Source organism: Inconstantimicrobium porci (assembly GCF_009696465.1).
GTDB classification, from domain to species: domain Bacteria; phylum Bacillota; class Clostridia; order Clostridiales; family Clostridiaceae; genus Inconstantimicrobium; species Inconstantimicrobium porci.
The window spans coordinates 1-51,082 of record NZ_VULX01000017.1 but is presented as its reverse complement, the minus strand read 5'-3'; the positions used below and the strand labels follow the sequence as shown (position 1 = coordinate 51,082).

56 protein-coding genes, 1 pseudogene and 1 CRISPR repeat array are annotated in these 51,082 nt (G+C 30.9%); of the genes and pseudogenes, 13 read left to right on the top strand and 44 right to left on the bottom strand.

The genetic code is table 11. From position 1 onward, the window contains the following. Positions 1-130 precede the first annotated feature (130 nt). Positions 131-4,267: a CRISPR direct-repeat array (repeat unit 29 nt; unit sequence CTTTACATTCCTCATAGTTAATATAAAAC). A gap of 305 nt (positions 4,268-4,572) precedes the next feature. The 11 genes from cas2 to FYJ33_RS11045 form a co-directional block, all read right to left on the bottom strand. Next, positions 4,573-4,836, bottom strand: a complete 264-nt coding sequence (gene cas2, locus FYJ33_RS11095) for a CRISPR-associated endonuclease Cas2 (RefSeq protein WP_154531805.1) — start codon at positions 4,834-4,836, stop codon at positions 4,573-4,575. 1 nt (position 4,837) lies between these two features. Then, a complete protein-coding gene (cas1b, locus tag FYJ33_RS11090; protein ID WP_154531804.1) occupies positions 4,838-5,821 on the bottom strand; it encodes a type I-B CRISPR-associated endonuclease Cas1b in 984 nt (327 codons plus the stop codon). A gap of 3 nt (positions 5,822-5,824) precedes the next feature. Next, a complete protein-coding gene (cas4, locus tag FYJ33_RS11085) occupies positions 5,825-6,340 on the bottom strand; it encodes a CRISPR-associated protein Cas4 (protein WP_154531803.1) in 516 nt (171 codons plus the stop codon). 99 nt (positions 6,341-6,439) lie between these two features. Next, a complete protein-coding gene (cas3, locus tag FYJ33_RS11080) occupies positions 6,440-8,578 on the bottom strand; it encodes a CRISPR-associated helicase Cas3' (RefSeq protein ID WP_328598689.1) in 2,139 nt (712 codons plus the stop codon). A gap of 71 nt (positions 8,579-8,649) precedes the next feature. Further along, positions 8,650-9,312, bottom strand: coding sequence for a type I-B CRISPR-associated protein Cas5b (cas5b, locus tag FYJ33_RS11075; protein ID WP_154531802.1), 663 nt, complete (start codon positions 9,310-9,312; stop codon positions 8,650-8,652). A gap of 5 nt (positions 9,313-9,317) precedes the next feature. After that, positions 9,318-10,223, bottom strand: coding sequence for a type I-B CRISPR-associated protein Cas7/Cst2/DevR (gene cas7i / locus FYJ33_RS11070; protein WP_154531801.1), 906 nt, complete (start codon positions 10,221-10,223; stop codon positions 9,318-9,320). Then, entirely contained in the window at positions 10,224-12,029 is a 1,806-nt protein-coding gene (gene cas8a1 / locus FYJ33_RS11065; RefSeq protein WP_154531800.1) for a type I-B CRISPR-associated protein Cas8b1/Cst1, read from the bottom strand. It lies immediately after the preceding gene. Positions 12,030-12,041: 12 nt separating this feature from the next. Next, positions 12,042-12,779 carry a CRISPR-associated endoribonuclease Cas6 gene (cas6, locus tag FYJ33_RS11060; RefSeq protein WP_154531799.1) on the bottom strand — a complete coding sequence of 246 codons (738 nt, stop codon included), beginning with the start codon at positions 12,777-12,779 and terminating at the stop codon, positions 12,042-12,044. A gap of 71 nt (positions 12,780-12,850) precedes the next feature. Further along, positions 12,851-13,801, bottom strand: a complete 951-nt coding sequence (locus FYJ33_RS11055; protein ID WP_154531798.1) for a helix-turn-helix transcriptional regulator — start codon at positions 13,799-13,801, stop codon at positions 12,851-12,853. Positions 13,802-14,269: 468 nt separating this feature from the next. Further along, positions 14,270-14,749 (bottom strand): type 2 periplasmic-binding domain-containing protein, encoded by a 480-nt coding sequence (locus tag FYJ33_RS11050; protein WP_206046677.1) that lies wholly within the window; start codon positions 14,747-14,749, stop codon positions 14,270-14,272. A 370-nt stretch (positions 14,750-15,119) separates the two neighbouring features. Then, a complete protein-coding gene (locus FYJ33_RS11045; protein WP_206046676.1) occupies positions 15,120-16,157 on the bottom strand; it encodes a tetratricopeptide repeat protein in 1,038 nt (345 codons plus the stop codon). A 192-nt stretch (positions 16,158-16,349) separates the two neighbouring features. Between FYJ33_RS11045 and FYJ33_RS11040 the strand changes: the two genes are divergently transcribed. Continuing rightward, on the top strand, positions 16,350-17,072 hold the full coding sequence (locus FYJ33_RS11040; protein ID WP_154531796.1) for a TraX family protein: 723 nt from the start codon (positions 16,350-16,352) through the stop codon (positions 17,070-17,072). Between the two features lie 199 nt (positions 17,073-17,271). Here the strand turns inward: FYJ33_RS11040 and FYJ33_RS11035 are convergent, their stop codons facing one another. Beyond that, complete coding sequence (locus FYJ33_RS11035) at positions 17,272-17,490, bottom strand: hypothetical protein (protein ID WP_154531795.1); 219 nt, start codon at positions 17,488-17,490, stop codon at positions 17,272-17,274. A gap of 259 nt (positions 17,491-17,749) precedes the next feature. Here FYJ33_RS11035 and FYJ33_RS11030 point away from each other — a divergent pair, with 259 nt between their 5' ends. Next, complete coding sequence (locus FYJ33_RS11030; RefSeq protein WP_154531794.1) at positions 17,750-17,920, top strand: hypothetical protein; 171 nt, start codon at positions 17,750-17,752, stop codon at positions 17,918-17,920. 41 nt (positions 17,921-17,961) lie between these two features. After that, positions 17,962-18,342, top strand: a complete 381-nt coding sequence (locus tag FYJ33_RS11025; RefSeq protein ID WP_154531793.1) for a hypothetical protein — start codon at positions 17,962-17,964, stop codon at positions 18,340-18,342. On the opposite strand, the gene FYJ33_RS11020 is transcribed toward FYJ33_RS11025, so the two are convergent. Next, a complete protein-coding gene (locus tag FYJ33_RS11020; protein WP_154531792.1) occupies positions 18,326-20,047 on the bottom strand; it encodes a methyl-accepting chemotaxis protein in 1,722 nt (573 codons plus the stop codon). The genes FYJ33_RS11025 and FYJ33_RS11020 overlap by 17 nt on opposite strands. A 424-nt stretch (positions 20,048-20,471) precedes the next feature. On the opposite strand from FYJ33_RS11020, the gene FYJ33_RS11015 reads away from it, so the two are divergent. After that, on the top strand, positions 20,472-21,107 hold the full coding sequence (locus FYJ33_RS11015; protein WP_206046675.1) for a hypothetical protein: 636 nt from the start codon (positions 20,472-20,474) through the stop codon (positions 21,105-21,107). Between the two features lie 63 nt (positions 21,108-21,170). Here the strand turns inward: FYJ33_RS11015 and argF are convergent, their stop codons facing one another. Genes argF through FYJ33_RS10980 form a run of 7 tightly spaced genes read right to left on the bottom strand, consistent with a single transcriptional unit; the run spans position 21,171 to position 29,027 of the window. Further along, complete coding sequence (argF, locus tag FYJ33_RS11010; protein ID WP_154531791.1) at positions 21,171-22,091, bottom strand: ornithine carbamoyltransferase; 921 nt, start codon at positions 22,089-22,091, stop codon at positions 21,171-21,173. A 10-nt stretch (positions 22,092-22,101) separates the two neighbouring features. Then, on the bottom strand, positions 22,102-23,253 hold the full coding sequence (locus tag FYJ33_RS11005) for an aspartate aminotransferase family protein (RefSeq protein WP_154531790.1): 1,152 nt from the start codon (positions 23,251-23,253) through the stop codon (positions 22,102-22,104). Positions 23,254-23,265: 12 nt separating this feature from the next. Beyond that, entirely contained in the window at positions 23,266-24,126 is an 861-nt protein-coding gene (gene argB, locus FYJ33_RS11000) for an acetylglutamate kinase (RefSeq protein ID WP_154531789.1), read from the bottom strand. Between the two features lie 21 nt (positions 24,127-24,147). Then, on the bottom strand, positions 24,148-25,362 hold the full coding sequence (gene argJ / locus FYJ33_RS10995) for a bifunctional glutamate N-acetyltransferase/amino-acid acetyltransferase ArgJ (protein ID WP_154531788.1): 1,215 nt from the start codon (positions 25,360-25,362) through the stop codon (positions 24,148-24,150). Positions 25,363-25,374: 12 nt separating this feature from the next. Next, on the bottom strand, positions 25,375-26,409 hold the full coding sequence (argC, locus tag FYJ33_RS10990) for an N-acetyl-gamma-glutamyl-phosphate reductase (RefSeq protein WP_154531787.1): 1,035 nt from the start codon (positions 26,407-26,409) through the stop codon (positions 25,375-25,377). Between the two features lie 4 nt (positions 26,410-26,413). Next, a complete protein-coding gene (argH, locus tag FYJ33_RS10985) occupies positions 26,414-27,802 on the bottom strand; it encodes an argininosuccinate lyase (protein WP_154531786.1) in 1,389 nt (462 codons plus the stop codon). 1 nt (position 27,803) lies between these two features. Continuing rightward, on the bottom strand, positions 27,804-29,027 hold the full coding sequence (locus FYJ33_RS10980; protein WP_154531785.1) for an argininosuccinate synthase: 1,224 nt from the start codon (positions 29,025-29,027) through the stop codon (positions 27,804-27,806). A 298-nt stretch (positions 29,028-29,325) separates the two neighbouring features. Here FYJ33_RS10980 and FYJ33_RS10975 point away from each other — a divergent pair, with 298 nt between their 5' ends. Together FYJ33_RS10975 and FYJ33_RS10970 are read left to right on the top strand one after the other, a co-directional pair. After that, complete coding sequence (locus FYJ33_RS10975) at positions 29,326-30,003, top strand: CPBP family intramembrane glutamic endopeptidase (protein WP_206046674.1); 678 nt, start codon at positions 29,326-29,328, stop codon at positions 30,001-30,003. A 39-nt stretch (positions 30,004-30,042) separates the two neighbouring features. Beyond that, complete coding sequence (locus FYJ33_RS10970) at positions 30,043-30,384, top strand: hypothetical protein (protein WP_154531783.1); 342 nt, start codon at positions 30,043-30,045, stop codon at positions 30,382-30,384. 314 nt (positions 30,385-30,698) lie between these two features. On the opposite strand, the gene FYJ33_RS10965 is transcribed toward FYJ33_RS10970, so the two are convergent. The 3 genes from FYJ33_RS10965 to FYJ33_RS10955 all read right to left on the bottom strand — a co-directional run bounded on the left by FYJ33_RS10965 (position 30,699) and on the right by FYJ33_RS10955 (position 34,027). Continuing rightward, the gene (locus FYJ33_RS10965; RefSeq protein WP_154531782.1) at positions 30,699-32,021 is read right to left on the bottom strand and encodes an MFS transporter; all 1,323 of its coding nucleotides are present in this window, start codon (positions 32,019-32,021) and stop codon (positions 30,699-30,701) included. A 191-nt stretch (positions 32,022-32,212) separates the two neighbouring features. Next, entirely contained in the window at positions 32,213-33,223 is a 1,011-nt protein-coding gene (locus FYJ33_RS10960) for an Rpn family recombination-promoting nuclease/putative transposase (RefSeq protein WP_154531781.1), read from the bottom strand. Positions 33,224-33,751: 528 nt separating this feature from the next. Beyond that, positions 33,752-34,027, bottom strand: coding sequence for a hypothetical protein (locus FYJ33_RS10955; RefSeq protein WP_206046673.1), 276 nt, complete (start codon positions 34,025-34,027; stop codon positions 33,752-33,754). A 63-nt stretch (positions 34,028-34,090) separates the two neighbouring features. Here FYJ33_RS10955 and FYJ33_RS10950 point away from each other — a divergent pair, with 63 nt between their 5' ends. The 4 genes and pseudogenes from FYJ33_RS10950 to FYJ33_RS10940 all read left to right on the top strand — a co-directional run bounded on the left by FYJ33_RS10950 (position 34,091) and on the right by FYJ33_RS10940 (position 34,929). After that, entirely contained in the window at positions 34,091-34,294 is a 204-nt protein-coding gene (locus FYJ33_RS10950) for a hypothetical protein (protein ID WP_154531779.1), read from the top strand. Beyond that, positions 34,279-34,329, top strand: a pseudogene (locus tag FYJ33_RS17005) (hypothetical protein); the annotation flags it as partial. The gene FYJ33_RS10950 and the pseudogene FYJ33_RS17005, both read left to right, overlap by 16 nt. Before the next feature lie 51 nt (positions 34,330-34,380). Further along, entirely contained in the window at positions 34,381-34,650 is a 270-nt protein-coding gene (locus FYJ33_RS10945) for an ATP-binding protein (protein ID WP_154531778.1), read from the top strand. 6 nt (positions 34,651-34,656) lie between these two features. Then, the gene (locus FYJ33_RS10940) at positions 34,657-34,929 is read left to right on the top strand and encodes a winged helix-turn-helix domain-containing protein (protein ID WP_154531777.1); all 273 of its coding nucleotides are present in this window, start codon (positions 34,657-34,659) and stop codon (positions 34,927-34,929) included. A 10-nt stretch (positions 34,930-34,939) separates the two neighbouring features. Here the strand turns inward: FYJ33_RS10940 and FYJ33_RS10935 are convergent, their stop codons facing one another. The 6 genes from FYJ33_RS10935 to rpsN all read right to left on the bottom strand — a co-directional run bounded on the left by FYJ33_RS10935 (position 34,940) and on the right by rpsN (position 39,955). Next, positions 34,940-35,935, bottom strand: coding sequence for a GH25 family lysozyme (locus tag FYJ33_RS10935; protein ID WP_154531776.1), 996 nt, complete (start codon positions 35,933-35,935; stop codon positions 34,940-34,942). Between the two features lie 86 nt (positions 35,936-36,021). Then, positions 36,022-37,695 (bottom strand): molecular chaperone HscC, encoded by a 1,674-nt coding sequence (locus tag FYJ33_RS10930; RefSeq protein WP_154531775.1) that lies wholly within the window; start codon positions 37,693-37,695, stop codon positions 36,022-36,024. Beyond that, positions 37,638-39,179 (bottom strand): tetratricopeptide repeat protein, encoded by a 1,542-nt coding sequence (locus FYJ33_RS10925; protein ID WP_206046672.1) that lies wholly within the window; start codon positions 39,177-39,179, stop codon positions 37,638-37,640. Before FYJ33_RS10925 ends, FYJ33_RS10930 begins: the two co-directional genes overlap by 58 nt. 1 nt (position 39,180) lies before the next feature. Continuing rightward, positions 39,181-39,348 carry a J domain-containing protein gene (locus tag FYJ33_RS10920; protein WP_154531773.1) on the bottom strand — a complete coding sequence of 56 codons (168 nt, stop codon included), beginning with the start codon at positions 39,346-39,348 and terminating at the stop codon, positions 39,181-39,183. Positions 39,349-39,509: 161 nt separating this feature from the next. Then, a complete protein-coding gene (gene rpmG, locus FYJ33_RS10915) occupies positions 39,510-39,659 on the bottom strand; it encodes a 50S ribosomal protein L33 (RefSeq protein ID WP_154531772.1) in 150 nt (49 codons plus the stop codon). 26 nt (positions 39,660-39,685) lie between these two features. Continuing rightward, positions 39,686-39,955, bottom strand: a complete 270-nt coding sequence (rpsN, locus tag FYJ33_RS10910; RefSeq protein WP_154531771.1) for a 30S ribosomal protein S14 — start codon at positions 39,953-39,955, stop codon at positions 39,686-39,688. Positions 39,956-40,217: 262 nt separating this feature from the next. On the opposite strand from rpsN, the gene FYJ33_RS10905 reads away from it, so the two are divergent. Continuing rightward, positions 40,218-40,544: a hypothetical protein gene (locus FYJ33_RS10905; RefSeq protein WP_154531770.1), complete on the top strand. Its 327-nt coding sequence runs from the start codon at positions 40,218-40,220 to the stop codon at positions 40,542-40,544. 188 nt (positions 40,545-40,732) lie between these two features. On the opposite strand, the gene FYJ33_RS10900 is transcribed toward FYJ33_RS10905, so the two are convergent. The 8 genes from FYJ33_RS10900 to FYJ33_RS10870 all read right to left on the bottom strand — a co-directional run bounded on the left by FYJ33_RS10900 (position 40,733) and on the right by FYJ33_RS10870 (position 45,595). After that, on the bottom strand, positions 40,733-42,250 hold the full coding sequence (locus FYJ33_RS10900; RefSeq protein WP_154531769.1) for a hypothetical protein: 1,518 nt from the start codon (positions 42,248-42,250) through the stop codon (positions 40,733-40,735). 738 nt (positions 42,251-42,988) lie between these two features. Next, positions 42,989-43,249 (bottom strand): hypothetical protein, encoded by a 261-nt coding sequence (locus tag FYJ33_RS16400; RefSeq protein WP_235900831.1) that lies wholly within the window; start codon positions 43,247-43,249, stop codon positions 42,989-42,991. Beyond that, positions 43,191-43,346: a DUF4261 domain-containing protein gene (locus FYJ33_RS16395; RefSeq protein ID WP_235900832.1), complete on the bottom strand. Its 156-nt coding sequence runs from the start codon at positions 43,344-43,346 to the stop codon at positions 43,191-43,193. Before FYJ33_RS16395 ends, FYJ33_RS16400 begins: the two co-directional genes overlap by 59 nt. A 14-nt stretch (positions 43,347-43,360) precedes the next feature. Continuing rightward, positions 43,361-43,573 carry a hypothetical protein gene (locus FYJ33_RS16390; RefSeq protein ID WP_235900830.1) on the bottom strand — a complete coding sequence of 71 codons (213 nt, stop codon included), beginning with the start codon at positions 43,571-43,573 and terminating at the stop codon, positions 43,361-43,363. Between the two features lie 83 nt (positions 43,574-43,656). Beyond that, entirely contained in the window at positions 43,657-43,908 is a 252-nt protein-coding gene (locus tag FYJ33_RS10885) for a DUF2442 domain-containing protein (RefSeq protein WP_328598688.1), read from the bottom strand. Positions 43,909-43,919: 11 nt separating this feature from the next. Then, positions 43,920-44,186: a DUF4160 domain-containing protein gene (locus FYJ33_RS10880; RefSeq protein ID WP_154531768.1), complete on the bottom strand. Its 267-nt coding sequence runs from the start codon at positions 44,184-44,186 to the stop codon at positions 43,920-43,922. Positions 44,187-44,403: 217 nt separating this feature from the next. Further along, positions 44,404-44,712, bottom strand: coding sequence for a hypothetical protein (locus tag FYJ33_RS10875; RefSeq protein WP_154531767.1), 309 nt, complete (start codon positions 44,710-44,712; stop codon positions 44,404-44,406). A gap of 172 nt (positions 44,713-44,884) precedes the next feature. Then, entirely contained in the window at positions 44,885-45,595 is a 711-nt protein-coding gene (locus tag FYJ33_RS10870; protein ID WP_154531766.1) for an Rpn family recombination-promoting nuclease/putative transposase, read from the bottom strand. A 313-nt stretch (positions 45,596-45,908) separates the two neighbouring features. Here FYJ33_RS10870 and FYJ33_RS10865 point away from each other — a divergent pair, with 313 nt between their 5' ends. Next, positions 45,909-46,106 carry a YvrJ family protein gene (locus FYJ33_RS10865; RefSeq protein ID WP_154531765.1) on the top strand — a complete coding sequence of 66 codons (198 nt, stop codon included), beginning with the start codon at positions 45,909-45,911 and terminating at the stop codon, positions 46,104-46,106. A gap of 231 nt (positions 46,107-46,337) precedes the next feature. On the opposite strand, the gene FYJ33_RS10860 is transcribed toward FYJ33_RS10865, so the two are convergent. From FYJ33_RS10860 to FYJ33_RS10845, 4 genes are all read right to left on the bottom strand, one after another. Continuing rightward, complete coding sequence (locus FYJ33_RS10860) at positions 46,338-46,601, bottom strand: nucleoside triphosphate pyrophosphohydrolase family protein (protein ID WP_154531764.1); 264 nt, start codon at positions 46,599-46,601, stop codon at positions 46,338-46,340. Between the two features lie 234 nt (positions 46,602-46,835). After that, the gene (locus FYJ33_RS10855) at positions 46,836-48,002 is read right to left on the bottom strand and encodes an ABC transporter permease subunit (protein ID WP_154531763.1); all 1,167 of its coding nucleotides are present in this window, start codon (positions 48,000-48,002) and stop codon (positions 46,836-46,838) included. Then, a complete protein-coding gene (locus FYJ33_RS10850) occupies positions 47,995-48,903 on the bottom strand; it encodes an ABC transporter ATP-binding protein (protein ID WP_154531762.1) in 909 nt (302 codons plus the stop codon). The genes FYJ33_RS10855 and FYJ33_RS10850 overlap by 8 nt, the downstream gene beginning before the upstream one ends. A gap of 51 nt (positions 48,904-48,954) precedes the next feature. Next, on the bottom strand, positions 48,955-49,257 hold the full coding sequence (locus FYJ33_RS10845) for a hypothetical protein (RefSeq protein ID WP_154531761.1): 303 nt from the start codon (positions 49,255-49,257) through the stop codon (positions 48,955-48,957). Positions 49,258-49,735: 478 nt separating this feature from the next. Between FYJ33_RS10845 and FYJ33_RS10840 the strand changes: the two genes are divergently transcribed. Further along, complete coding sequence (locus tag FYJ33_RS10840) at positions 49,736-49,918, top strand: YvrJ family protein (protein WP_154531760.1); 183 nt, start codon at positions 49,736-49,738, stop codon at positions 49,916-49,918. On the opposite strand, the gene FYJ33_RS17000 is transcribed toward FYJ33_RS10840, so the two are convergent. From FYJ33_RS17000 to FYJ33_RS10830, 3 genes are read right to left on the bottom strand one after another with little or no spacing between them, the layout of a single operon-like run. Then, positions 49,886-50,167 carry a DUF1848 family protein gene (locus FYJ33_RS17000; RefSeq protein WP_407928910.1) on the bottom strand — a complete coding sequence of 94 codons (282 nt, stop codon included), beginning with the start codon at positions 50,165-50,167 and terminating at the stop codon, positions 49,886-49,888. The genes FYJ33_RS10840 and FYJ33_RS17000 overlap by 33 nt on opposite strands. 1 nt (position 50,168) lies before the next feature. Then, positions 50,169-50,465 carry a DUF1848 family protein gene (locus FYJ33_RS16995; RefSeq protein WP_407928909.1) on the bottom strand — a complete coding sequence of 99 codons (297 nt, stop codon included), beginning with the start codon at positions 50,463-50,465 and terminating at the stop codon, positions 50,169-50,171. Next, positions 50,455-50,598 (bottom strand): hypothetical protein, encoded by a 144-nt coding sequence (locus tag FYJ33_RS10830; RefSeq protein ID WP_154531759.1) that lies wholly within the window; start codon positions 50,596-50,598, stop codon positions 50,455-50,457. The genes FYJ33_RS16995 and FYJ33_RS10830 overlap by 11 nt, the downstream gene beginning before the upstream one ends. Between the last annotated feature and the right edge of the window lie 484 nt (positions 50,599-51,082).

Below are 51,082 nucleotides of genomic sequence, written 5' to 3'. Positions count from 1 at the left end.
ATATGCCACCAAAGGAATTTTATACTCTTTATCTTGGAGAGCATCTAGATAAAATTTGCATAAAGATATAATATTGAGAAAAAAGAAGAATTTAATAGATTTTGTCCAATATAAAGGGGTTAATCCGGTTCTTTACATTCCTCATAGTTAATATAAAACCTGAAAAACAATTGAAAGCTATAGACTTACTTATCAACTTTACATTCCTCATAGTTAATATAAAACACTCTTACAGACGATACAACTAAAAACTTAGGCCAACTTTACATTCCTCATAGTTAATATAAAACCTTTAGAAACTGGCATAAATGCAGTTAACTTATTTACTTTACATTCCTCATAGTTAATATAAAACCCAAAACTATACTCAGCCTCTTCATCATCTAACTTCCTTTACATTCCTCATAGTTAATATAAAACCTTGATATATTGAAGTATCGTCTACAAAATAGTGTGCTTTACATTCCTCATAGTTAATATAAAACCTTCTAAAGTTTTAAATGCTACCGTAAATTATAGTAGCTTTACATTCCTCATAGTTAATATAAAACTAAGCTATCCAATATTATATTATCTATAGTTGCCACCTTTACATTCCTCATAGTTAATATAAAACCATTAGGAAGAAGTCAAGTAGAACCTTCAAAGATGTCTTTACATTCCTCATAGTTAATATAAAACCTCAAATTAATAGATTATACACAATAGCAAGACTCACTTTACATTCCTCATAGTTAATATAAAACCCCACTATATGTTTTAAAAAAAATATCCAGTTTTCATCTTTACATTCCTCATAGTTAATATAAAACAATAAATAAAGCAGTATTAAATCATATGAAGAGCATCTTTACATTCCTCATAGTTAATATAAAACGATTTTTGCGGGAAAAAGAAATTAATAGAAAGAAATCTTTACATTCCTCATAGTTAATATAAAACCTGCGCACTTCCACACTATTAACGTGTGTACTCTACTCTTTACATTCCTCATAGTTAATATAAAACTTCATTAGAACACTTTCTTGAACAACAAACTTGTTTCTTTACATTCCTCATAGTTAATATAAAACCTCTAAGGGAAGTTATGGAACAGTTACGAACTAAAACTTTACATTCCTCATAGTTAATATAAAACGCTATAAATTCTATAGCTTTATCACTTTGTATCTGGTCTTTACATTCCTCATAGTTAATATAAAACAGGCATGACAAATGAAGAGATATTCGAACAACTCCCTTTACATTCCTCATAGTTAATATAAAACGAAAAACAGAAAAACTACTTCAATAGGTAATGCAGACTTTACATTCCTCATAGTTAATATAAAACACAAAGCCTAATGCAATCCCTATTTTACCAGGTAATCTTTACATTCCTCATAGTTAATATAAAACCCGTTTAAGCTTTCGACAACTTGATGATTCAGCTTATCTTTACATTCCTCATAGTTAATATAAAACGCTGTAATGGAAAAAGAAATCATACAGGGGGATACAAACTTTACATTCCTCATAGTTAATATAAAACCTTCCCCGATTATACACTATATATTTCTATATAGGCTTTACATTCCTCATAGTTAATATAAAACCTATTCTTTTTTGTTAGCTCCACAACTTTTTTATGTCTTTACATTCCTCATAGTTAATATAAAACCTGCAAGTACAAACTCAAATACCAATGTTAGTATGTTCTTTACATTCCTCATAGTTAATATAAAACCTTCTCCGTGACCAGTAGCACTTTTACCACCTATATACTTTACATTCCTCATAGTTAATATAAAACTTTCCCTTTGATTATTCCCGAAAATAAAGGCATTATTACTTTACATTCCTCATAGTTAATATAAAACGTATACAATTATCTCTAATGACGGGAGTTTCCTTCTCCTTTACATTCCTCATAGTTAATATAAAACTACAGTCGCACGATGATTCTGTACGTTCTAGAGCAGCTTTACATTCCTCATAGTTAATATAAAACGTCAGCTTAAAGCAGGTATTCCAGTTCGTTTAGCAACTTTACATTCCTCATAGTTAATATAAAACACGAAGTTACAAGAACATAGCAGAATACCACCTTATCTTTACATTCCTCATAGTTAATATAAAACAACAAATTATACTGCTTATCATAATCGCTCTTAGATCTTTACATTCCTCATAGTTAATATAAAACATATGGGTGGGGAGTTGATAAGATATATTCTCATTACCTTTACATTCCTCATAGTTAATATAAAACAACTAGAGCACAAGCAGAAGATAGAGTCCATAGAATCTTTACATTCCTCATAGTTAATATAAAACGCATTGTTCCAAGACTTTCATCTGAAAAATGCATTAACTTTACATTCCTCATAGTTAATATAAAACTCGGCACATCTCCTGTATTTATTAAGTTTGCAATTACTTTACATTCCTCATAGTTAATATAAAACTATAGAGTTATAGAGCCTAACACTTGGGGTAAACTTACTTTACATTCCTCATAGTTAATATAAAACATGGAAGAACATATAAAGCTTATCCTATTTATGACCTTTACATTCCTCATAGTTAATATAAAACAGAAAAGGAATGTATGTTTAAATCAGTCACTGCACTCTTTACATTCCTCATAGTTAATATAAAACCTTACCAGTTGTAACAACTTATAATACTGACATACCTTTACATTCCTCATAGTTAATATAAAACCTTTTGATGTGCTTGAATTTTATTAAATTTATAGAACTTTACATTCCTCATAGTTAATATAAAACACTATTAAGGACATACAAGATAGCTTTGAGACTAACCTTTACATTCCTCATAGTTAATATAAAACAACCCCCAACCCCTAATCATTTTGGGTTTGTACCTGCTTTACATTCCTCATAGTTAATATAAAACCATGTACCCCATTAAACCACGTAGTAAATGTTTGTCTTTACATTCCTCATAGTTAATATAAAACCTTGAAACAAATGATTCTGTAAAAAACTATATCAACTTTACATTCCTCATAGTTAATATAAAACGATTTTAAAATTTGTGATAGTGTAAATCAAAGTATGCTTTACATTCCTCATAGTTAATATAAAACGAGACAGAACTTGAACTATTTAAGTAGATAGTAAAACTTTACATTCCTCATAGTTAATATAAAACGCTCCTACTTGCTTCTTAGTTTCTTCGGATATTTTAACTTTACATTCCTCATAGTTAATATAAAACAACAGACACTGAACTAAAAGTAAAAGCGAATTCTTTCTTTACATTCCTCATAGTTAATATAAAACAAACGTCTTCTAATCTTGAACCGTTACAAACAAAAGCTTTACATTCCTCATAGTTAATATAAAACCAAAAGTGGGTTTAATTATAATCTTTTGCTTTTCGTCTTTACATTCCTCATAGTTAATATAAAACTCTTTGTACCTCTATTATAACATAAGTTTATGTTAACTTTACATTCCTCATAGTTAATATAAAACACGATAAAACGAGCAATATCAAATAAGACTCTTATAGCTTTACATTCCTCATAGTTAATATAAAACTCATGTACCCCATTAAACCACGTAGTAAATGTTTGTCTTTACATTCCTCATAGTTAATATAAAACTATGAAACTAAGTATTTTTATATTACACCTGAACAACTTTACATTCCTCATAGTTAATATAAAACGAGTAGCGTTTAAGAAAAAAGTAGGTGTTTGCTTTTACTTTACATTCCTCATAGTTAATATAAAACGAAGTTCTATCATTTGCAGAAGCAGAAGAAATTTACTTTACATTCCTCATAGTTAATATAAAACAAGAGTTAATGGTGCAAATTTTGCATGCATATACGGCTTTACATTCCTCATAGTTAATATAAAACTATTATTTTTACATTATTTGATATAATTCTTTTAAACTTTACATTCCTCATAGTTAATATAAAACTAATTTACTAGCTTTTTGTCTATACTCTTATATAAGCTTTACATTCCTCATAGTTAATATAAAACTTCCAGGTAACCCAAACTCTTTTAAAAATTCTTCCATCTTTACATTCCTCATAGTTAATATAAAACGTATGGGAATGTATGGGGGTACTTCTATTTTTAGAACTTTACATTCCTCATAGTTAATATAAAACTGCAACCTGGATAACTTAATTGAAATGCTGTTTAAACTTTACATTCCTCATAGTTAATATAAAACTGCTAGCTTGACTAATGGTCGTTACCCTGTAGTAGGCTTTACATTCCTCATAGTTAATATAAAACCCAATAAAATCTCAAAATAAAACCTAGTAAAATAGCGCCTTTAACGCGTCTAAAAACACGATTATTAATAACAATCTGCAGTACACCTCTAGTAGTGTTTCGAACTGTCTCTTTTAATTGACTGTAAACCTGCATGAATTCTTAATTAGAACATCATTTGTAATTTTATGGTTTTACTGCAAAAGTGCTAAAACATATTATTATCACATATATTTTTTATACTTTTATTATAAATAAACTGTATATAAATCACAAATCTTTGTGTATTTTAATTTTATTCCATCAATTTTGCAGTAAATCAATTATTATAGAAATAATTCATCATAATTCTTTTCCTGTCCAATTACTTCCTTAGTTATATTGTGAGAATTTTTAACAACATAAACATAAAGAGAATCTTCAGCAGGCAGTATGTCCTTATTAACATCAGCAAGACATTTATGGAGTTTTCCTACAGTTATTTCGCCTTCAAAAACTGAATTCTGTGTCCATGTCAAATATTTTTTGATGCATTTTCTTACTCTGTTAACTCTTTTTTCGCCTACATCATAAGTCAAAATAACGAACATTCTACCACCACGCTTTCAAAGGTTTATATGGTTCATTTTCAACAGCAGCCTTTATTATTTTATAACACTCTAGTTTAATTAATGTCCTATAAGAAACGCTCCTATTTAAAATTCTGTGCTTTACTGTAGTTGACAGCTTATTTTCCAATTCTCTTATAAACTTTTTCTTGCCATTTTCATTTAAATAACACATTTCATTATTTATATTAAAATCAGATGTTCTTATAATTTTTTTATTAATCACTGAAAATATAACACTATCTACAATAAGCGGTTTAAAGATTTCTGATATATCAAGACTTAATGAAAAACGTTTTGTTGATGGTTCATGTAGATAACTTATTGTTGGATCTAGCTGTGTTTTATATATTTCACCTAGAACAGTAGTATACATCATTGTATTTCCAAACGAAATCAATGCATTTATCGGATCTTGTGGAGGTCTTTTCTGTCTTTTATCCATATGGAAATCCTGATCTATAAATTTATTAAAAGCTGCATAATATGCATTTCTTGCTCTTCCTTCAGCCCCCATAACCTCCTGTATAGTAGCTGCTGAATTCATTATCTTTCTTTCATTCTCAATTATGGTAATATATTTAGCAGTTTTATCTTTATGTCTTCTTAGATTTCTAAGCATATGATGATTAGCAGAATCAATAAATGATTTTGCCATTTTAACTCTCAATGAATTATCAAGATACAAACGTGACTGATTTACAAGCACCAGTCCTGAAACATTTTTCTTTTTGGAATAATATGTGCCACTATAAAAGCCATAATAGTTATAAACATTAATTAAAATACTGTATTTTGAAATGTAATTTAAAAACTTAGTGTTAAGATCTATTTCACCAAATAAATGAAGGTGCTCTATTTCTTCTATAGGAATTGCTTTTTTATTATTCTCACAATCTATAAAATAAATTGTATTTTCTTTACGTCTTAACTGACCATTATTAAATACATAGTATTCACGTCCCATACTTTATTCCTCCCTTATATAGCAGTATTCAAAGTATGAACATTTTTTGCAGTAAGGAAACTTTTCAACTTTAGGTGGATATTTTTCTTCTAAAAGCTTTTTTATATTTTTAAGAGTATCTTCAATTAATAGTTCACTATCATGCGTAAGACTTATATTTTCGATTTTCTTTTCCTTTACATAATTTATAGTACCTTCTCTATCAATACCTAACTGTTTTAAATAATAAAGATAATATAGTAGCTGCATTTTATCAGCTTCTTTCATTTTGCTTGAAATCTTAACTTCTTTCACAAAATCTTTATTTATAATATCAACCCTGATAAGATTATCAATCAACAGCTCTTTTGTATTTTCTCTTCTATAAGATTCTTCATGAACTACTGAACCTTCGAGAACTCTGTCATTTCCGTTTTCCATAGTAATTCCCTTTGAGAAAAGCCACAACTTCCTCTTGCATATAAAGTAATAATTAATTTTTATTCCACTTACTTTTAAACTTTGAAAATCTATGGACATTATTTATCACCTCTATTCATATGAAATTACAATCATCAAGTTCATAAACATTAAGTCCAGTTTCGTAATCATACTTAGCATTAACTTTATATAATCCCTTCATTTCATCCAATTCTTTGCATAAAAAGCTTTCATTCTTTTTTTAGCCATGGTTATCTTGCCATTTGATACACTTATGCTTAGCTTGTTTATCTTTCTAAAAATAGCACCTTTATCTTTAACATCAGGGTCACTTAATTGTTCAAATAGATCAAGATTATTATTGTATACTTTCTCAGGAATAACACTAATTGAATTGATATCTCTTAATGTTTTTTGTGCTTCGCTTGATGTAGTACTATATGGCTGCATAACACTTATATCATGACAAGCCTTAGTAAATCTCTTATAAAATTCAGTTTCATTCAGCATCTCCTTTGAATACAACTTATCAACAAGATTAACTTTAACCTCTTCTTTCAAGAACCTCTTATCATAAGGTTTAAGGAGCTTAATACTTAGGTTAAATATTTCTTCATCATAAACATATTTAATTCCTGAAACATTATCGCAGAAAATATACACATTAGGCTCAGATGAATTATATTCTCTCTTTCTATAACATCTTCCATATCTCTGGAATTGACTGTCTAATGTACTCATTTCAGTAAAAAGATAATCGAAATCAACATCTAGTGATGCTTCTACTATCTGAGTACTTACCCATATGCCGTTTTCATGATTATCCTCCATAGTAAACTTCTTAATCTCATCTTCTTTTTCACTTCTATCAATATTATTAAACATAGAGTGTAGTAATTTTACTGATACTTCACCTTCTGAATAATCAGAAATCCTTTTATATATTTCTGTTGCTTTATCAACAGTATTAGCTATAACGAGTACCTTGTGATCTTTTCCTTTGTCGATAATATTTTTAATAGAATCGCATATATCACAATCTTTTAGTATAATTCTGTGACGTATTTTATCTGAGATAAACTCAGCAATCTGAAATTTTATACCAAATTCATTTAGTTTATCCTTATAAATTCTAGGAAGTGTAGCTGTCATAATCATAAACTTCCCACCCATATCTACAAGCTGCTTTACAGCATATAGAATTACAGCTGCAATTTCAGGAGAATATGCCTGTATTTCATCAATAACCACCTTTGAATAAGATAATGTGGCAAGTATCTTCTCATATCCTTTATACTTAAATGGATATTTGAATATCTGATCTATAGTAGAAAAACATAACTTCTTACTATATAAAGAAGCTGTTTCATATGACCTATACGCATCTTCATCACCCTGCTCATCCATATAGTCAATTGCTGTTGAATGTAATAATCCAACACTTTTATAACCAATATTATCTTTAACTCTGGAAAATAATGCGTTAAGACTTACTCTTAATGGTAGTGTAAAGAATGCTTTAGATTTATCTATCCAAAGAAGTGCGCTTTCTGTCTTGCCTATTCCTGTAGATGCAATCATTAAAATATTTTCATTTCTATGCTTTTGAGCAAACTGCTGAGGTTTTCTAAAAGACCAGTTATTCTCGCTAAAAAAACTCTCTGTGCATATACCAATATCTTTATTAGGATATTCTTCTACATCAATGTGAGCAGAACCAGAATGATCTAATCTATGAATTAATCCTTTAAGCATGATATAAAATTTATAATTTTCATCATCTGACTTTATTCTTTCATCTAAGTTAATCATAGAAACATACTTAGTAAATATTTTTTCCACATTACTTTCCATATGCTTATTTATATTATCTACTTCCTTATATAAAATATCAGATATATACTCTCTTATATCACTACTATCCTGCATACCATTTATAACCTGTGAATCTCGTTCATGATGATATGCCATTGATTGATACACGGTTTTTTTTAGTTCCTTAGGGATCTTTTTTCTATCTTCTTTTGACAAGAATGCAGGTGACAGATAATTATGATAAATTTCCTGATGTTCCTCACACTGAATTTCCTCAAGATTTAATTTTCTTCTCAATTTATTTTGAAACTGCACATTGCATTTACCAAAGTCATGATAAAAACAGCATGTATAAAGGATATCCCAAAATTTATCAGGAGTTATAAAATCTTTTACCACATCATCTATCTGTGATTTGTACTTATCTTTCAAAATCTTATATTCTTTTAAAACACAATCTGTATGTTCTCTTATTGTTTCTACCGGATTTGTCTTTGCATAATAAATTACTTTTTCACTCACCTTTGATAATCACCTCATAAACAATATGTGCTGCTGTATATCAAAATACAGTCAGCACATAAGATTTAACTTTAAGCCAGGAATGCAATATTCTGCTCATTTTTATCGTCATCAATGAAGTATTCTCCTTCATCAATATAGTTATTTTTTTCTACATACTTAACCTTTACTTTTTCCCATTGTCTAAGATCATTTTTTATTGTATAAACTTTGTTAAGTCTATATCTTATACCTTTTACATTCACATCATAATTATCTGGTACATACATGCTATACCCCATTTTCACGCTGTCTTCATCTTCATCAATTATATGATGTTCAAGATTTACAAACTTTATTAAGTCTATCCTTGCAATGTCTTCATTTCTTCCAAGAACGAAAGCTGATGACATCTCTTTAAATCCATTGTAAATTTTATTTAATGTATCCTCTGTAGCTGTTACATGAATTATCAATTTAACACCATAAAGCATGTGTACATTCATAGGCATAGAAGTCACATCGTTTCTTTTATACAATCTTGTAGTATTGTATGATGTGAATATTCCATCATAGCTGCCCTGGACAGAAATATTCATTGGATGATACTCATTGCTTTTTGCACCAATCACATTATGAAGCATTCCAATAATTGTTGAGTATGGAGGTAATGGATAAGTCTCTGTAACTTTAAATGCATAAGGCTTTCTGTAACAGACAGTCTCCTGATACATTTTAATCTTTAAAGCTTTCATTATAGTCACGCTCCATAATATTCGTTTACTCTGCTCTTTAAGTCTTTAAAGAATCCCTCTACACTTAATTTATTATCAGTAATGTTAAGTATCTCTTCCTCATTATTAAATATACCCTTTACAAGTCCAATTCCTGTATTATCCTTTACATTACAATCAAGTATTGTCATCTCTAAAGCATTTTTTAATGGTTCAACGTTAATATCGAACTTCTGGTTATTATTAATTAATTTAATTCTTCCTAAGAAAAATGGATTAGCTATATCATACATACCACCAATAATAAATAATGGTGATAAGTTTTCCTGTCTTCCCCTAATATTTCTATTTAGAATCTTAACTAAATCAAGGAACTGGTTTACTCTCTTTGCTCTTTCTTCATTTGAAAGTTTTATGTCACCATCAACGCCTATCTTATCTAAATCAATTGTAAATGTATATGAATAATAACTTAAGTGCTGCTCACTATTTGCTAAATTTGGATGTTCTCCTATTCTATCTGCAAATCCTTTATTGCTTAAAAAATCCATATCACTTTTATACGGTTCCAGTGATATAGCAGTAGAAACTCTTGCTGCTGCAGACCTTATTAATGAACCACCTTTATCATCATCACCTTTTTTAGCAGTCTTCATATATCCGAATAGATCCATTTCTTCTGAATCTTTTATTGTATATTCATTCTTAAATTGTATCGTTCCCTTGCTTTTATCGACAGTCTGTAGATTCCATCCAAAAATATCATTTCCAAGTCTTCTTATATCATAAGTAAGTGCTTGTCTTGTCTCTAATGAATAGTAGTTTCCATCATTTCTTGTTAACTTTTTAAGTTCTGATATATTTCCTATTCCCTCACCATAATTTAAGCTTTGTGCTTCAAAGATTATACTTGCGGTTATTGATTTTCCCATTTACTTTTCCTCCTTACTTTCTCTTTCCTTAGAATTTAAGCCTGCTATAAAGCTATGTGCAATTTCTTCATAATCTAATTTAGATTCCTTGATTATATCTAGGAATAAATATGGAATTTCCTTTTGTGCAGACATATATATCCTTATTACAGTATCCATAAGTTCTTTTTTATTCCCTGCTTTTGTTGCATTAAGAAGTCTGTAACATATCCCTGGCAGCTTATTTTCCCCATTATTATCTCTATAAACAGTAGCAATCTTACTGCCTTGCCAATAAATAAAGTCTAAATTCTTTTTAGCTGAATCATCCACTTCTTTAATTCCTCCTTCACATAATTGTTTATACTGTTTTAAATAATTCTCTATTTTAATAATTCTCAGTACATATAAATCAGTAAAGCTTTCTGTTTTAACACAAGAACGTAACTTTAAATCAACGATGTTTTGTAAGTTCTGATTTTTCAGTAATGCGTCAAATATTTCTTTTCTAAGTTTAGTGTCTTTGATAGACTGTAGCTCATCAGAATGGGCTACTATGAATTTTGCTAAGTACACTGGTATATTAAAATAATTCAACTTTGAATTCTTAGAACCATAGTCTGCATTAAATTCAACATATAATATATTCTGAAGCTGCCATAAGCTGATTTCTTTCTTCTGTCCTATATAATCTAAAACATACTGCTCAAAACTTATATCTTTACTACTTTGATTTCTAAATGCTTCATTCTGATCTATTAGATTTTTAAGACTGCCATCCATACTTATAAATCCGTAATATAGCTTATCATTATAACTATATTTTTCATCCATATAGTTTTTAAAAACTGTTGCTGCGCCGGCTGCAGTACATAATAAAACTAATCTGCATACAGGACATATAGGATATTTTGCATTGAAGTTCCAAAACATGTTCTGACTGTTTTCATCGCTTATTGCCAAAGGAATAAAGTTTCCATCTGAATAATCACTGCCATAAGATATTTCCTCTTCGCATATCTGGCATTTATTATACCTTTCTAGTATCTCATTAACTGATTTAGCTTTTCTTTTCTTACCAAATATATCCTTATTAATTACTTTAATAACTTTTTCAACGTCACTTGACTTTGAACTTATCTCATCACATTTATCTACTGTAAATTTCTTAAGTTCTTCTTCATCCTCTAATGAAATGATATTTTTTAAATTCTCAGAATCAATTACAGGCTGAACATAATCATTAAAGATAATCTGTTCCTGCTCTTTTATAGATTTACTGTTATTGCATACATTTAGAAAACTTACCTGTCCAAAGAAACTATTTGATAAGACTGATTTAAAATAATTAATTGTTATTGGGATATTAATCTTATCTTCAGATATTATTACTTTATACTCATCAAGCAAATGATTAAGCTTATCTAAGTCATCATATTTAATTTTCTTAACCTGATTAGCAATCTCTTCACAACGATTATATCCAGTAACCTTAAGCTTAGCTATTTTTTTATTTTTATCTGATATTATCTTTTTAATATCTTTAAAACTATCTGTAAATTTGCTCTTATCTTGTGCCCTGCTCATATTCCAATCTAAATGTGATCCTGTCAATTTTGCTGTATCATACTGATTAATGAAATATTTATAAAAACATGATGCAAATTCATTAAGAAGCTCAACATCAAATTGAATATAATCTTCATTAATATAATAATTAAATTTATCAAGATCTAAGTTATTGTAAGTCTGGTTATATTTCATGATTCTATTGAATCCGACTATTCCAAGCTTATAGAACCAATTATCAGAATTGTATATCTTCATTTTCTTCACCTCCTATACTAAATCAATTAGTCCAAAGCATTCACTACGCCTAAAGCCTATCCCCAGCTGCATTAGAAGCCTTAAATCTTCAATATCTCCTTCTAGATAAAACTGTCCACTATAAGCCTCAATATAGATGTAGTCTTTACTACTTATATTCTTAAAATCTGTTATCTTCTCTTTAGCAACAATTTTCTTCATTCTTACAGGTGTAAACGCTATATTTCTTTTTAATTTGTAGCCCCTATAAGTTTCAAGTGAAAGATCTGCTATATAATTTAACTCCTCATTAAACTTATCTATATCTTCAATGCTCACTGGCTTTTTGCTTTTATCAGTAATTACAACTGGTGATAAAGTCCTGCATAGTATTTTTTCCTCATTTACAACATTCTCTTTTTTAAGAATGACTCTATTAATTGTAATTTTATAATCCCTATATTGATGGCTTTTTAATTTTAAAAATCCGTTATATAGAGTTATCCCAAAATTATAATCTGGAGTTGAAATGATAATTGATCCTGAATCATTCAATATAAACTCATTATTTTTAATTTCATATTTTCTTAGGAAAACAGAGCTTGTGAAAGGCTTTATTCTCTTATTTTTCTTTTCTTCATAGTAATATAAATTTCTAAAATATTCTTCATCAGCAAGTTCCAGTGATTTTTTAATAACGCTTGTAATCATCATTCTATAGCACATTGGAAATTTCTTGTCTTCTGCATTAAAAATAACTTCTATTCTCATAATATTTCACCTCCCTTCGATTAATAGAATAAACTACATTATGGACGTATGATGTACTCAAATAATTTTTTTTAATTATTTTTTATCATATTCACTAATTTTTTATGTATTTCCTCTTTAAGCTTTAATGGTTTAATTATTTTTACGCAATCACCCATGCTTAATATCCATGAAAAAATCTCTGGTCCACCTTTCATTTTCGCTTTAAAGATAATACGGTCTTTGTATGTTGTTTCATCAACTTCCTGATTATCTACCCATAATCTTTCTTTGATTGTATTTGCCATAGGATATTTTATTTCAAGTTCTAAATCATACTCTTCACCACCAAAAATCCCTATACTATTTTTTCTATAATCACTAATAACTTTTTTCACATCAATATCTTTTTTGAACTTTTTATCTGTAACTCTGCAGTTAATGATTCTTCTTATTTTGAAAAAGCGTATCTCGTTTCTTAAAAGACAGAATGCAACAAGATATTTTTCACCCTTGTAAACAATAAACTGATATGGACATATAGTTCTTTCTGTAACCTTACCAGAATTATCTTTATATGAAATCACAGCCTCTTCTGATCCAAAAATACTGCTGTATAATTTATTTTCTATTTCTTTAAACTTTTCATCATTTTTCTTAATACGTGAATATGGAATTATAGATTCATAATTTGAAATGCTGTTATCGTCGTTTAGAATAGTATAATTAATTTTTTCAATTGCTTTATTAAGATCCGGGTTATTTTGCAATGCAGAACTATCGATAGATAAAACGGCTTCTTTAATAATGTTTACTTCCTGTTCTGAAAGCACTTCTTTAAAAGGAAAATAAGTATCCCTTAAACGATATCCTCCATTCTTTCCTGTTATAGATTCAATATCAAAAAATTCATCTAGTACTTCTTTATATCTAGTTATTTGTTTAGAGCTTACTTCAAGTTCATCAGCTAAATCTTTTACCTTTATAAGTCCTCTACTCTTAAGAATAAATAACATTTTTAAAGAATTGTTTAAGTTTCCCAAGCAATCATCTTCTCCTTATATTTTAAATATATTTCCATAATAACTCTCTTTTATAAAATGTCAACCAGTATAATTAATAGTGCTAATTTTAGCGCAAATAAAATAGAGAGTAATATTCAATATGCTGAATCTAACTCTCTAATTCTTTCCACATAGTTAATATATCATTTTTTGTAAATCTTCTAATTAAATATACATTTACAGTCCTTATGGTTAATATAATATCTGTTGAAAAGTATCATGATATGTATTTAAAATTTACATTCCTTATTGTTAGTATAAACCTTAATTAAAATTATTACCATACTCTCAAATAATATACGTTTATTACTTTCATAGTTAAGATAAAACCTTTTAAATATTAAAACAAAATTAACACAAAAAAATATCCCAGAATCTATTTGTCATCTCTTCTTCCATCCCCTCTACCAACTTATAATTTATCTACACTATATAATATTTTAGAATTCATAAAAGCAGCAGTATCTCTTTTTTTGTATTATCCAAATTATCGGTAGATTCAACTTTTATCTTATGTGTTCCAACAGTATTTATTGTTACTGTTTGTTCATGCTCACTTGTATCTTCCTCTGTAGTTATATACTGATTAACAGAATAATCTAAAGGCATTAATACCTGCTTTCCTTCATACATCCCTGCTTTAATCACCTTCATATTGTAATCATCTTTATTAAAATCCTTATCCTTTGCAATCAGCGGCTTTAAATCAATAAGCATTCTTGATTTTTCAAGTTTTCTGGCACTCATAGAATCAATCATCAGAATATCAGGTCCATCGCTTGATAAAGTATCTGTAAGAAGTCGCTTAACATATTCTTCTATGCCATCACCGCTATTCATATCAAAAATCACCTTTTCGATTTTCTTGCCTGGATATCTTTTAAATATCACCAGAATAATCAATATTGCAATTCTCTTTTTTCTCATATAGTCACCTCACATAAACTTCATGAGTAAAGAATAACAAAAGCAACATTAATTTAACGTTAAGGGGAGGGGGGATAAAGACATATTCCGAAGCCTCCGTCGTTCCCTGCGGTCTCTCCAAGTCGTTTCTTCATATGTCTTTATCCCCTTGATTACGAAAGGATGAAAGTGCACTTTTAATTTTTTTTATTATTATTTATCATTTTTATTTTAATTTTTTTATATTTTGAATCTTCTTTATATGTGCACTTTCTACAAATATAAATATTCCGATTCTCCGTCGCTCTCTGCGATCGCTCTAAGTAGACTTTTCATAGTTCTCTAAATTCCTACATTATAAAGTTCACTTTTTATAATTCAAAATAATGATCTATTTCCCTTCAATAAGAATCTTATCTTCATCAATATTGTACTTTTCAATTATCTCTTTATAGATTTCTTTATCTATATAATTAGCCTGTCCTATTAATTCAAGGCCCTCTTTACATCGAAGTCCCACTATACAGTTGCAAAAAAGAATATTTTTATCTTCAAAACTTCCGTAATTAATGCCACTCTTAACACCAGCCCATAAATTATCACTTTCAACCTGTTCTTCAGTAAGTATTCTGCCATCATTCATTTTGTAATAACCTGTATTCTTTAAATCCTTAAGCTTTATAATAACTCTAGTTTTATTTTTACAATTGTTTAAATCATCATAATTCTTTATTTTTTTTCTGCCTATTATTCTCTTGAGAGTTATTGAATAAATCCAATAAAATACACCAAACACTAAAAGCATCATTACAAACAAAAAATATTTTACAGCTTTTGGAATACGATTAGTTATCTTCTTAATCTTATTCTTCCTTTCATATTTTTTGCGTTCTTTTGTAATAGGAATAACCTTAATGCTAAACTTCTTTTTTGTTTTTCCATTAAGATGTTTATCAATATTCTTTAAAGTTTTACTACATTGATAACAATACTTTGTAAATGATTTAAGGAAATATTTTTTAGCTTGTACCATATCGCCCATATCGTAATAACATAATGCCCTTGAATAATAAATGTCATTAAAATCTTCATTGTGCAAATTCATTGCTCTATCTAAGCACTTTAGACATTCTTCATATTCGCCACGCCTTCCATAAATACCGCTCATCGAAATAAATATCTTGGCCTCTCTATTATTAATAGCCTCAGCTTTTTTAAGGTATTTCATTGCTTCATCATCCTGACCTGCTCTTATATAATACCAGGCAAATAACCAATACAGTTCAGAATCCTCATCACACATTTCCTCTGCTTCCTTTAAATATTCCTCCACACCGATACATTCAGGTGTCTGAAGCAATGATTTTATTTTATCTTTAAGAGCATCATATCTCTCTTCTTCTTGTCTTAATATTTCAATACCATTCATGTAATTTAACTCCCATCGCTCCAAATTATTTAATATCATAATTAAATTTCACAATAAACATCATTATAACAATTTATACAAAGTAATAACACTTAATATTATAAATAATTTTATTACAATTTTCTTACATTTCGTACTATAATATATAATATATATTATACACTTTATGACAATTTTAAGGGGGGGATTAATTTGAAAAAGTGTCTTAATAGAAATACTTTAAAATATATTGCAATTATTGCAATGCTTCTTGATCATATCGCAATGTTACTTTTCACCAAGAACAGCAATATTGCTTTATACAGTACTTTCAGATTTATTGGCAGACTAACAGCGCCTATTATGTGTTACTTCATTGCTGAAGGATTTTACTATACTCATTCAAGGAAAAAATATGGAGAAAGACTTGCTTTGTTTGCAGTAATTTCACAGTTTGCTTATACCTTTGCTCACCACAAAACTATATTAACTTCTAATTTATTTACTGATTTGAATGTTATTTATACATTATTTATTGGCTTTTTAGTTTTGGTGTGCTATGAGAAGATATCAAATCCTATATTAAAATGGACAAGCACCGTATTACTAATAATGCTTTCTGGAATGGGTGACTGGGGAATAATTGCTCCTGTATTTATCCTTGTATTCTATGCTTTTAGAGATAATATACAAGCTAAATTAATCTGTTTCACGCTTGCTTCTGGATTTGAAGTATTATCAAACATAATATTCATGATTTCAAAACACAGACCATGGTATGGCGAGATATGGCAGGCAGGAATATTCTTAATAATTCCACTTTTATTAATGTATAATGGCAAGAAAGGCAAAAGTAGTGCATTTAACAAGTGGTTCTTCTATATATTCTATCCATTACACTTATTGGTTTTGGGTTTAATCGAAATATACGTTTAATCATTTTGATGAAGTACGTAATAAATGTATTATTTACAATATGAAAAAAGCCTGTGGCAAAAGGTCTGAAAAACGATTTGATACAGGTTTAATTTTTCACTGAATTTCTATTATCTCATAATAAAAAAGGTTGAAAGACATATGTAGAAACGACTTAAGCACAATAACTTAGACTACAGAATATGTCTTTCAAACATTATTACTTTCCACAAATACTACAAAGTACTGTTATAACACCAATAATTATTAGTATAGGAATAGCAAATGTAATCAAGCCTCCTAATGCCATAACAACAATAACAGCAGGCAGCAATATGAATGTTAAAAGTATTTTTGCAATTCCCCAAGTCGCTCTAAACGCAAGAAATAGCAACTTACCAAATACAAGCAACATTAGAATAATAAATAGTAGTATCATCACACCATCTCCCTTATTAATACAAGCACATTTCAATATATATTATAAACCAGGCTATTCCTACAACTACTGATGAAACATAAATTGCACCCAATCCTCTTTGTAATTTTCCCTTAATGTAATTTTATACATAAAATCCACCCTTAGCAAGAACATTATAGGTGAATTGTGTATAATTCCATTTGATTTGCCATCAATTTAGTGCTATAACATACCTTATATATGTAATTTATTTTTTATATATTGGGGGTAATTCTATATGAAAAAGAAAATAGTTATCATACTTTTGGCAACTGTTATAACTGCAGGGGCAGCTGGTATAGCAGCAGCTAAATATAAATCTTATAGTACTGAAAAAGCTAAAGATACTGAATTCAGTTCAGTTTTATCAGAAGTCAACAAATCAAGGTCTGCCATAAGAAGAAATTGATAAAAGCAATAAAATAAGCAACTATATGTACCATTCATTAAATGATAAAGGTCAGCTTATTTACAAGCTTTGTTTCTGATTCAGAAAAAGATGCTGACCAGCCAGCTTTTATAAATAGTGCATTAAACATGAAGAAAGCTCCAGTTTCAATCATCGATTTAAGAGGAAACTATGGCGGTTCATCTAATACAGGAATACAGTGGATTAAGAATTATATCGGCGAATCAAACCTTTCTGATTATTCATTTGAAAGGGAGGGTAATTTACTTCTTGTAAGTACTCCTGTTCAAAAAATCTTTAATGATGTAGGAATAACTGATTTTTCTAAAAAAACGCAGTCATCATTTCTTGTATTCAGCAAAGGCCAAAAAGCACCATTCCTCGCGAAATGGTGCTTAATTAAAATTATTGTTCTACTTTAAACTTACTTACTAATTCATTTAATCCTTCAGATAAATCAGCCTGACCTTGTGATGTTTCTAAAACTTCTTCTGATACTGCATTGATTTCTTTAACTACATTACCTGCAACTCCAACTTTTTCCGAAGATTTTTGTTCATTAAGTGCCACATTTTGAATTGCTTCACTAATCTGATCTATAGTTGCTGAGAATTCTTCAAGTGTTGAAGCAAGATCCTCTGATAACTCGTTAATGTAATCTGCATCTTTATAATAACGGTCTCCACCTTCTACAAAGCCATTAAATTCTGGTATTACTTTCTCATTCATAAACTCTAAAATATCATTACTTCCTGAAGATAAGTTTTCAAAAGCCACATCAATTTTTTGTATATTTTCATTAATATCATTTACAGCTTCTTTTGATTGTTCTGCAAGCTTTCTTACTTCATCTGCAACAACAGCAAAGCCTTTACCATTTTCTCCTGCTCTTGCTGCTTCAATAGCTGCATTTAATGCAAGAAGATTTGTCTGATCAGATATACTTGCAATAGTTTCAGCCATATCCTTTATTTTGCTAACTATCTTGCCTTCTTCGATGGCATTAAGTATCGCTTCTCTCTTTTCCTTGTATAAATCTTGAGTAGTAACTGCTGCAGCCTGTCCTTTTTCCTGAACATTTTCTGCATTTTCTTTTGCTTTACCTGCTACATCTCTTGCTAATGAAGCTTTCTGAGCAAGTTCACTTACTGCTGAGTTTATCTCTTCAACAGAAGCACTTATCTCTTCTGAAGCAGCACTGTTTTCTTCTATAGTAACCTCCATAGTCTTACATGCAGTATTCATCTCCTGCATCTTTGACATAAGTTCTTCAGAATTTATAGATAACTTATCACTATCAGATTTTAGTTGATTTGAACTATTTGTTATATTCTTTAATAATTCAACTATATTGCTTTGTGCTTCATTTAGTGATACTGCTGTTTCTCCAAATTCATCTTCACTTACTACTTCTATACTTTCTGAAAAATCAAATTGAGAAATTCTTTCAGAGAATGCTTTAACCTTTTTCAATTGACCTATTATGCTCACTATTAATATATATGAGAATACTATACTTACTACAATTACAATTAAACCAAATATGCTTATACTTCCAATAGCACTTTCATACTCTTTCTGGCTATTATCATAATTAACTTTAGCAATATTCTGATTATATTTTATTGTTTCATCAAGTAAATCATTTATTACCGCTCTGTAACCATCAAATATGTCAAACTGCTCTTTTGTTAGATTTTCATCGCCACTCTTAGCAGCTTCAAAAAATTTATCTTTTGATTGTTTGTATTTATTAAAATTTTCTACATACTGTGAAAATATTTTTTTATCCTTATCATCATTAACTAGTTTCTCATATGTTTTTGTAAGATTAGTACTTTCATCAATTAACATATTCATATCTGAAATTGTCTTATCAACAACATCCTTGTTAGCAGGATTAATTAAAATAAGTGATCCTGAAGTTAAATCAGCCATATTATTTCTAATATCCTGTATCGTAGTTAATTTCACAAGACTTTTTGAATATATTGCATCTAAATTTTTATCAATCCCTTTTATTTTGCTATAACTTATTATACCATCAAATAATACAAGCGAAATTATACTTCCAAAACAGAATATAAGCTTATAAATTACCTTTAAGTTTCTGCACTTTTGTTTCAATTTTCTTTCCTCCTAATATATAACTTGTACAAAATATACTATTATTGCCACCAATTCAACTTTATGCTTTTTTACACAATGTGACATTTTTCTTGTTCCTTTAATTATATCGTTAAATTTTTATAACTCTTTATTGTTTTTTTATTTTTTCAAAAAAATATTATAGTATGACTAAAAAACAATTATTAAATCATCTTTATCTACAAAAAAATAAGAGCAGAGATTGTAAAACCTCTGCTCTCTTATTAATTTAGCTTCCTTGCTTTAATCGTTAGTGTAAAGTTTCTTCACACTTTTTACTTTAAAATCTATTTATTAATCAAGGTTTCGGAAGTTTTTTTGCAAAAAAACAACGACCCCCTAATTTCATGTTACAATTGAATCTCCTAGAATACAAAAATAAACACGAAAGGATGTCGTTATTGTGGATTCAATTATAACTTATTTACTAATATATAATCAATATCTAATTAAAATTATTTATCAACTTATAGGACTTATTGCTCAGCATATTCCGCTTAAGCAAATGCAATTTGATGATTCAAACAGTCCTAAATATCAAAAGTTTAAAGTAGATAAACTGCCTATAATCAAACGTTTTGAGCAGGTTGATTACAAACTGCTTTTAGCGTATTACAAGCATAAATATAATAAAATTATCAAGCCCGTCCAAAGACGTAACGGTAAAACTATTCCAGACAAAATTATCTGCCCTAAATGTGGTGCCACTCATGAATACATCTATGATAACAATGGTAGTAAAGGCCAGTATCAATGCAAAGTTTGTGGTACTGCATTTCAAGAGTCTAATTTTGTTACTAAGCCTTTAGTTTTTAAATGTCCATACTGTGGCTCGACGCTTACGGAACGTAAGGAACGAAAACATTTTAAAGTACATAAATGCACAAATAATAAGTGTTCATACTATCTTGCTAATTTAATTAAAAACTTCCCAAACAAAACTCTTAAGTTCATTGCTGATGGTTACAGTGCATATCCACTTGCAAAACAGCAATTATTATTTGCCTATAACCTTGACCTGTTCTTTTTGCAATACTAAATTTGAAAGAGTCATATTAGTCTTGTTTTCTCGAATGAAAAATGCTCTTCCTGATTTGTTATACTATTTCATTAACTTAACAAGCACAGCCTTTTGTGCGTGCAGTCTGTTTTCTGCTTCATCAAAGACTTCGTTCTGATGAGCTTCAATTACTTCATTTGTTATTTCTTCTCCTCTATGTGCTGGCAGACAGTGAAGTACTATGGCATCACTATGAGCCTTACCCATAAGTTCATCATTTATCTGGAAGCCTTTGAATGCTTTCTTTCTGATTTCTGCTTCGCCTTCCTGTCCCATGCTTGCCCAAACATCAGTGATTAAAACATCAGCATCCATTGCTGCTTCTTTAGGAGAATCAGTAATAACAAATTTAGTGCCTTCCTTTTCTGCAAGCTCCTTTGCCCTTAAGATATACTCCTGCTTTGGAGTGTAGTCAGGTGGACATGCTATTGAAAAGTTCATTCCTGTTTTTAAAGTTCCTATCATTAATGACTGAGCCATATTATTACCGTCACCAATGTAGGCAACCTTCAGTCCTTCAATAGTATTTTTGTATTCCCTGATAGTCATAAGGTCTGCAAGCACCTGGCATGGATGCTCATCATCAGTAAGACCGTTAATTATAGGAATTGATGAATATTTAGCAAGAGTTTCAACCTCCTTCTGCTTAAAAGTCCTTATCATAATACCGTTAAGAAATCTCGAAAGAACTCTTGCAGTATCCTGGACAGGTTCCCCACGTCCTATCTGCAGATCCCTGCTGCTTAGAAACAAGCCGTTGCCTCCAAGCTGGTACATACCTACTTCAAAAGATACTCTTGTTCTTGTAGAGCTTTTTTCAAAAATCATGCCAAGTGTCTTACCTTTTAAATGAGCATGTGCAATATCATGCTTAAGCTCATATTTAAGCTGATCAGCTAGATTCAATATATCTAAAATTTCTTCTTTAGAAAGGTCATCCATTTTCAATAAATCTTTTTTCATATAATCCTCCTTAACTAAGTAAGCTGATTAAAATATCTGCTCCTTTTTCTGCTTCTTCTTCACTTAATACTATTGGTGGAAGAAGTCGTACCACATTACTTCCTGCAGTTAAGACCACAAGTCCTTTCTTTAGGGCCGCTTTCTGAATTTCTGCAGCCTTTTGCTTAACTTCGATACCAATCATCAATCCTCTGCCACGCACCTCTACCACCTTAGGCAAATTAGCCTTCTTAATCTTATTCATAATTAATTCACCAAGGTCACAAACTCTCTTATAAGTTTTCTCATTACAAATCTCATCAAGCACCACAAGTGCACCAGCACATGATACTGGATTTCCTCCAAATGTACTGCCATGATCACCTGGAACAAAAACATCTGAAACGCTCTTATTGCATAATACTGCTCCAATAGGCAGACCGCCTCCAAGACCTTTAGCAGAAGTTATGATATCAGGCTCAACATCGAAATATTCATAAGCAAAAAGCTTACCACTTCTTGCAATACCACTCTGCACTTCGTCAAAAATAAGCAGGATATCTTTCTCCTTACATATCTTTGAGACTTCCTGTACAAATTCCTTATCAATCAAATGTATGCCACTTTCACCCTGAATTGGCTCCATGATTACTGCACAGACATTGTTACTTACTTTTTCCTTAAAATCATCAATATTGTTAGCTTCAACATAAGCAAAACCTTCAGGAAATGGATAAAAATATTGATGAAATCTTTCTTGGCCTGTAGCTGTAAGAGTTGTAAGTGTCCTGCCATGAAAAGACTGCCTTAAGGATAGAATCACGTTTCTTCCCATACCATACTTTTGAAAGCTATATTTTCTGGCAATCTTAAAGGCACATTCATTTGCTTCAGCACCAGAGTTAGCGAAAAAAACCTTGTCCATATGTGCTACTTCTGTAAGCTTGTTAGAAAGCTTAGCAGTGACATTATTAAGAAAAATATTTGATGAATGCTGCAGAGTCTTAAGCTGATTTGTTACTGCTAAAGTCCACTTTGAATGGTTATATCCTAAAGAATTTACACCAATGCCGCTGGCAAAATCTAAGTATTTATTGTTATCAGTATCAAAAAGATAAACACCTTCACCTCTTAAAATAACAGGAGGAAGATATCCATACGTATTAAGTAAAGAATTTTCCATATTAATCATCTCCTAATAAATCATAGTGCCAATACCTTCATCTGAAAGAATCTCAAGTAGCATTGAATGAGGAATCCTGCCGTCTATTACATATGAACGTTCAACTCCCATACGCACAGCTTCAACGCAACAGTCTATTTTAGGAATCATTCCGCCCTTAATTACATTTTCAGAAAGAAGCTTTGGTATTTCATGCAGTCTAAGTGTAGAAATTAAAGAAGAAGCATCACCTGGAGTTTTAAGCACACCAGGTACATCAGTTAAAAGAATAAGCTTTTCTGCTTTAAGAGCAGCTGCAATTTTAGAAGCGCAGTTATCTGCATTTATGTTATAAAGGCAGTCATTATCTTCACCTAATGCAATGCTGCCAACTACAGGAATGTAATCAGAATCAAGCACTGTCTTTAAGATATCAGTATTTACTGAAGTTATATCACCTACAAAGCCAAGATCAACGTTATCAGAATTAACATGTTTTTTAGCTTTTAAAAGCGAACCATCCATACCACATAAACCAACAGCTTTTCCGCCTGCCTTCTCAATCATAGAAACAAGATTCTTATTAACCTTTCCTCCAAGAACCATCTGCACAATTTTAATAGCATTCTCATCTGTTACCCTCAGCCCATTAATAAAGGTAGTTTCTTCACCGATTTTTTTCATAAACTCAGTAATATCAGGGCCTCCCCCATGGACAACAACAGGCTTCATGCCAACGCATTTCATCATCACAATATCACTGATAACAGTTTCCTGCAGTTCTTTGCTGACCATAGCATTACCGCCATATTTGACAACAATTATTTTATTATTATAGCGCTGTATATAAGGAAGAGACTGCACAAGAATATCAGCGCGTTCACTTAATTCCATATTTTTAATCCCCCTTATACACTAACTTCTGTATTCTCCATTAATTTTTACATAATCATAACTTAGATCGCAGCCCCAGGCAGATGCAGAGTTCTCGCCATTATTCATATTGACATTTATTATGACTTCATCTTCATCTAAAATCTCATAAGCCTTTTTCTCATCAAAAGCAATACTTTTGCCTTTTTCACATACTACTATCTCACCACATTTTCCGATAAATGAAATATCAACAATATCTGGATCAAAATTAACACCTGCATATCCAAGTGCACACATAATTCTGCCCCAGTTTGCATCACAGCCAAACATAGCAGTTTTAACTAGTGAAGATTTGATAACACTTTTGGCTAATATAAGAGCATTTTCTTCTGAGTCAGCTCCAGTAACATCACACTGCAGAAGTTTTGTTGCTCCTTCACCATCTTTAGCCATCTTTTTTGCAAGAGTTACATTCACATAATTTAAGACATCAAGAAATGTATAATATGAGTCATCTTTTTCTGTAATAGTTTTATTTCCAGCTTTGCCGTTTGCTAAGATAAAATAAGAATCATTGGTGCTTGTATCACCATCAATACTTATCCTGTTGTAGCTAGCATCAGCTGAAGATTTTACAGCCTCCTTTAAAAGATCTTTTGAAATAGCTACATCAGTAGTTATAAAAGAAAGCATGGTGCACATATTAGGTTCAATCATTCCTGATCCTTTGCACATACCGCCAATAGTAACTTTAGTGCCACAGATATCAACTTCCACTGCCATTTCCTTTGGAACTGTATCAGTTGTCATGATGCCAGAAACTGCATCTGTATGTCCTTCTTTAGATAATGAAGAGACAATCTCCTTCATATGTTCTTTAACTGGCTCTAAATTAAGAGGCTGTCCAATAACTCCTGTTGAAGCAACTAGCACATCATCTTCATTTATTTTAAGAGCATCAGCCACAAACCCAGTCATCATGCTAGCTTTTTCTACGCCATCACTCTCACATGTATTGGCAATGCCACTGTTGACTATTATTGCTTGTGCAATATTGTTTTTTAGATGCTCCTTTGACACGATAATCGGTGCGCCTTTAACTACATTGCTTGTAAATACTGCAGCTGCTGTACATACATTTTCAGAATATACAAGTGATAAATCCTTTTTCTTTTTCTTTATTCCACAGTGAACACCTGCTGCTAAAAAGCCTTTTGCAGCAGTAACTCCACCTTCTATTTCTTTATAATCCAATATTAAGCCCCCTTAAAATGAAGGTGAGATGAAATTAAGTCCCTCATCTTCTTCAAATCCAAGTATTAAATTCATATTCTGTACTGCCTGACCAGCAGCACCCTTCACCATATTATCTATTGCGCTTACTATAATTAACTTGTCTTTTCTAAAATTCTGATGTAATGAGATATTGCAGTAATTAGAATAACGTACATTTTTAGTACATGCTGTTTCTGATAGGTCAAGTACATTTACAAAAGTCTCGTTCTTGTATGTACTACTATAGAGTTCGTGAATTTTTTCAAGATTTATTTCTTCTTTAGGTGTGCAGTATATTGTAGTTAAAATGCCTCTGTTTATCGGCAAAAGATGAGGCGTAAAGGTAACCTTCACCTTTTCTTTGCTCATAACTTTAAGTATCTCCTCAATTTCAGGAGTATGTCTGTGTGCTCCAACTTTGTATGGTGCAAAATTTTCATTAAGCTCAACAAAGTGGCTTGTCAAAGTAAGACTTCTTCCAGAGCCTGTAGCACCAGACTTTGAGTCACAGATTATATCATTAGTTTCGATTAATGAATTTTTCAGTAATGGCATAAGAGCCAGTTCAATAGATGTTGGATAACATCCTGGATTTGCAATTATCTTTGAAGATTTTATTTTTTCCCTGTTAAGTTCAGGCAGACCATAACAGCTAAACTCATGAAGCTCTGGATGTTTAAAGCTTTTGCCATACCAGAATTTATATTCCTCTTCATCGCTGAGCCTGAAATCTGCCCCCATATCAATTAATATTTTTCCTGCTTTATAGCATTTATAAGCAATGTCTTCACTCAGTCCATGAGGAAGTGCTGTGAAAATAACATCTGACTTCTCAATAACATCATCACTATTTTCGCAGATAAGATCAGTAATACCATTAAAGCTTTTATAAACAGAAGCAATCTTCTGATCCTTAAAGGATACTGAACTAAGAGCAGATACATTTACTTTCTTATGATTAAGCAGGATTCTTAAAAGCTCGCAGCCTACATAGCCAGTAGCACCTACGATACCTACATTTATCATCCTTCTATGCCCCCTTCTTATTTTCTTCAATGAATTTTTTAAGTTCATTAAGTTCATTAGATACAGAATCAGGGGAAGGGCCTCCAATAACCTTTCTTTCCTTAACACATGTTACAAGATCAATGGCTTCATATATATCTTCTGCAAAAAGATTTGAAAAAGTCTTGAAGGTATCAAGTGACATATCTTCTATATACATATCATGGTCGATGCAGTAAAGAACGATTTTTCCTGAAATTTCATGGGCATTTCTAAAGCTTTCGCCCTTTTTTACAAGGTAATCAGCCACATCAGTAGCATTTGTAAAGCCACCTTTCGCACCCTTTTTCATGTTATCACTGTTGACTTTCATAGTCTTAATCATGCCGCTGAATGTCTTTAATGCGAGATTTACTGTATCAAGTGCATCAAAAATGCATTCCTTATCTTCTTGCATATCCTTATTATAAGCAAGAGGAATTCCCTTCATGACAGTTAATATAGTAGTAAGATCTCCATAAACTCTGCCAGTCTTTCCTCTTATTAGTTCTGCAACGTCTGGATTCTTTTTCTGTGGCATAATTGAGCTGCCTGTGCTGTATTCGTCAGAAAGTTCTACAAAATTAAATTCATTAGTACACCACAAAATTATTTCCTCGGAAAACCTCGAAAGATGCATCATAATCATGGATATTGCAGAAAGAGTTTCAATAACATAATCCCTGTCTGAAACTGAATCAAGACTGTTAAGAGTTATTTTTGAAAAGCCAAGTTCTTTAGCAACGAACTCCCTGTCAATAGGATAAGTTGATGTGGCTAGTGCACCAGCACCTAGTGGCATTTCATCTGTCCTTTTGTAGGAATCCTTAAGCCTGCCAATATCACGTTTGAACATTTCAGCATAAGCAAGAAGATGATGAGATAGAGTTATTGGCTGGGCTTTCTGCATATGCGTATAGCCTGGCATTATTGTCTTGATATTTTCTGCTGCTTTGTCATATAAGACTGTCTCAAGCTCCAGGATGTTTTGGATAAGCTCCTGAATTGCTGTTTTAAGATACATTCTTAGATCTAAAGTAACCTGATCATTTCTGCTTCTTCCTGTATGAAGTTTTTTACCTTCTTCGCCAATATAATAAGTTAATATTCCTTCAGTAAAGCTATGAATATCTTCAGCTGTCTCATCTATTTCAATAGCCCCGTTTTCAATTCTCACTAATATCTCGCTTAAGCCTTCTGCAATTTTTTCTGCAGACTCCTTGGGAATAATACCCTGCTTTCCAAGCATTTTTACATGGGCAAGACTGCCTGTTATATCTTCCTTATACATTCTCTGATCAAATCTTATAGAAGAATTAAAGTCATTAACAAGTACATTTTCAGCCTCTTTAAATCTTCCCCCCCAAAGCTTCATATTATTTTCCCTCACCTTTTGTCTTGCTTTTCATCTTTGCATTAACTACAAGAGGAAGTCCAAATAAATTGATAAATCCAGCTGAATCTTTCTGATTATAAACTGCATCTTCACCAAATGTAGCATATTCCTCACTGTATAAAGAATAAGGAGATGTCATTCCAGCGTTTACTATGTTGCCTTTATATAATTTAAGTTTGATAGTTCCTGTAACATTTTCCTGAGTCTTATCAACAAAAGCAGATAATGCTTCTCTAAGTGGAGTGTACCACTGACCATTGTAGACAATGTCAGCAAACTTTAATGAAACCATTTCTTTATAATGAGCTGTTTCCTTGTCTAAACAAAGCTCTTCAAGATTTTTATGAGCCTGATATAGAATAGTTCCACCTGGAGTTTCATAGACTCCTCTTGACTTCATGCCCACAAGTCTGTTTTCAACCATATCAGTAATCCCAATGCCATTTTCTCCGCCGATCTTATTAAGTTTCTTTATAATCTCCACTCCAGATAACTTTTCCCCATTAAGTGAAACGGGAATTCCTTTTTCAAAATCAAGTGTGATGTAAGTAGGTGTATCAGGTGCATTTTCTATAGTTTTTGATAATTCAAGTATCTTATCATATTTAGGTTCATTGGCTGGATCTTCAAGATCAAGACCTTCATGGCTTAAATGCCAAAGATTCATATCCTTGCTGTAGTTAGTTTCCTTGTTTATCTTTATCTGAATATTATTCTTTTCTGCATATTCAATTTCATCTTCTCTAGATTTAATGTCCCATATTCTCCATGGAGCAATAATCTTCATATTTGGATCAAATGCTTTTACTGCAAGCTCAAATCTTACCTGATCATTACCCTTGCCAGTGCAGCCATGGCAGATAGCATCTGCTCCTTCCTTCTTTGCAATCTCTACAAGTCTTTTACCGATAATAGGTCTTGCAAAAGAAGTTCCAAGAAGATATTTTCCTTCATAGATAGCTCCAGCCTTTATTGTTGGAAAGATATAATCATTAACAAATTCGTCAGTTAAATCTTCAATATAAAGCTTAGAAGCACCAGTTTTAAGTGCTCTTTCCTCTAAACCTTCAAGCTCAGAATCCTGTCCAACATTACCGCAGACTGCAATGACTTCACAGCCATAATTCTCCTTAAGCCACTGAATGATTACTGATGTATCAAGTCCACCTGAATAAGCTAGTACAACCTTGTTATATTTATTCATATTTAAAAGCCCCCCAATTTATTTATTGTATGCATGACTCCAATTCCCCAATCAATTAAGAGCTCTGCGTATTGCTAATTCATTTTATACATTAATTATACACACATATGTATATTTATGCAATAGTTTGTGATAAATATTCACATTTTTATTGTCTTAGAGAATTTTTATGCATGAATAGTTTTAAAAAAGAGATAAAAGACACTTATCTTTTATCTCTTACATTTCCAAATAAATCAAAAGTATTATGGGCATTATTCTTACAGCATACTTTTATAAAGATGTGGGAATAACGGATTTGTTTAAACGAATTAATATCTATAAAAGTCACGGTATATACTGCATCATCGGCATGATTATTGTTGCTGTTTATGTTGTTTCCACCTTTTTCTTAACTCAGTCAATGGGCTTTAATGAGACATTCAAGGTAAATTTTTTTAATATCTTATCATGGTTCATAATGGTATTCACTATAGGTGGAGGTATCGGAGAGGAATTTGGATGGAGAGGTTTTCTGCTAGATAAAGTACTCAAGAGACAGAACATAGCATTCTCCGGTATATTTGTAGGTATTGTATGGTCACTATGGCACCTGCCTCTATTTTTCATACCTGGATCAAGCCAGTATGGCTGTCCTATTGCTATTCACATTATGAACGCAATAATTATATCAATGATCATAACATTCGTATTCAAAAAGACAAAAGGATGCATAACCTTTTCTATAATGCTTCATGCAACAAGTAATGCACTGTTTACATCACTAGCAAGCTCTTATTCATCCACATCTAAATACTACCAGTTTCTTAATGAAAATCAGATTAAGCTAGTAATAATTATGATTGCTATCATAGTCTTCATAGGTGTAGTAGAAACTCTCTTATTTAACAGACATAAAGATAAACTTAATATTCATACAGCATCTGAAAAAATTACAAGGTCCTTTTTTTATAATATATACTATAATATACATTAATTAAATAGAATCAATGATTACTTATATTTCTTTGAAAATGTGGCTCACACAGATAACAAAGAGTGGGACAGGTGCTACTGCTTAAATTACTGCAACGATGACCAGTCTAAAATCAAGGGCTATACTGAATTTGATGCAGATGACCGTAGAAAATATGCTAAAGAATCTAAAGAAATTCAAGTATCAAAAAAGAATGTTACTGCAGACTATTATGACACAATTACAAATAAAGAAGAATTTAAATTAACAGATACTGCAAAATATAAAACAGTAAATGTAAAAGACGTTGGAGACGGTATAAAATACTTCTTTACTGCTGATAATAATGACGAAATACAATTAATTAGTTTTAATAAAAAGGAAATCAAGACTAACATGTAAACACATGCCAATCTACATTTTTAAAACCAACCTCAAACTAATTTATTACTTATAAAAAGAATGAAAAAAGCAGGTCACAAGTTGTGAATTTTGACCTGTGACCTATTTTTGTTGTTTAGAAAAGTGCATTGAAAAAGGTAAAATTTTAATGCAGCAAAGTACTGAAAACAAAGGATTTACTTGCGAATTTTAAAAAATGGTATAATGCACTTCCATCCTTTAGTAATCCTAGGGTTGCAAGACATATGGAGAAACGACTTGGAGCGACAACAGGGAACGAGGTCGGCTTCGGAATATGTTTTGCAACCCCTTTTTTATTTTGCTACTGCTTCTCCTTTGCTACATTCCATCTTATATCCTTCTTCAGTATCTTCCTGACTTTCAGTGATGTCTGTCATCAGTTTTCCTATGATTACAAATACCTTGTTTGAGTATAATGCAAGTACTACTCCAACAAATGTTGCAAAGGCAAATAATATCTGAGGAGAATCTGCAAGCTTCTGGAAAGCTACTCCATAAGCAGCCTGACCTAGTGGTGCTCCACACATTGATATACACATTGCACATGAAATTACTTTTCCTAATAGATTGTTAGGTGTAAGAATCTGAAGACATGCCATAAGCTGTATTGAGAACAATGTTGATAGCATCATCATTACAAAAGAACTTGCTATGATTACAATATATGAAACCATGCCTGATAAATTCATTGATAAAGCTGCTGCTATAGGCAACATACTAAGGCAGCATAAAACAAGAAGTATACTGCAGTTTTTTATTTTCATTTTCTTCGCAAATACGCCGCCAATAATTCCACCAGCCAAGCTTCCTGCGCCCATTGCTCCTTCAACATATCCATACAATGTATTTGCTGTATCTGCGCTAAAACCAAGCTTTTGTGTAACGATAACAGGAAGACCTACCATTGCACATGCTGAAAGTGCAATATTTACAACAGTAAGAATTAAACATACCTTAAAGATTTCAGGTCTGTCTTTTAACATAAACTTAAAGCTTTCCTTCATATCTGATTTAACAATATCAAACACACAATCTTTACTTTCTGGTTTATTAAAAGGTATAACAATAAATATTTCCATAACTGCTGAAATTACAAAGCAAACAACTGAAACTAATAATATAGGCTTTATTCCAAAGAATCCAAAAAGCATACCACCAATAACTGGCCCTACTAACTGTGAAAGTGAACTTACTATATTAATCATTGAATTAGCCTGCATTATTCCCTCTTCATCTACAAGCAGTGGTATACTTGCCTGAACTGCTGGTTGATATGCTCCCTGAATAGCATACAAAATGCTAAGTGCAGCTAAAAGAAGAATTACGATATTAAATCTTCCTAGAAGTAACATTACACCTAATGTTAGAAATGCAGTAGTAAAATCTAAAATTACCATTATATTTTTCTTGTTCACTCTGTCTGCAATTATTCCTCCAATAGGTGTTGCAAGTATCATCGGTATAAAAGCACATGCCTGAACAATTCCATATAATGAAGCTGACTTTGTCTCATTCAAAAGATAAAGTGGCAAAGCAAAACGTAAAATTGTATTTCCAAACAAGGAAATTATCTGCCCTATTAAAACCATAACAAAATTTCTATTAAATACTTTCATAATAAAAAACTCCTTCTCTTTACTTGATGAGTTTATTATACAGTAAATTTTTTCTAACAAAATATATTTCCTGTAAGAAGTCAATTTCTCGAAGTAAGAAGTAAATTTATTAAAGTGAAATGTTTTTTATTTATAATAAAACATCATAAAAAAGGGTGAAATATTCTTCTAAAATACTTCACAGGCCTTAATTATTTCAACGAATTTTGTATTTCTTTTATTTGCTCCACACTTAATTTAGAGTACCTTATTATCTTTTCTATAGGTTCATTATCCTTTAGCATTTCCTTTGCCATTTCAACTTTGGCCTTTTCTATACCTTGTTCTATACCCTGTTCTATACCCTGTTCTATACCTTGTTCTATACCTTGTTCTATACCTTGTTTTCTTCCTTCAGCTTTTGCTTTTTCCTTCATTTCAGTAAGTATAAATGCATTGCTAGCAACCATAGTTTCTACCTCCTCACGACTTGCACTTAAAATTTCTACAGCCTCTTCTGCTAAGCCCTCCTCAACTGAATTTTTAATCCAGTGTTTAAGTACCTGCATTTCTTTAGGTGTAAGCTTATCAAAAAATAAAACTATTGCTTTTATTCTATTTAAAAATTCCACAGGTGATACTTTCTGATCAAGCAGAAAAATAGCACTTGTAATTGATTTGGTCTCTATAAGCTCTTCCTTTGTATAATCATGATTAACATCAAAGATATCATAATTAAAATCAACAATATTGTGGCCAAAAATTTGTCCATTATATACAATATCACTGAATCTAGTAGGTACATCCCACTTATGCTGACCATTGTATAGTACAATTGGTACTACTGCAGGGATTTTTATATTTCTATCACTTTTTTTATGATTTGCATTCTTAGCATATTCCCTAAGTATCTCACTGATATAGAAAAATAATCTTAACGGCATCCTGTAATCAATAGTTGACTGAAACTCTAGCAGCACATAGAAGATCACTTCACCATCATTTATATTTGCACTATAAACTATATCTGATTCCTGCTCTTCATAATCTGATGCTATATAAGATTTGTTGATTAACGTTAAATCTTCTGTACTAAGCTCTTTGCTCCAAGGTGCATTTACCATTTCTTTTACAAGATCTAAAAATACTTGCTTATTTGAATACAAATCCTTATAACTTTTATCATGAATGTTATTTATATCTTTCTTTATATTATTATCCATAATCTTTTGGTACCTTCTTAATTTATCTTTAGTATAATTCTTACCTAATATTATATATTATAAACATCCTTACAATCTATATTTTTTTTAACATTCTATTAATTATATATAAAAAGACATATTACAGTTGTCATCTAACCGTGATATGCCTTATAATTAATGATATCACTATATACATGACATCAAGCCACAAAATTATTACAAAAAAAACAACAGTTTGTAACCTTATAATACAAACTGCTAATACTTTATTATCATAATACCTTATTCTTTCTAAATAAGAAACTCTTTAATTTCATTGGTAAGCTTGAAGTTGACAAAGCTTAGAGGTTTGGAGGTAAAACCTCCATTTAGAAACTCCCAAAGAGTTTCATCCTAACTTGTGACCTATTACCTATGACTTGTGACCTACTAATTATCCTAGTTGTTGCAGCTTAACACATAAGCTGGTGGTATATTCGCTAGAGTCCTTTTTGTACTTACTGATGGAAAGAACTTTTTAAAAAGCTTTTTCTTGACCATTGAATATTAGAAAGTTATGAACTTGCCGTGATCTTTTAACACGTCTGCTGTATTTTTAAGAATCTTTTCTGAAACCTCTTTAGGCAGTGATATAAAGGGTAGACCTGAAACGATGTAATCAACTCTCTTTATGTTATACTTCTTAATCACTTCTTTTATATTCTCAGCGCTTTCATTTAAAATAATTACGTTCTTTTTATGACCATATAAATTAACAAGTATCTCGTAAAATTCCTTATTTATTTCAAAAAGAATTTTCCAAAGTATATATTTACTTTTCACTACTATTATACTAATTATAGAATATTGTAACAAAAAATGGCAGAATGTTTTAGGAGGTGCAACATGAAATTACCTTTATTTCGCAAAATAAGAAAAAGCCTTAAGATAAAACTCAGCTTATGGATAGCACTATCACTGCTGATAAGCGCATATATAGGTATACTCATTTCAAATGTTTTAAAACCTATAAATGGTGTAAATGTAAGACATGTAGATTATGATAAAGACAAATATGAAACCCAGCAGAATATATCTCTTCTTCCATAAAAGAGATTTCAAAAGGCAACTTAGATTATGACTTAAAACTGCAGGGCAAGGACGAATTAGCAACAGTTTCTTCAGAAATCAACAATATGGAGAAAAATCTTAATAATATGACTTTGAAAAAAGATATGAATGGAGCTTTAATATCCTTTAGAAATAAATGTGACAACCTGACTGAAGATGATGTTGAGCACATTTTTGACAGATTCTATAGAGGTGACAAAGCCAGAAACAGCTCTGTTGAAGGCAGTGGCATAGGTTTATCTATTGTAAAAAGTATAATAGAACTTCATAACAGCAGTATCTGGGCTGAACTTCATGACGGTGAAATTTGGTTCATAATGAGGCTAAGGGGGTAAAATTTTATGGATAAGAAAACTGTTTTAATTGTGGATGATGAAAAAGATATACGCCTTACCCCTACAGAATTCAAAATACTAAATCTTCTTATGGTAAACAAAGGCATGGTCTTCTCAACTGAGAAAATCTACGATAAGATATGGGGCGAAGAAGACTTCGATGTCAACAACACAGTTATGGTACATATCAGAAACCTTAGGGACAAAATCGAAAGTAATAATAAAAAACCCCAGTACATCAAAACAGTCTGGGGCGTTGGGTACAAGTTTGGGGAATAAAGTATACTAATTATATTACTCTGCAATACTTTTTAGCTACAAATCCACCATGTTCTCCATAATAAACGCTGTACCAGTCTTCAGTTGAATATAATAAATTTGCCCTCATAAAATGAGTTTTGTAAACTACTCCTAGTATGGCAGAATTAGTAGTTGGTTTTTCGCGCACATTTAACGCATTAGCTGTTATTTCAATCTGTATTATGCCTGAACTCTCTGAATTATTTGAATTATTATTTGATAATGAAACATACTGTTTGCTCACAAAACCACCATGCTGTCCATAGTATATGGAATACCATGATGTTGTACTATATAGACTGCTTATTCTTACATTAGTACCTTTTGTAAGCTGTCCTATTACTGGATAATTCATGCCAGCACCATCTCTTACATTTAGTACGCTTGCAGTCACAATTCCATTACTAATTGTATCAGTCTCTGTTCTTTGATCTGTAGGTGTTTCTTTCTTAATCAAAATATCACCATACCATTCGCTTAAATCTGTCCTTCCATTTATTCCACTGTCTGTATACTGCCATCCAACCATATTATTATCTCTCATAGATGGTTTTGACTGTCCATAAGCTGCGACCCATATTTTGTAGCCATTAGTATTAATATACTGACGATAATAATATAAACCAGTGTAGATAATAGCCCTGTCTTTTCCTCCAAGACGCTGAATAAATCGTTCTGTAAAGTCAGTAGGATTTGACATATTTGTTTCTATATCAAGACATGGCATCAAATCCTGATCATACTTTTTTATCACACTATTAAAGAAGTCAGCCTGAATTTCAGCAGAACTATTATCATTACAGTAATGATAAAATCCTACCTTAAACCCATTCTTTTTAGCCATAGTATATTGAGCATCCATCTCTGGATTAATATAAGATTTTCCTTCTGTCGCTTTTATATAGCAGTATTCAAATCCCTGTGCCTTCGCACTGGCATAATTAAACCCTGCATTATGAGAACTCACATCAATACCTTTTATCATTATATAATCGCCTCCTACAAAAAAATATGCACAAACTTAATATATTGTGACTATTTAAGGTAATTTATTTAATATGTTTAACTACGTCAATACGAAGGAGCAGATCTCTCTTTTACTTCTTTATATGCTTGTTCTATAAGAACTCTGTCCTGTGTATCTAAGATATCTTCAAATTTTCTAAGGCAGGAGTCGATTTCTTCTCTCCTCTGTCCTACACTTTCTTCATAAAGGCGTTCGCCTCTTGCAAGAAGCAGTTTATTTTCTTCTCTGTCTCTTGGGTGAATCTTCAGCTCGCTTAACTCTTTAAGCCTGTTTTCCACCTCTTCATCAGTCATGCTGCCTTTATTTTTCTGAATCACAATACGCTTCTTGTCACCAGTTGAAACAACAGTTACTTCTACCTCTAAGATTGAATTTATATCATAAGTATATGTAACATCAATTGCTTCTTCTCCTGCTGGTTTCTTTGGCACATCAACAGTAAGCTCACCAAGCAGAAGATTGTTTTTAGCAAACCTGCTTTCACCCTGTAGAATCTCCACATTAATCTTGCTCTGATTATCATAAAGAGTATAAAGCCTTTCAGTTCTGCTTACAGGAATAACTGTATTTCTATCAATGATTGGAAAGAAGTGACCTGATTCATAATAATCATTCTGTCTCTTAACTGAAACATTAGTTCCAAGAGTATATGGACAGACATCTGTCAGAACAATCTCCTTAATAAGCTGATTACGCTCCTTCATTGCTGCCTGTACAGATGCACCAAGAGCAACAGCTTCATCTGGATTTATATTAGTATTTGGCAGTCTTCCAAACAGCTTGGCCACAAAGCTTCTAACTATAGGCAGTTTAGTTGCTCCACCTACAAGAATTATTTCATCAATATCTTTTACCTTGATTGAAGCATCCTTAAGAGCTCTTTCTATTGGTTTTCTTATTCTCATAAGTAGCATCTCGCATGACTTTTCATAATCATCAAGATTGATTTCTTCTTCAATAACTTTATCATCAATCTTGCACTTCATAGTAACGCTTTTATTTTCAAAGAAGTTTTTCTTAGTAGCCTCTGCCTGTTTTTTTACAAGAGCAGCAGCCTTATTATCAGATTCAGCAAATTCAAGCTTATTATTATTAATAAAAAGATTTGCTAAAACATCGGTAAAATCTTCGCCGCCTAAGAAGTTATCTCCGGCGACAGCTCTTACCTCCATAATATTTTTATATAACTCAAGGATTGAAACATCAAAAGTTCCACCACCAAGGTCAAACACTAAAAACTTAGTGTTTAACTTTCTGTGGTGAAGTCCATATGCTATGGCAGCAGCTGTTGGCTTATTAATCATTCTTTCAACTTTAAGACCTGCAAGCTTGCCAGCTCGCACAGTAGCTTTTCTCTGCTCATCATTAAAGTAAGCAGGCACACTGATTACTGCCTCTTCTACAGGTTGTCCCAAATATTTTTCAGCATCTTCCTTTAATGAGCGAAGAACAAAAGATGACAGCTCTTCTGCAAGAAACTCTTTTTTACCTAAAGTGAATTTCTTTTCAGTACCCATGCTTCTTTTGAAAACTCCTGCACTTAATTCAGGATGAGTTATCATTCTCTCCTTAGCAATTTTTCCAACATATATTTCTTCAGTTTCCTCATCTATGCTCACAACAGAGGGAGTTAAATTTTCACCAAGTCTGTTGGGGATTATTACTGCTCCATCCTCTGTAAAATAAGACACAAGACTATTAGTAGTTCCTTGCTGCATTTAGCCATTTCAGTATAATGAGATGCATCTGGATATTTTATATTTTTATAAAGATCTAATGCTTTTTGATAATTTTCCTTTGCTTTAACTGCATTATGCAATTCTTTATAAGCTTCACCCATCTTTACATAAGTATATGCATGTTCATCAAATTCAAGCTGCTTTTTATAAAATTTAATTGCTGTCTTATATTTCTTCTTCTTATAATACGCAATACCTATCTTTCTGTATTCGTAACGATGTTCTGGTTCTAACTTTATCGCCATCTTGTACCACTTTATCGCTTCATTATAATCTTTAATATCATCCTTATATATGTCACCTATATTATCATACACATCAACAGGATCAATGCCTTCAACATCAAGACACTCTAAATAAATATCTATGGCATCCTGATATTTATCCATCAGAACATAGACTCCTGCTTTTTTATCGTATAAATCAAAATCTCCTCCAAAAATTTCTAATTCTTTATCATAATACTTTATAGCCTCTTCATATTTCTTAAGCCTTCTGTAGCACCTGGCTATATTGTTAAAGAATACCTTATAAGGCTCATTTCCCATATTATCTATTGCTTTTTTGAAGTATTTAACAGCAGTTTCATAAACCTGAAGTGCATTATCACTTTCCCCATGTCTATTGTAAAGCTTCATCTGCAGCAGATAACATTCTGGATTATAAGGATAAATATTCTGTGCTCTTATGGCATCATCTAAAGCATCACCATCATAGCCAAGCTCTAATAATACCTTACATTTATTTATATAAAGGGAATAAAAATTACCATCAATCTCTAATCCTCTTTCCAATATGTTTAGACTCTCTTCATATCTACCAGTTAACAAAAGAACATTACCCTTAGAATTTAATACATCTACATCATCTTCGTTTATGGCTAATGCTTTATCATAATATTCTAAAGCTTCATCATATCTTTCAAGTTTTTTATACTGGTTTCCAATCTCACTGTAAAGATAATTTAAGTTATAATCTCTATCTTCGTTCTCATCAGTTTCTTTTTCCAGTTTATCACTCCACTGTTTAAAATACTCGATAGATTTTTCATACTGCTTTAAACCTGCATAAGTCTTGCCAAGCAGCTCACAATACTGGTTTTCATTTTCTTCCTCAACAGTCATGCCCTCAGTAAGATCAATTATTTCCTGATAGCGGAAGTTCTCAAAAAGACACCAAGCCCTCTTAAAAATACTTATAGTGTCATGCTTGTCTTCCTGCTTATAATATTCTATAAGCTTTTCGTTAACATTCATAATCTGATTTCTTACATAATTGTCGTATGCATTTCTTCTAATAAGAGCAATATATAACTCTTTAGCTTCTTCTAGCTTGTCCATGTATAAGCAGCAGTCTGCAACTCCAATTGATGAATTATAATCATCAGGATTTATTTCAAGCACTTCTTTATAAAGCTTTTCTGCTTCTTCCAGCCTATCTTTTTCATCTGAAAGAAATCTCATTTTAAGTGTTTCCTGATAAGGATGATTTATATGTAAAGCAAAAAGCTTCTTTAAATCCTTCCTCATCATCTTCAGGATTAATCTGTGACAACTTTTCCATGTATGCTTCCTTTATTGCCATCTTGTCCTTAGTAGGCCTTATGCCCAGTACTCTCCAATAATTCATCATCCAACCTCACTTCTTCTTTTTAACTGAATAACCATAAAATCAACATATTATACAATTATAACAAATATTACAGAATAAATTAATACGATTTTACTATATAAAAAGGCAGGCTATACTATAAATCACTTATAATATAGCCTGCCTTTTGACTTTTTCTAATACTACTTAGTCTCACGATGAATAGTGTATTTTCTTAAACGTGGACAATATTTTTTAAGTTCTATCCTTTCTGGATGAAGTTTCTTGTTTTTTGTCATTGTGTAATTCCTGTCATGACACTCAGTACATTCTAATGTTATTATTTCCCTCATTTTAATAATCTCCTATATCTTTATTATTACCAGCTTGCTTTTTTGCAGCCAGGTATTTCCCCTTTATAAGCCATTTCTCTGAATACAATTCTTGAAACTTTATATTTTCTAAGGTAACCATGTGGTCTTCCTGTTACAGAACATCTATTATGAATTCTTACTGGAGATGAATCTCTTGGAAGCTTTCTAAGCCCTTCATAATCTCCTGCTTCTTTTAACTTTTTTCTGATTTCCGCATATCTCTTAACAGTTTCAAGTTGTTTCTGATGTTTTATTATTTTTGATTTTTTTGCCATATGTCCTCCTTAAAGTTTGCAAATGATTTGCATTTGCTTTTTATAAGTAAAATATTATCACTTTATTTTTTATTGTCAATACCGTCTTTAGATGAAAAATAAAATATAATTATAAAAATTCTACGAACTACTCATAAAAATTAAATATTTCTTCAAACCTTACGAAAATAAAATGAATACTGTGTGTATTTTTTATGGAGTACATTTATCTCTTTCAAGTTATTTTTAATATAAAAATCATTCTTTACAAGGGGAGATACATATGGACGACATTAATAAAATAATGCAGTGTCCTGAGATCAAAAAGCCAAATAAACCAATAAGAAAATCAGCTATTAATTCAGCAGGAGAATTTTTTAATATACTGTTTAAATCATTTATTCTGCCAGGGAGCGTTTACGGTATATGGCTTTGCTACATTGCTTTTAAGCCTGCTCGTACTACAAAATCGCTGTTTATATTTTATAGTGTGATGACTTTAGCAGCCACTGCTTTAATCACGTTTATTAAAATAGCTAAGAAATCAACTGAAATTTCACATTCATATATTGAAGCTTTAGAACAGTACGAGAAGGACCTAGAAAAATAGGAAGAGGATGTATTAAAAGAAGAAATCAGGATTAAAGAGCTTGAAGAAAAGAAGTACATATTCAAACAAGACAATGAGAAAATGAGTTAGAAATTCAGTTTAAAACAGCAAAAAAGACACGCTTTAATATTATATAGCGTGTCCTTTTTATTTACTTATCTAATGGACAAGTGATTTCAAACAGTTTATTATTTTTTTTCTTCCAGCAGACCTTTTGTTCTAATGTGGATCACAAGTTCTTCCAACATCATTTCTACTCTTCTTTTAAACAAGAACAGACTGTCATCATAATTTACTTTACGATGGTTGTACATATAACGCTCAAATGCACATTTATCTGCTCTTAAAACCTCACAGCCATCAAATGGATTTGCAGTTCCAATATAAAGCTCCCCTTCTGAGCCTTCCATTAGGATACGTCCACCATAATTATTGCTTGTGGTAATTCCAGATAAACTCAAAGGCTCAAATTTTATGCCATCCTTTGAAACATAAAGATCAAATCCCTTTGGATAATGAAATTTCTTAAACAATGACAAGATAGTATCATATATCTTTATTAAAAGTTTATAGACATCTTCATCAAATCTATCTATAATAATTTCCTTGTTAAGCAGAACTATATCTCTTAAATTCTCAATATTTGTACCATGGTCGAATGTTGCAGCAAGAAGATTGCCATTATACTCCATCACCTGCCATATATAAACATTAAATGGATTGAAGAAACCTGAACCATAACCTGATAAAGCTTTATTTCTGCGACCAGTTGAAGGTTTTGAAGGAATTATTGGTAAACCTCCTACTACTAACTCCCATCTATCAAGTTTATCTATTCTAATCATATCTGCACCAAATGGTACAAGCAGAGTAAGTGGGAATTTCTTAGTTGCAGTTACATACAAATAATCTTTATATACTCCTACAGCCATAGCATTATCATTCAGTGCATCGCCAAATCCCTTATCAGCAACTAGTGTCCAGTCATTTTTCTTTGGATAGCCTGAATTTGATCTCCATACTTCAATTCCCTGGCTTGTACTTATACATACATAAAGTTTCTTATTAAAAACTACTATATTATTAATTCCTCCAATAGGATTCTTTTCAGGATCAATATCTGAATCTTCAGGATCAAACACAAGCTCAAAATCAAAAAATTCAGGATCTTTGCTCCTATATAGTAGAGGCATATTTCCACCTATAGCTTCATCAAGCACTGCTACATATAACATACCATTAAATGAAACCATTGACCTTGATGATGTGCCTTTTATATCTCCCCCTACCCTTGTCCAGTTGCTTCCATCTGTACTCTTTAAAATAGCTACACTACCCTGAAATGATAATGAGGCAGCATATAATGCCGGAGTTGAATTAGGCATTGCGTGAACAATCATGAACCTGAAGCCATTTATCTGTTCTTCAGTTTTAGCCTTGTAAACTCTCTGCCAAGGACGAGATCCATCCTTCTTATATCTCCATATTTCAGCATTATTATCTTGATTAGTTGTACTTATAAGAAGTGGAGCCTCAGCATCTGGTGATAATAATTTTGTTACTATCCATGGAACATTTCTGCCTGTACCAACATAAATATAATCTCCAAGTTCCGCCATACTCCATGCGTAATTATTCTGCTTTGCGTTAATTGGATTCTTGAAGTCAAATCCGTTTATTTTATTTAATTTCTCGAAAGTTGACATAATATCGCTCCTTTTCATTAGTTACTGTTTTATAGTATGACAAAAAGATTGGTAGTGACATAAGTATGTAGTGAAATTGCCTACGGCAGTGAAATTCGCTACGCGAGACTAATTGCCTTCGGCGGACGGATTGGGGGATGTGGTTGGATTGGGTGCAGTGGTGAGATTGAGGTTGGTGGTTGTATTGAGGTTGGGGGTGAAATTGCCTGTGGCAGTGAAATTCGCTGCGCGAGTAGGGGTTGCCTTCGGCGGGCGGATTTGGGTTGTGGTTGTATTGAGTGCGGTGGTGAGATTGAGGTTGTGGTTGAATTGGGGTTGGGGGTGAAATTGCCTGCAGCAGTGAAATTCGCTACGCGAGACTAATTGCCTTCGGCGGACGGATTGGGGGATGTGGTTGGATTGGGTGCAGTGGTGAGATTGAGGTTGGTGGTTGTATTGAGGTTAGGGGTGAAATTGCCTGTGGCAGTGAAATTCGCTGCGCGAGTAGGGGTTGCCTTCGGCGGGCGGATTTGGGTTGTGGTTGTATTGAAGTTGGTGATTGTATTAGTTTTGGTGGTTGAATTGCATTGGCAATGTAAGGGAGGAAATTAGTTTCGCTGTGCTTACTAATTTCAACAACCTACATACGTTATCTAAATTTTAAACTCGTGGACAAACTTCTTATATGTTTCATCAATTTTTATTGTATAAAACCCTGATCAATTTTTATCTGGTCGATATTAAGAAATCCATCTGCTTTTAGTGGATATATGGTTTTGCATCCTTCTGTAAGTACATAAAAAGCTCCAATTTTATGATTTTCATTATTCTGATATATGTTTGGAGATGCATAATAAATATCCTGACTCTGAATGTGATGAAGTCTACAAATCTTTCAAAGTTCTCTTTAAGTTCATCAACTGTAAAGTTTCTTTCTTCCTCAACGCAATACATTTCTACTTTACCAAGCTGTTTTGTAATTACTTCTGCAAGTCTTATGAAATCGTGAATTGTTATCATATATGTATGACAAAAGATTATAAGCATGATTTACTACCCAGTTAGGGTCAACACCATGGAAATGATACTGAACATCTGGAAGGTATAAAGTACTCATGCCAAGAGAGTCAACTAACATATCATCAGTTCCTTCAATATTGAAAAATCCCACATCTGACTTGTAGCAATATCATCAAGCTTTAATTTATCAGCTTTAATACAGTCCATCACCATAAGCTCTGGAGGCATTGAACCTTCCTTAAATTCCACTTTATATTTCTTTGGTGCAAAACCAGCTGCCTTGTTATCATGAGAGAAACAGTCCACTTCCCCTAAATGTTTCAAATTCTCAAAGGCAAGCTGTCACAATTGTGATTCGCTCTATAAATAAAAAGCAGAAACTCAATTTGAGTCCCTGCTTTTTTGTCCTATTGTTTTATAATACCATATGGAACACTATCTTCATATAACATTTCCGGATCCATATCAGCTTCATTTTCCCACACAATTGAATCATACGATATCTTCACAGAATTAAATAAAGACTTATCTTTTAGTTCTTTAAAAATACCCTTTTCTAAATAAGGTTTCATATCAAAAATTCTTTCTTCACCATTTTCGAACGTCAATAATAATTTATATCCATCTAAAGGCTTTACTTCTTTTACTGATAAATACACAAAAATCCCCCCTATTTTAATGGCTCTATCTTAAATGGAAGCTCACTATCCATGGCTAATCTCCAATTTGCTAATAATTCTTCATTGTGTAATTCAGCCCAAGCTAAAACAAGTCTTAATTGCTTCTTTGGTAGTTCTCCTTCAATTAGTTCACACGTATTTATATCAATGATTGCTTTATAATTACCATAGTATGCATGAAAATGTGAAGGTGCATGCTCTTTTGGTGCACAATACATTCTTATAATTATTCCATAAAACATACTTATTGTAGGCATTTAATCACTCCTCTTTTGTTTCTATTAAAATTATATCCTGTTATTTAATTTCTATAAACAATTTTTAATAAATTATTTAATATAAATTATAAAATTTATTATAATTTATATTAGTATAAAATGAGTGATAACGGTTCTTAACTAAAAATTAATAAAAAGAGTTTATCGTAAGCAGTCACATCTGCTAACAATAAACTCTATATTTATATAATTTAACTTATTTCTTCTTCTTTACCACTACTACCTTTGTGAAAAATGGCTCTAATAATTTAAGACAAGCATCATATAATAGATAACCTAAAACAAAATAATAAAACATTTTATTTGATTGTTTATATTGAATCAAGAATATAAGAAGCAACATAGGTAGTGCAAAAAGTGTAGGCATTAATAAATTATGCCTTTCTACCTTATGTAAACAACCGCATTTTTTACACTTTATTTCACCTTTATAATTTACAGAACTTAATGCTTTTAGCTTTTCTATATAACTAAATTCACATCCACACTTATGACAACTCTCCACAACAATCCCTCCGCTCAAAAATAATACAAATTATTCTAAATTCCCCCAAGAATTTAGGCTTATGTAAATAATTTCATTATAATTATACCACTTTTGCCACTTATAGTGAAACTCCCGCTGGGGAGTTTCATCTTTACCTGTGACCTATAAGTTTTGACCTATGACCTGATTTTTATAAATATTGTTTTAGTTGCTCTAAAGTATCAATATCTAAAATATTCTCTATAATTAATTTTAATTTTTCACTATTAAGATTCTGTATTTTATTATTCATTTCTATACTTATATTTCCAAATTTCTTATCTAGTAATTTTAATACTGTTTCAATATCTTTTAACCTTGAATTTTCTATCGCTTCTTTTATTCCCTCTTTTCTTCCCTCTTCTATACCTTTTTGAATTCCTTTTCTTTCAGCTTCATTTAATGCACTGACTTTATCTTTTAATATTTTAGCTCTCATTTCGTAAAGTTCTCTCTGTTTTTTATCAGCACTGATTTTTATAAGTTCATCTTTTGCCTCCCTTATTTCTTCAATGCTCATCTCCAAATTTCGTACCCTTTCACTTTCAGGATCTTTTAAAAATTCAGTCCATGCAACAAGCAGATCTTTTTCATCACACTTGTCATTTAATTCATTTTTCATCTGTATTTCAATATTTATGATTTCATTATTGCTAGTTTCTGCCTTAATATCAAGCCTTGAAAATTTATCCTCAATAAAAGCCTTTTCTACATCTGTATTCTTAATTTCAACTGCTGTTATTGGATGTGGATTTTTTAACACTGAATTTAAAAAAGATATCAATATCCTTTTGTTCTTTTCTGCTCCGAATATATTCTTAAAAATAAAATCTATTTTAGGATCAAGTAAACCTCTTATCATGGCATAACCTCGCTACATTTCTCAATTTTTATTCTAATTATAACCTATATTTAAAGGTTTTAAAATAATCCATATAAATATCAGCATAATTATGTAAATTCTGATAATAGAATTCATTTGTTAGGTAACAGGTATCAAGTCACAGGAAAGGTCATAATTAGGTTTCGCTACGCTTCCTAATTATTTAACTAAAAAATATTCAAGAAGCTGCCGTTAGAAAGTTTCATCGTTACCTGTAACCTTTGACCTATGACCTGCTTTTTATATGAATTATCTCCCTACAGCCATATATACAATGTAGGAGGTGATTAAAATGGATGTAAGCGAATTAATCAACTTAATAGTGAATAATGGTTTTCCTGTTGCTGTTGCAGCTTACCTGCTTATCCGTCTGGAAAAACAGATTAAGTCACTAGCAAGTTCAATAAACAAGCTAAATACCATCATATCAGCCAAACTTGGCGTTGCTATTGATAATGATCCAACTGATGAATCTGATAATGTAGCATAAAAAGGGTGAAAGACATATTTCGAAGCCGACCTCGTTCCCTACGGTCTCTTAAGGTTGTTTCTTCACATGTCTTTCACCCCTTGATGACTAAAGGACGAAATTACATTCTACCATTCTTTTACACAAACGTGTAAACCCTTTATTTACAACACTTTACGTCATTAATAAATTATGTTTTTGAATGCAATTTCCTTTACATTAAAAAAACAGGTGGCAAAGCGCCACCTATATTTAATATTTCTCCTGCTTTCTCTTTCTACCCTTGTCCCATTCTTCATCTAAATCGAAATTATTATCAGCCGCTATTTCAAGGATCAGATATAACATATCATATAACTGATGTCTTATCTTGTCCTCTTCACATTGATTAACTGCTTCTTTTAATAAATCAAACTCTTCATTTAACCAGTTCACTTTCTGAACATTATCACCATTATTAGAACCCATTTTAATTAAGAACTCTTTAACTTCATCCCTATAATTATTTAAAGACATATAATCACCTCTAAACCCCAATATCATAATGTGTTATTTTATAAATCAATTCTTAGACTCTATTAGCATTATGCATTCATAGTTTCTTCATATGCTTGCAACCCTTAGATTACTAAAGGATAAAATTGCATTGTACAATTTTTTGATTTAATATACTTATTTCTGATACACTGCTGGAATTATATAATTTCTATCAATAATATCTCATCACTCCTAATATTTAAAATCCATTATCTATTTCCTATTTTTACAATTTAAAAATGTTTGTTTATTAAAATATATAATAGTGCTAACAATTATAATTATTGAAAAAACACTTAACGTTAATATACCATGATAAAAATCTACATTATTATTAGAATACATTTTTGATGCGGTTCCCTGCAACACAGATGAGATATCAAAAAAAGCAAATGGATTAATTTCTGCAATACTATTAAGCATTCCTTTAGTAGTAATCATATACAGTGATACCGATATGATAATTGAAACTGCAATTGACATACTTGTATTTTTAAATAAAGCTGACATACCTACAGATAAGCTAACAATAAATATTATAATAAAAATAAACATTATCATTTCTAATATACTGAACTTTCCTATATTAATATATTGAATAACATTATCTTTAAAAAATTGTATAGGATACTCACCTGATCCAAATCCGTTAATAACACCTAGCATAACAAAAAGAACTGCTAGTAATAATAACAATATAATTGTTGATAAAATGATAGCAGCCAACAATTTACTAATAAGTATTTTTGCTTTACTTACTGGCTGCGTAAACAATAGTTTATAAGTATTATAATCAAATTCAGAAGAGACTACATCTGCACACCATATTATTATGATGATTGCAATTAATATTGAAAATGGACTACTTAAAAATAATCTGCAAAAATTAAAACTTTCCATGGACACATTGGTAAATATGGGGTTAATTTTCTTTTCTAAAAGTAATTTATTAATTTTTATTTTATTTTTCAATTCTTCAGGATTATCACTGGGAGATATTATTGTATTATTCTCTATTCCATCTAATGTATCCTTATCAATTTCAATCTTACATTTTAAATATTCACTAAAATCTTTACTAATATAAGCTTCCTTTTCTCTCTCATATATTTTTATTTCTTTTTCTTGTGTTGCTAAAGATATTTCAAGATTCTTGTTTCCTGGATATTCTTTTAAAAGATTCTTTGTTTCAGGAATTTCTTTATTTAAAGAGCTTATCCTATAATCTATTGACTCTATCTCACTCTTTTTATATGAATTTTCTAAATTACGGTTGATTGAAACAAAGCCAATAATCAATACTGCAAAAAGTACTAATGTAATTAAATTCTTCTTCCTATGAAAAAACTTTTTTATCTCAAAACTTATTAAATTATTCATCCTTACCCTCTCCTAGATAGATATCCTTATAAATTTCTTCTATACTATTATTGGATATCTCGATATTTTCATATTCAATACTATTCTTCATAAGTATTGACATTAATTTTGGGGTATTGTTTTTATTAACATATAGATATATTCTGTTATCCTCCGTAGTTATTTTCTTCAAAATATCTATATCTTTTATCTTTTCATATATAACATCTATATCTTTCACTGTTAGAATAATCGTTTGATTTTCTTTGTCTTTTTCAACTTTTTCATTTTCAATTAATTGTCCATCCTTAATAAACAGAACCCTTGTACACATTTTATCAATTTCAGTAAGTATATGAGATGAAATAAGTACACTCATTTTATTTTTCTTAGCTGACTCTGTAATTAATTTTCTTAATTCCATAACACCTTCAGGATCTAAGCCATTAGTAGGTTCATCAAGAATTAGAAGTTTAGGTTCCGTAAGTAGTGCTATCCCTAAAGATAATCTTTGCTTCATACCTAATGAATAAGTTCTTACTTTATTTTTTAGTGCATCACCAATATTAATAAATTCAATTATATTTTTCATCTTTTCAATTGATACATTATTTACTTTTCTTATAAAATTCAAATTGTCATAACCGCTCAGCATTTCATAAAATGATGGATTTTCTATTATACTTGAAAATGATGAAAGATATTTATTCCTATCATCATTTAATAGCGTTCCACAAACTTTTATAGTTCCAGAATCTTCAGGAACTAATCCTGCTATCATCTTCATAATAGTAGTTTTACCTGCACCGTTTGGTCCAATCAATCCTATTATCTCACCTTCAGCAATGGACAAATTGATATTTTTTAATATACTTTTTCCATCAAAACTTTTGCATATATCATTTACATCTAAAACGTTCATACTTCACCTCTAATAAGATTAATGGAGGGAAATCAAAAAAATTAGTGATTATTAGTAAGTTGTTATGCTTAATGTATGTTGTATTCTGCTATATATACCACCTAATCTATCTGTCCAACTAGTAATATTATTCTTGTGATTACTAGTTTTATATCCATGCAAATATCTAATTGTCTTATACTTTTCATTTGTATTATAATGTAATACTCCATAATTAGATGTTTGAGATATCTCGTCCCATTGATAACATATATTATCTACTCTTGCTGCGTGTACTGCCTTAGGTACAGACAAAATGCAAAAAGCAATCATAATTACTGCTACTATTTTAGTTATTTGTTTTGTTTTAGTCATATATCTCCCCCCCCTTTTATTCCCCCTCATTTACATAATATAACTAATTTTAAAAAAATGTCAATATGCAACTAAAATACATATAATTCACAAAACATTAAAATATTATTTATATTTCATTGTTAAATTACTACCTTTTACGTGTATTTTTTACCTTTAAAATATTAATACTATTATGTTCCTGAAGACTTTCCCCTGATTCAGGAACATAATTCATGTACTTAGATGCTTTTGTCAATAAGAAAGTATACCACCTCACTAACGAAAAAGTGTCCCACTTAAAATATAAAAATAATCTCTTATAACAATGTTTTCAAAATTACACCACATATTGTAAAACACAAAAAGGTTTTAATAATTTATTAACTGAAAATACGTTTTACTTTTTCTATTACAATTTCTTTATTAGCAGTACTATATACAAGCTGTAAATTTTTGCATTTGGTGGATTCTCTCATGGCTTCATGTCCATCACTCATTGCCTTTATTACAGCAACATCATCAACATATTTATGTGAATAATGGTTTTCCTGTTGCTGTTGCAGCTTACCTGCTTATCCGTCTGGAAAAACAGATTAAGTCACTAGCAAGTTCAATAAACAAGCTAAATACCATCATATCAGCCAACTTACTCAAACATATTCATCTGCTCAATACCTAATTTTTTCCCTTTAACAGATTTCATTTCTCTTACTGTAATCTTTGCATCATCTCTAACTTTTCCAATTAATAAAGGATAGTTTTTATCATGTTTTTTGTAATTTTCTTCAACTTGTTCATAATTAAAATTAGCATAGCAATATAAGCAATGATGTCTGCAAGTGTTATATTGACCTATATCAATACTTTTAACACAGCCACAAACTTCTCTCTGTGTGTCATCCTTTTTAGCATTAACCTCATATGCAATGTTATATAATTTCTATTTTTTTATGAACTCCACATTCTACGTCTTCCTTATAACCAGTTATTGTGAATTGGAAATAATACTTATAGTCTTTAAGCTCATCTAAATGATTTAACATGGGCTTAGCATTTTTTGTCCAGAACACAAAGCAGTCAACAGTTTCAGGAGATAATATAACTTTACTAACTTGCTTTGGATTCATAGGATTTTGCACATAAACAAATCCCTCTTTCAACCTATTAAAAAACCATTCACTATAAAACGCTGGAATGTCAGTCCTTCTACTTACGCTAACAATCATAATTTTCCTCTTGACGTAATTCATCATCTTTTCTGCTATTAAATAAATTATAGATATAATTTAGGACTATTTTCTCATGAATCTTTCCTTCAATCTTAAATAGCAATTCATTATCTTCATAATAATATCTCATATAATCACCAATTTCCAAAATAAATTTATTTGCTTAGTTAATTTAATGTCTATATTGATTTTATTATACCATATTATGTAATTTGTCTGAATTAGAATGAAAGATTTGAATTTAATATTGTAGCATAAAAAAATAGTTGGCAGTACACCATCTATTTTACTTTTTCTTTCTATATTCTATTTTCCACATACCCATGCATATATATTTCTGTACTGCTACTAATAAAGCCTCGATTCCTAGCTTCAATCAATGTATGATACATGTTACCCCTACCAACTACATTGAGCACTCACGGAAACTCCATAAGTCCCATGCTTACTCTTTTGATAAATTTATTTTTTTCTTAATTCCCCCAATTTTTTTAGCAAAATAACTTGACAAATCATTAGAAATTTGCGGCCACAATTCCTAGAAATACTTTTTAGGAGTTGTGTATTATGTTAAAAAATTGGAGATCTCATGCTGAATATCAGCAATTTATTAT

What these genes read in the sequence shown, in the direction of transcription:
- FYJ33_RS10830 (WP_154531759.1), bottom strand. Translation starts at nt 50,598, where the DNA reads ATGAGATATTATTATGAAGATAATGAATTGCTATTTAAGATTGAAGGA.
- argF (WP_154531791.1), bottom strand. Translation starts at nt 22,091, where the DNA reads ATGAAAAAAGATTTATTGAAAATGGATGACCTTTCTAAAGAAGAAATT.
- FYJ33_RS10860 (WP_154531764.1), bottom strand. Translation starts at nt 46,601, where the DNA reads ATGTCTTTAAATAATTATAGGGATGAAGTTAAAGAGTTCTTAATTAAA.
- FYJ33_RS10950 (WP_154531779.1), top strand. Translation starts at nt 34,091, where the DNA reads ATGAAATTACCTTTATTTCGCAAAATAAGAAAAAGCCTTAAGATAAAA.
- FYJ33_RS10965 (WP_154531782.1), bottom strand. Translation starts at nt 32,021, where the DNA reads ATGAAAGTATTTAATAGAAATTTTGTTATGGTTTTAATAGGGCAGATA.
- FYJ33_RS10845 (WP_154531761.1), bottom strand. Translation starts at nt 49,257, where the DNA reads ATGACTAAAACAAAACAAATAACTAAAATAGTAGCAGTAATTATGATT.
- FYJ33_RS10905 (WP_154531770.1), top strand. Translation starts at nt 40,218, where the DNA reads ATGGACGACATTAATAAAATAATGCAGTGTCCTGAGATCAAAAAGCCA.
- argB (WP_154531789.1), bottom strand. Translation starts at nt 24,126, where the DNA reads ATGGAATTAAGTGAACGCGCTGATATTCTTGTGCAGTCTCTTCCTTAT.
- cas8a1 (WP_154531800.1), bottom strand. Translation starts at nt 12,029, where the DNA reads ATGAAGATATACAATTCTGATAATTGGTTCTATAAGCTTGGAATAGTC.
- FYJ33_RS16995 (WP_407928909.1), bottom strand. Translation starts at nt 50,465, where the DNA reads ATGATTGTTAGCGTAAGTAGAAGGACTGACATTCCAGCGTTTTATAGT.
- FYJ33_RS10855 (WP_154531763.1), bottom strand. Translation starts at nt 48,002, where the DNA reads ATGAATAATTTAATAAGTTTTGAGATAAAAAAGTTTTTTCATAGGAAG.
- FYJ33_RS10880 (WP_154531768.1), bottom strand. Translation starts at nt 44,186, where the DNA reads ATGCCTACAATAAGTATGTTTTATGGAATAATTATAAGAATGTATTGT.
- FYJ33_RS10960 (WP_154531781.1), bottom strand. Translation starts at nt 33,223, where the DNA reads ATGGATAATAATATAAAGAAAGATATAAATAACATTCATGATAAAAGT.
- FYJ33_RS10865 (WP_154531765.1), top strand. Translation starts at nt 45,909, where the DNA reads ATGGATGTAAGCGAATTAATCAACTTAATAGTGAATAATGGTTTTCCT.
- cas1b (WP_154531804.1), bottom strand. Translation starts at nt 5,821, where the DNA reads ATGGGACGTGAATACTATGTATTTAATAATGGTCAGTTAAGACGTAAA.
- FYJ33_RS10900 (WP_154531769.1), bottom strand. Translation starts at nt 42,250, where the DNA reads ATGTCAACTTTCGAGAAATTAAATAAAATAAACGGATTTGACTTCAAG.
- rpmG (WP_154531772.1), bottom strand. Translation starts at nt 39,659, where the DNA reads ATGAGGGAAATAATAACATTAGAATGTACTGAGTGTCATGACAGGAAT.
- cas5b (WP_154531802.1), bottom strand. Translation starts at nt 9,312, where the DNA reads ATGAAAGCTTTAAAGATTAAAATGTATCAGGAGACTGTCTGTTACAGA.
- FYJ33_RS16395 (WP_235900832.1), bottom strand. Translation starts at nt 43,346, where the DNA reads ATGAGTACTTTATACCTTCCAGATGTTCAGTATCATTTCCATGGTGTT.
- cas4 (WP_154531803.1), bottom strand. Translation starts at nt 6,340, where the DNA reads ATGTCCATAGATTTTCAAAGTTTAAAAGTAAGTGGAATAAAAATTAAT.
- argC (WP_154531787.1), bottom strand. Translation starts at nt 26,409, where the DNA reads ATGATAAATGTAGGTATCGTAGGTGCTACTGGCTATGTAGGCTGCGAG.
- FYJ33_RS10980 (WP_154531785.1), bottom strand. Translation starts at nt 29,027, where the DNA reads ATGAATAAATATAACAAGGTTGTACTAGCTTATTCAGGTGGACTTGAT.
- argH (WP_154531786.1), bottom strand. Translation starts at nt 27,802, where the DNA reads ATGAAGCTTTGGGGGGGAAGATTTAAAGAGGCTGAAAATGTACTTGTT.
- FYJ33_RS11025 (WP_154531793.1), top strand. Translation starts at nt 17,962, where the DNA reads ATGATAAAGGTCAGCTTATTTACAAGCTTTGTTTCTGATTCAGAAAAA.
- FYJ33_RS10870 (WP_154531766.1), bottom strand. Translation starts at nt 45,595, where the DNA reads ATGATAAGAGGTTTACTTGATCCTAAAATAGATTTTATTTTTAAGAAT.
- cas7i (WP_154531801.1), bottom strand. Translation starts at nt 10,223, where the DNA reads ATGGGAAAATCAATAACCGCAAGTATAATCTTTGAAGCACAAAGCTTA.
- FYJ33_RS11005 (WP_154531790.1), bottom strand. Translation starts at nt 23,253, where the DNA reads ATGGAAAATTCTTTACTTAATACGTATGGATATCTTCCTCCTGTTATT.
- cas2 (WP_154531805.1), bottom strand. Translation starts at nt 4,836, where the DNA reads ATGTTCGTTATTTTGACTTATGATGTAGGCGAAAAAAGAGTTAACAGA.
- FYJ33_RS11045 (WP_206046676.1), bottom strand. Translation starts at nt 16,157, where the DNA reads ATGAATGGTATTGAAATATTAAGACAAGAAGAAGAGAGATATGATGCT.
- FYJ33_RS11035 (WP_154531795.1), bottom strand. Translation starts at nt 17,490, where the DNA reads ATGATACTACTATTTATTATTCTAATGTTGCTTGTATTTGGTAAGTTG.
- FYJ33_RS10850 (WP_154531762.1), bottom strand. Translation starts at nt 48,903, where the DNA reads ATGAACGTTTTAGATGTAAATGATATATGCAAAAGTTTTGATGGAAAA.
- FYJ33_RS16400 (WP_235900831.1), bottom strand. Translation starts at nt 43,249, where the DNA reads ATGATAACAATTCACGATTTCATAAGACTTGCAGAAGTAATTACAAAA.
- FYJ33_RS10920 (WP_154531773.1), bottom strand. Translation starts at nt 39,348, where the DNA reads ATGATGAATTATTGGAGAGTACTGGGCATAAGGCCTACTAAGGACAAG.
- FYJ33_RS11050 (WP_206046677.1), bottom strand. Translation starts at nt 14,749, where the DNA reads ATGAGAAAAAAGAGAATTGCAATATTGATTATTCTGGTGATATTTAAA.
- FYJ33_RS10930 (WP_154531775.1), bottom strand. Translation starts at nt 37,695, where the DNA reads ATGCAGCAAGGAACTACTAATAGTCTTGTGTCTTATTTTACAGAGGAT.
- FYJ33_RS10940 (WP_154531777.1), top strand. Translation starts at nt 34,657, where the DNA reads ATGGATAAGAAAACTGTTTTAATTGTGGATGATGAAAAAGATATACGC.
- FYJ33_RS10925 (WP_206046672.1), bottom strand. Translation starts at nt 39,179, where the DNA reads ATGAGATTTCTTTCAGATGAAAAAGATAGGCTGGAAGAAGCAGAAAAG.
- cas6 (WP_154531799.1), bottom strand. Translation starts at nt 12,779, where the DNA reads ATGAGAATAGAAGTTATTTTTAATGCAGAAGACAAGAAATTTCCAATG.
- FYJ33_RS11030 (WP_154531794.1), top strand. Translation starts at nt 17,750, where the DNA reads ATGAAAAAGAAAATAGTTATCATACTTTTGGCAACTGTTATAACTGCA.
- FYJ33_RS10935 (WP_154531776.1), bottom strand. Translation starts at nt 35,935, where the DNA reads ATGATAAAAGGTATTGATGTGAGTTCTCATAATGCAGGGTTTAATTAT.
- rpsN (WP_154531771.1), bottom strand. Translation starts at nt 39,955, where the DNA reads ATGGCAAAAAAATCAAAAATAATAAAACATCAGAAACAACTTGAAACT.
- FYJ33_RS10945 (WP_154531778.1), top strand. Translation starts at nt 34,381, where the DNA reads ATGGAGAAAAATCTTAATAATATGACTTTGAAAAAAGATATGAATGGA.